Source organism: Gemmatimonadaceae bacterium (genome assembly GCA_036273715.1).
GTDB lineage: Bacteria > Gemmatimonadota > Gemmatimonadetes > Gemmatimonadales > Gemmatimonadaceae > JADGGM01.
This window is the reverse complement of record DASUHB010000066.1, coordinates 57672-115342: the sequence shown is the minus strand read 5'-3', so window position 1 is coordinate 115342 and position 57671 is coordinate 57672. Positions and strand designations below refer to the sequence as shown.

Sequence of the window (57671 nt, the reverse complement as noted above, 5' to 3'; positions counted from 1 at the left end):
GGTGGGCAAGGAGATCATGCGCGCTGCGGCCGGCACGGTGAAGAAGATGTCGATGGAGTTGGGCGGGAAGTCGCCGAACATCGTGTACGCCGATGCCGATCTGGATGCGGCGGCGCGCGGCGCGCTCACCGGTATTTTCTACGGCAAGGGAGAGGTCTGCGCCGCGGGCTCGCGCCTGCTCGTGGAAGCCGAGATCGAGGACGCGCTGCGCGGCAAGATGCTCGAGCGCGCCAGGAAAATGGTGGCCGGCGATCCGCTCAACCCCAAGACCCGGTTAGGCGCAATCGTCTCCAGGGCCCAGATGGAGCGCGTCCTCGGCTACATCGAGAGCGGCCGCAAGGAAGGCGCGACGCTGCTCACGGGCGGCGAGCGGGTGCCGGTGAACGGGAAAGGCTATTTCGTTGCGCCGACGATCTTCGGCGACGTGGATCCCGGCATGACCATCGCGCGGGAAGAGATCTTCGGCCCGGTGCTGGCGATGATGACGTTCCGGGGCGGAATGGATGGCGCGATTCCGTTAGCCAACGACACGATCTACGGCCTCGCCGCCGGCATCTGGACGCGCGACATCAAGAAGGCGCTGCGCACGGCGCGGGCGGTGCGCGCGGGCACGGTGTGGGTGAACACGTACAACATGTACGACGCCGGCTCGCCGTTCGGCGGCTACAAGCAGTCGGGATTCGGACGGGAGCTGGGATCGTACGCGCTCGACGGATACACGCAGGTGAAGTCGGTGTGGGTGGATCTCTCGTGAGTGCTCCGGTGATCGTCGCCGCGCTCCGGACGCCGATCGGCCGTCATGGCGGCGCGCTCGCACGCGTCAGGCCGGACGATCTGGCGGCGGGCGTGATTCGCGCGCTCGTCGAACGCACCGGCATCGCGCCGTCGAGCATCGACGACGTCATTCTGGGCTGCGCGAACCAGGCCGGCGAGGACAACCGGAATGTGGCGCGCATGGCATCGCTACTGGCGGGGTTGCCGGTGGAGATTCCGGGGCAGACGGTCAACCGCTTGTGCGGTTCCGGCCTGCAGGCGGTGGCGAGCGCGGCGCAGGCGATTCGCGCCGGTGAAGGCGACGTGTTCGTCGCGGGCGGGGTCGAGAGCATGTCGCGCTCGCCCTGGGTCATGCTCAAGCCGGAGGAAGGATTTCCCCGCTCCGCTCCGGTCGCGGCGGACACGACGGTCGGCTGGCGGTTCACGAATCCGAAGATGCCGCGCGAGTGGACGATTTCGTTAGGCGAGACGGCAGAGGAAGTGGCGAAGCGCTGCGGCGTGTCGCGCGAGGAACAGGATGCGTTCGCGGTCGAGAGCCAGCGGCGAGCGGCGTGCGCGATGGCCGATGGGCGCTTCGATGAGGAGATCGTGCCGGTGACGGCGCCGGGACGCCGCGGTGACGCGACCGTCGTGTCCCGCGACGAACATCCGCGTCCCGACGTGACGATGCAGAGTCTCGCGGCCATGAAGCCGGCGTTCGTGAAACAGAACGGCACCGTCACCGCGGGGTCGTCGAGCGGGATCAACGATGGCGCGAGCGCGCTCGTCGTCATGTCGGAGCCGGCGGCGCAGCGCGCCGGGCTTCAGCCGATGGCGCGGATCGTCGCGTCGGCGGTGGCCGGGGTATCGCCCGAGGTGATGGGGTTAGGTCCGGTGCCGGCGACGCGCAAGGCGCTGGCGCGAGCGGGCCTGCGGATGTCGGACATCGATCTGGTCGAGCTCAACGAAGCGTTCGCGTCGCAGTCGGTGGCGTGCATGCGTGAGCTTGGATGCGACCCCGCGCGCACGAACGTGAACGGCGGCGCGATTGCGTTGGGTCATCCGTTAGGCGCGTCGGGCGCCCGGGTGCTGACGACGCTGGTGCACGAGATGCGGCGGCGGGAGGCGGCGCGCGGGCTGGCGACGATGTGCATCGGCGTCGGCCAGGGGATCGCGATGGTCGTGGAGCGCGTGCGATGAGCTACGAGCACATTCGCGTCGAGCGCGAGGATGGCATCGGGACGCTGATCCTCAACCGCCCCGACAAACTGAATGCGTTTGCCGGGACGATGCGCCGGGAAGTGGCTGATGCGTTGGACGAGCTGGAGGACGACGACGCCGTGCGCGTGATCGTGCTCACCGGCGCGGGGCGTGCGTTCTGCGCCGGCGCCGACATCGGCTACATGTCCGAGCTCATCGCCGCACGCGACGAAGCGGCGATGGCGGCACTGGTCGAAGCCGGCCGGCGCGTGGTCCTGACGATGCGGGCGTCGGCCAAACCGGTGATCGGCAGCATCAACGGTCCGGCGGCGGGCGGCGGCGCCAACCTCGCCCTGGCCTGCGACCTCCGCATCGCCAGCGACCGCGCTTCGTTAGGCCAAACGTTCAACCGCATCGGCCTGCATCCCGATTGGGGCGGCACGTACTTCCTGCCGCGACTGGTCGGTCCCGCGAAAGCGCTCGAGTTGTTCTGGCTGGCCGAGATGGTCGACGCGGCCGAAGGGCTGCGCCTCGGGCTGTTCAACCGCGTGGTGCCGCACGATGCGTTAGGCACCGAGACGCGTGCGCTGGCGGCGGCGCTCGCCGCCAAGCCGCCCCTGGCCATCGCGATGGCCAAGCGCGCGGTGTACGCGTCGCTCGAGCGGTCGCTGCCCGAGATGCTCGACTATGAGCTGGACGCGCAGCTCCGGTGCTTCCGGAGCGGCGATGCGGTGGAAGGCATCACGGCGTTCCTGGAGAAGCGGCGGCCGGCGTTCGGTCAGTCGGCGGCCCGTTGACACGCCGGCCCCGGTAGGCGTAGGGGCCGGAGGCAGTTCACCAGAGGAGCACCACATCATGGCGTTGACGAAAATCACGAACTTCGACGACTGGGTGGACCTGTTCAAGGTCTGGCAGGACGACATCGGTCTCGAGGCCAGGGAGCTCAAGGATTACAAGTTCGACGTGAAGCTCGGCGATCTGGACGTGCCGGAGATCGAGTTCGGCCACTACCGCGGCAATCACAAGTGGCCCACCGTGATGCACATCCCGGATCAGCGCATCCGCGACGCGCTGCAGACGCTCATCATCTTTCAGGGCGACACCGAGTTCGCGTCGGTGGAGCAGCAGCGCGCGCTGCTCGAGCACGCGCCGAGCGACTACGATTTGCTCGCGATCTATCGGGTGATGGCGGAGGAGATGCGGCACGGATGGCAGATGTCGTATCTGCTCGTGTCGCACTTCGGGGATGAGGGCAAGCGCGAAGCCGAAAAGCTGCTCCAGCGCCGCGCCGACGAGCACGAGCGCCTGTTAGGCTCGTTCAACGAGAGCGTCGAGAACTGGCTCGACTTCTTCGCCTACACCGAGTTCATCGATCGCGACGGCAAGTACCAGCTCCAGATGATGTCGACGTCGGCGTTCGCGCCGCTGTCGCGATCGATGAAGCCGATGTTGCGCGAGGAGTCGTTCCATTTAGGCACGGGCAACAACGGCCTCCTGCGCATCATCAAGGCGGGGCGCATTCCGACCGACGTCATGCAGCGCTACTTCAACAAGTGGGTATCGACGGCGTTCGACCTGTTCGGCACCGATGGATCGTCGTCGGCGCAGTGGGCGTACACGTGGGGGCTCAAGGGGCGGTTCGACGAGCGGACGAACCCGCAGTCGCCGGACCCGGCGCGTCTCAACGAGTACGCACGCGAGTTGTACCGGCAGGAGGTCCAGGGGTTGATCGACCGGCTGAACCTGCACGTGCCGGAACATCAGCCCAAGCTCAAGGTGCCGAGCATCAAGTTCAACCGGCGCATCGGCCAGTACAAAGGGCAGACGTTCAACCTGGACGGGGAGCCGATTCCGCGCGAGGGTTACAAGGCGTATGTGGAATCGGTGATGCCGACGGCGGCGGACCGCGAGCTGTTGCGCTCGATCTTCAAGGAGAACGACTGGATCCAGCCCAAGAAGAGTGACGACTAACGCAAGTGAACTGGGGCCGGGCGCGGGGCCGGCGCGCCGGCCGGGTCCCCTGCTCATCGGGCACCGCGGCGCGCCGCGGGAGCGGCCGGAGAACACGCTGCCGTCGTTCATGCGCGCGCTCGAGCTGGGCGCGGACGGCATCGAGCTCGATGTGCACGCCACGAAAGACGGCGTGGTGGTGGTCCACCACGACGAGGTGCCCCGCGCGGCGGCGCCGAGCGGCCGCCTAACGGGAAAGCGCATCGATGCGCTGACGTTCGATGAGCTGCAGGGCTTTTCGGTGCGCGGCATGGCGCTCATCCCGACGCTTGCCGAAGTGTTGGCGGCGGTGCGCGGGCGCGCCGACGTGTTCATCGAGCTCAAAGGCGCGGGCGTGGAAGCGGCCGCGGTCGACGCGATACGGAAATCGCCTTCCCCGGGCCGATGCGCGGTGCACAGCTTCGACCACGAGGCGGTGCGGCGGGCCCATGCGATCGCGCCGGAGATTCGCGGGGGGATCCTGTTCGACCGTGCGCTGGGCGACGTACCGGCGGCGATGCGTGCCGCCGACGCGCTCGACGCGTGGCCGCGGTGGGATCTCATCGATGCCGGGCTGGTGGCGGCGGTGCACGGCGCCGGCGGGCGCGTGATCGCCTGGACGGTGAACCGGACCGAGCCGGCGGCCGCGCTGGCTGCGTTAGGCGTGGACGGCCTGTGTACGGATCATCTTCCCCTCCTGCAGCAGGTCCTGCGGCCGGCGGCGCTGTCGTCGTGACGCGCACCATGCCGGTCGTTGCCGTCATCGGCGCGGGCACGATGGGCCACGGCATTGCCTACGTGGCCGCGCTCGCCGGCTGCCGCGTATGCCTAACAGACGTCAGCGCCGAAGAGCTGGCGCGCGCCGTCCAGGCGATCGGCCGGGCCTTCGACAAGGCGATCGACAAGGGCAAGTGCACGGCCGCCGAGCGGGACGCGGCCCTGGTGCGGCTCGCGACCGCGCCGACGCCCGAGGAATGCGCCGCCGACGCAACCATCGTCATCGAGGCCATCCCCGAACGCATCGTGCTCAAGCAGGAGCTGTTCGCGCGGCTGGAGCGCGTCGTCGCGGACGACACGCTGCTGGCCAGCAATACATCGTCGCTGTCGATCTCGGCGATCGCCGGCCCGCTCCGCCATCCGGAGCGCGCGTTGGGCATGCACTTCTTCAATCCGGTGCCGGTGATGAAGCTGCTCGAGATCGTCAGCGGCCACGCGACGAGCGCGGACGCGGTGGCGCGGGCGCGCGCGTTCGCATCGCTCCTCGGCAAGGAGGCGATCGTCGTTCGCGACACACCGGGGTTCGCGACCAGCCGGTTGGGCGTCGTCCTGGGGCTCGAAGCGATCCGCATGCTCGAGCAGGGCGTCGCCTCGGCCGCCGACATCGACCGGGCCATGGAGCTGGGCTACAATCATCCCATGGGTCCGCTCCGCCTGACGGACATCGTGGGACTCGACGTGCGGCTGGCGATCGCCGAGCACCTGTACGAGACGCTGCGCGATGACACGTATCGGCCGCCGGCGCTCTTGCGCGACAAGGTGGCGCGCGGCGAGTTAGGCAAAAAGACGGGCCAGGGGTTCTACACGTGGGAGACGACGGGATGAGCGACGGCGGCGTGGTGATACACGAAGTGCGCGGGCGGGCAATGCTGATCACGATCAACCGCCCGGAAAAGCGCAACGCGCTCGACCGCCAGGTGCGGTCCGAGTTTCTCGACGCGATCGCGGCGGCGCGGGCGAACGACGCGGTGCGCGCGATCGTCGTGACGGGCGCGGGCGACAAGGCTTTCGTGGCCGGCGCCGACATCAGCGAATTCGAAGAGCGCACGACGGTCGAGCAATGGCGTGTCATGAAGGGCCCGACGATCTTCGACGCGATCGAGCGCTGCCCCACGCCGGTGATCGCCGCCGTCAACGGCTACTGCCTGGGCGGCGGCATGGAGCTCGCGCTCTCCTGCGACATTCGCATCGCGAGTGCGTCGGCGCGGTTCGGGCAGCCCGAGGTGAATCTGGGCATCATTCCCGGCGGCGGCGGCACCCAACGCCTGCCGCGCATCGTCGGGTTAGGCGCGGCGCTCAAGATGATTCTGACCGGCGAGATGATCGGCGCCGACGAGGCGCTCCGGTTAGGCTTGGTGAACGAAGTGCTCGACCCCAGTGCCCTGCTCGACCGCGCGCTGGCGCTCGCCGAGACCATCGCGGCCAAAAGTCCCGTGGCCGTGGCGGCGGCAAAGGAAGCCACACGTGCCGCGCTCAATCTTCCGTTGGACGATGGGCTCAAGCTCGAGACCGCGCTGTTCCAGCTGTGCTTCGCGAGCGACGACCGCGCCGAAGGTGTGCGCGCGTTTCTGGAGAAGCGCGCCGCGCAGTTCACCGGGAAATGAGCGGCGCCGCCGCGACCGACCAGCGGTACGTCGTCACCGATTTCCACATCCACATCCAGCCGTGGCGGCAGCTCAAGCCGGCGGTAATGGAGACGATGCGGCGCGGGAAGGAGCAGCACTTCGAGTTTCTGCTCGCCTTGATGGATGATCCGCGGTTGCTGCTCTCGATCATGGACGAGCAGGGCATCCAGCGGGTGGGCATGGTGAATTATCCGAGTCCCAACATCATGGGATTCGGCGACGACACGAATGACTTCGCCGCACGCTACGCGCAGGCCGATCCGTCGCGGCTGCTGCCGTACGGCGGCGTGGATCCCGTCACCACCCGCGACGCCGCCGGCGGCGTGGCCCGGCTGCTCGAGTTAGGCACGCGCGTGCTCAAGCTGCACCCGCCGCACCAGGCGTTCGCGGCCAACGATTACACGCGCGGGCTCGATGCGCTCGCGACCATTTACAAGACGTGTGAAGATCGCGGGCTGCCGGTGCTGGTGCACACGGGCACGAGCATCTTCCCGGGCGCGCGCAGCAAGTACGGGAACCCGATGGAGCTCGACGATGTGGCGATCGATTTTCCGGATCTGCGATTGATCATGGCGCACGGCGGCCGGCCGCTGTACATGAAGGAGGCGTTCTTCATTCTGCGCCGGCACAAGCACGTGTGGCTCGACCTGTCGGGCATTCCGCCGCGTTCGTTGCTCGAGTATTTCCCGCGGATCGAGGAGCTCGGGTCCCAGCTGCTCTGGGGGACGGATTGGCCGAGTCCCGGCGTGGAGAGCATGAAGAAGAACGTCGACCAGTTTCTGGCGTTGCCGTTGGCAGAGCGGGTCAAGCGCGCGGCGCTGGAAACGAACGCGCAGCGGTTGTTGCCCGCGCGGTGACCCTGGCGACCTTGTGCGTCGCCCCATAGCTTCCGCCCCCGACAACGCACCACCCCTCACAGGATGGAGGTCACGCGAAGCAATGCGCATGCTCGCTCTCGCGCTTGCGATCACCGTGGCTGGATGCGCGAAGCAAGCGCCCGCCACGCAAGCGCCCACCCCGGCCCGCGCCGCTCCGACGACTGCCGGTTCGAGTGACTCGACGCCGGCAGCGACCTACGGGCCCGGCGCCCTCTCGGTGCCTAACGCAGATCCGTATCCGAGCACGTACAAACCGTTCCCGTCCAAGCCGACGCTCATCGAGAACGTCACCATTTTCACCGCCGTCGGGCCGCGCATCGTGAACGGCGCGCTGCTCATGAAGGACAACAAGATCGCCGCCGTGGGCAAGGGCGCCGACGATCCCGCGATCAAGCAGGCCGAAGGCGGCGAAGCGCCCGTAGTGATCGACGGCGCGGGCAAGTTCGTCACGCCCGGCATCATCGACGTGCACTCGCACCTGGGTGTCTATCCTGCGCCGGCGGTCGAGTCCAACAGCGATGGCAACGAGCTCGTGAACCCGGTCACCCCGTACGTGTGGGCGGAGCATTCGATCTGGCCCCAGGATCCACAGTTTCCGCGCAACCTCGCCGGCGGTGTGACGACGCTCCAGGTGCTGCCCGGATCGGGCAACCTCTTTGGCGGACGCAGCGCGATCCTCAAAGTCGTGCCGGCGCGCACGGTTCAGGGCATGAAGTTCCCCGGCGCCAAGTACGGCCTAAAAATGGCGTGCGGCGAAAACCCCAAGCGCGTGTACGGCAATCGCGGCGGGCCGCAAACGCGCATGGGCAACATGGCCGGCTATCGCGCCGAGTGGATCAAGGCGGAAGCGTATCGCCGCAAGTGGGACGCGTGGCTCAAGACCCGCAAGGGCGAGCCGCCGACGCGCGACCTGGGACTCGAGACGCTCGCCGAAGTCCTGCGCGGCAACATTCTTCCGCAAATGCACTGCTACCGTGCGGACGAGATGGCGCAAGTCATCGACATGTCGCACGAGTTCGGCTACAAAGTTCGCGCGTTCCATCACGGGGTCGAAGCGTACAAGATCGCCGACCTCCTGGCGAAGGAAGGCATCGGCGCCGCGGTGTGGGCTGACTGGGGCGACTTCAAGATGGAAGCGCTGGATGCGGTGCGCGCCAACATGGCGCTACTGTGGAAGGCGGGCGTCAAGGTGATGATCCACTCCGATGATCCGTCGGGCTCGCAGCGGTTGAACCAGGAAGTGGCGAAGGCGATGGCGGCGGGGCGCGCGATCGGTCTCAACATCACGGAAGAAGACGCAGTGAAATGGATGACCATCAATCCCGCGTGGGCGCTCGATCTCGACAGCAAGATCGGGTCGATCGAGACGGGCAAGGACGCCGACGTCGTGCTGTGGTCGGGCGATCCATTCAGCGTGTACACGCACACGGAAAAAGTGTGGATCGATGGCGCGCTGCTCTACGACCGGAGCGATCCAAAGGCGCAGTGGCGCAGCGACTTCGAGTTAGGCTTCGTGCCGGATGAGACGACGGGAGGGACCCAGCGATGACATCGCGCACGCTGTACGTCATGGCCGCCGCATGCGCGGCCGCGTTCATCGCTCCCGTTAGCACGCTGGCGGCGCAGACGGTCGCGATCACCGGGGGCAAGGTGTATCCGGTGAGCGGTCCGCCGATCGAAAACGGGACGGTGCTGATCAAGGACGGCAAGATCGTCGCCGTCGGCGCCAACATCACCGTTCCGGCAGACGCCGAGAAAGTGGATGCATCGGGCAAATGGGTGACACCCGGGTTGGTCGACGCGGAGACGCAGTTAGGACTGGTCGAGGTCGGGTTCGGGGCCGGGGCGAACGAGTCGCGCGCGCGCAGCGAGCAAGGCATCACGCCGGATTTCACGTCGTGGGATGGACTCAATCCGCGCTCGGTGTTGATTCCGCCGGCGCGCGAGGAGGGCGTCACGAGCGTGATGTCGACGCCGGGCGGCGGCCTCATTGCCGGACAGGCGGCGATGATCGATCTGTTCGGCGACACGCGCGCCGAGATGATTCTGCGCGCGCCGGCCGCGATGATCGCGAGCATCGGCGATGAAGGCGGCGATGGCGCGCCGGCCAAGGGCCAGCAGATCGCCAAACTGCGCGAGATCCTGCAGGACACGCGGTACTACCAGAAGCACGTCGCCGAATTCGATCGCGGCCAATCTCGCCAGATGCCCTTGAATCCGGGGTCGCTGGCCGCGCTGGTGCCGGTGTTGGAGGGCAAAGTGCCGTTGCTCATCAACGCGGACCAGGCGAGCGACATTCAGTCGGCGATCGATCTCGCAAAGGAATTCGGGATCAAGGTCATCATCGGCGGCGGCGAGGAGGCCTGGGAAGTGGCCGACCGGTTGGCGGCCGCGAAGATCCCGGTGCTGGCCGGCGCGGAGTCGAACATTCCGAGCTCGTTCAGCACGTTAGGCGCCCGCCAGGACAACGTGGCGCTGTTGCGGAAGGCGGGGGTCGAGGTGGCGCTCATCGGCAACGGCGCCGGCGACGAATCGCTGTTCAACGTGCGCAACATCCGGTACGAAGCCGGGAACGCGGTGGGCTACGGCCTGTCGTGGAATGACGCGCTCAAGGCGATCACGCAGGCGCCGGCCGAGATCTTCGGCGTGGCCGACAAGATCGGCACGCTGCAGGCGGGCCACGAAGCAAACGTCGTGGTGTGGGATGGCGATCCGTTCGAGTTTGCGACGCGAGCGGTTGCGGTCTACGTGCACGGAAAGAAGCAGAACGACGTGTCGCGGCAGGATCTGTTGACGAAGCGGTACGAGCAGCTGCCGCCGAGCTACGGGAAGCCCTGATCGCGGCGAGCGGTTGCGGAGGCAGGCCGGCGGACTGTTCGCCTAACACGGACGTGTAGTGGAAACGACAAGAACCTCAATGGCCCGTTGCCATTGAGGTTCTTTTTCCCTTGCGGGTTGTCCGAACGCCGTTAGGCGCGGTGCTGTTCAGGCGGCGCCGGCTGCTGCTTCCCGGTTATCGGGATACACGGACACCTTGAACCGCAGCTTGTTCTTGTGCTCGAACTTCACGACGCCGTCGATGAGCGAATAGATCGTGAAGTCGGTGCCGAGGCCGACGTTGCGGCCGGGATGGATCTTGGTGCCGCACTGGCGGACGATGATGTTGCCGGCGCGCACGCGTTCGCCGCCGAACTTTTTCACGCCGCGATACTTTGGGCCGCTGTCGCGACCGTTGCGGCTCGAGCCTACGCCTTTCTTGTGAGCCATGGCGAACCGTCAGCCGAGTGAAATGTCGTTGATTTTGACGTCGGTGAACTTCTGGCGGTGTCCCTGCTTCCGCGCGTAGTTCTTCCGGCGCTTGAACTTGAAGACGACGATCTTGTCGCCCTTGCCGTGCTTCACGATTTCGCCGGTCACGGAGGCGCCGCTCACGAGGGGGGCACCGGCGTGCACGGTGGTGCCGTCGGAGCCCAGCAGCACCTCGTCGAACGTGACGGCGGCGCCGACCTCGGCTTCGAGGGACGGAATGCGAATCGTCTTTCCCGGCTCGGCTCGGAACTGCATGCCGCCGGTGCGAATAATGGCGTAAGTCATTTGAAGGCTGGTTAATACAGTCCAGTAAGCTACTCGCTCGAGTCAGCCGCGTCAACAGACGGACGTCCGGGCGGAAGAGGTACAGTTTGGTCCGTACCCCGATGAGACTCGTTGCAGGCCGGAGGGGTAGAGTGCTACGCTCATGACGACGCGGACAAAGCAGGACAGAACGGACACGACACGAGCAACACCAAGCGTTGGTTTGTTGTCAGTGCTTTGTCCGTTGTGTCCTGCGTGTCCGCGTCTTCGTGAACGTAGATGCAAGCCATGATGGAACGGCGCCCCAAACTGAACCGGTACCACGTCCGCGGTAGTGGATCGGACCCATTACCACGTCCGCGTCTTCATGAGCGTAGCACTCTGCCCTCCAGCCCCAGGATCCATCTTCCTTCCCTCATTCGTTCGATTTTTTCTGGCCACGTTTCCCGGAAATTCCCGACGAGCCGATGGCTTAACGGGACCCTGACGGACAGAACCATTGACGGGCCGCGAGGGTGTAGGCACCTTACACCCTGGCCGTAGGCTGTCTACACCCTGGCCCGCCCGTCGTGTCCAAACGGAAAGCACCCCTCACCCGCATCGAGCTGCTCCAGGGCACGCTCGATCTCATCATCCTCCAGAGCCTGCGCTGGGGACCGCGCCACGGCTATGGACTGCTTCAGGTGATCCGCAGCATGTCGCATGGCGTGCTGCAGGTGGACACCGGGTCGCTCTATCCTGCCCTGCACCGCCTCGAGCGCCAGGCCTGGATCCAGGCGGAGTGGGAGGTGTCCGAGAACAACCAGCGCGTGCGTGTCTATCGGCTCACCGTGGCGGGGCGGAAGCAACTGGCCATCGAACGCTCGAAGTGGGAACAATTCTCCCTGGCGGTCGCCGAGCTGTTCGCGGCGCCGCCTCCCGAGGAGGCGCGATGAGCTCCGAAGATCGCGATGCCCGCAACGATGATCTCGACGTCGAGATTCAGTCGCATCTCGACATGGCGACGCGCGAACGGGTCGCGCGCGGCGAATCGCCCGAAGCGGCGGCCGCCGCCGCACGCAAGGAATTCGGCAACGTCGGCATCGTGAAGGAAGTAACGCGCGACATGTGGGGCGGCGGATTCGAGCAGCTACGGCGCGAGCTCCGATACGCCGCGCGCTCGCTGCTCCGGTCCCCTGGGTTCGCCGCGGTCGCCATCATCACTCTTGCGTTAGGCATCGGTGCCAACACGGCGATCTTCAGCGTTGTCAATGGCGTCATCCTGCGGCCCCTGCCCTATCCGCATCCCGAGCAGCTCGTCCTCGTCACCAGCCAGTTCCCGCGGCTGGGCTTCGATCAATTCCCGGTGGACGCGGCCGAATTCATTGAATTCCGCGAGCGGAACCGGTCGTTCTCCGACGTCGGGGCCTATTACGCCACCTCGGTCAACGTGGGCAGCGAGACCGGTCCGGCGCGCGTGCCCTCGGCGATCATCTCGGCGAGCCTGCTATCGACGCTCGGCGTGACGCCCGAAGCAGGACGCTGGTTCTCGGCCGACGAGACGTTGCCTAACGCAGCGCCGGTGGCGCTGCTGTCCGACGAGCTGTGGCGGTCGAGCTTCGGCGGCGACCGCGCGATCATCGGCCGGAAGATCCAGGTCGACGGCGTCGAGACGCAGGTGGTGGGCGTCATGCCGCCGCACTTCGACATCCACGATCAAGGCGTGCGCCTCTGGCTCCCGCTGACGCTCGACCCGGCCAAGCTCGCCGACTATCGCGGCAGCCACTACCTGAATCTCGTCGGTCGCCTCAAGCCCGGCATCTCGCTCGCCACCGCGCGCGTCCAACTCGAGCCGCTGCTCCAGCAATGGCGACAGACCGACGGCGGTTCGGCGGATCCGACGCAGAACAGGGTCCACACACCCGACGCCGAGAACCACCGGCTGCGCTACGATGATCTCCTGACCGACATCGTGGGCAGTGCGGGACGCGCGCTGTGGGTGCTGCAGGCGGCCGTGTTCCTGGTGCTGCTCATCGCGTGCGCCAATCTCGCGAACCTGCTCCTCATGCGCGCCGAGACGCGCCACAAGGAGCTGGTGCTGCGGGCGGCGTTAGGCGCGGGCCGCGGCCGGCTGGTGCGCCAGTTCCTGGCCGAGAGCCTCGTGCTGTCGCTGGCCGGAGCGGCGGTGGGACTGCTCGTGGCGCGGTGGGGGCTGCACGCGCTCGTGCTGTCGAACGACGCCGGCATTCCGCGCGCCACCACGGTGGGCCTCGATGGGCGGGTGCTGCTCTACACGCTCGTTCTTGCGTTAGGCACCGGCATCGTGTTCGGCCTGACGCCGCTGCTCCGCCTGAGCACCGCCAACATGAGCCTCTCGCTGCGCGAAGCGGGAAGCCGGACCACCGCGCACGCCGGCGCGTCTCGCGTGAGGCGCGCCCTGGTCGTGGCCGAGATGGCGCTCGCGGTCACGCTGCTCGTCGGCGCCGGCCTCCTGCTGCGCAGCTTCGAGAACCTGACGCAAGTCGATTCCGGCTTCGATCGGTCGCGATTGTCGACGTTCGGCCTCGTCCTGCCGGGCGCGACGTACGCCGACAGCATGCGCCGCGTCGCCTTCTTCCATCAGGTCACCGATCAGTTGCAGCAGGTGTCTGGCGTCCAGAGTGCGGCCGCGATGTCCGGCCTGCCGCCCCTGCGCCAAGTGAACGCGAACGACACGCGGTTCGAGGGCTACGTCGCCAAGCCCGGCATCCCGCCGCAGAATGTCGACTACTACAACTGGGTCACGGCCAACTACATCGCGACCATGCGCATCCCGATGATCGAGGGTCGTGCGTTCGGTCCCATGGACGGCGCGACGTCGCCGCCGGTGGCCGTGGTGAATCAGACCCTCGCGCGACTCTTTTTCCCCGGACAGAGCGCCGTTGGGCACCGCATCCAACCGAGCGGCATGGTGGACACGACGCAATGGTATACGATCGTCGGCGTCGCCAAGGACGTGAAACAGGGCGGCATGGACGCAAAGACGGGAACGGAGCTCTACCTGCTATACGACCAGGCGCCGAAGTACCTGGGCTACGCACCGCGGTACATGAACGTGGTGGTGCGTTCGACGCTCACGCCCAAAGCGCTCGCGCCGGCGATTCGGCGCATCGTGGGTGCGATCGATCCATCGCTTCCGATTGTCGGTCTCCGCACCATGGATGAGGTGTTTGCGAAAGCGCTCGCGCGGCCGCGGTTCATTGCCCTGCTGCTGGTGATCTTCGCCGTCGTGGCGCTCGCGCTGGCAGCGGTGGGAACGTACGGCGTGCTGGCGTACGCGGTCACGGAGCGCCGCCGCGAAATCGGCATTCGTATGGCGCTCGGCGCGACCGAGGGCGGCGTTCTAACGCTGGTGCTGCGCCAGGGAATGCTGCTCGCCGGCATCGGCCTCGTGGTCGGGCTGGCTGGTGCGCTCGCGGTCACGCGCGTGGTGCGCTCGCTGCTGTTCGGCGTGCGGCCCACCGACCCGCTCACGTTCACGGCGGTTGGGGTGTTCATGCTGGGGGTGGCGCTCGTGGCGTGCGTCGTGCCGGCGCGGCGCGCCACGCGCGTCGACCCGTTGGTGGCGTTGCGGCTGGACTGACCGCGGCCAAGCGGCGTTTGCGTGCCGCGCCCGGACCGCATATCGTCAAGCAGTCGATTTTCACTACCACTACGACGGAGCTCGCCACATGCATCGCATCAGCCTTGCCGCCGCGTTGGTTGCCGTCGCGTCACTGCCCTTCACGTCCCGGCCGCGGGTTGCCAGCGGTTCGGTGACCGATGCGCGTGCGATCTGGTCCGACGTGTCGGCGTACGTCACGCAGTCGGCGGAAGACATGTCGGACTCCGACTATGCGTTCCGCCCGACGCCCGAGGTGCGCACGTTCGGTCAGATCATCGCGCACATCGCCGGCTCGCAGCACCTCATGTGCGCCGCTGCGTTAGGCGAGCCGGGCGGCAGCGAGGACGACGTGGAGAAGAGCAAGACCACCAAGGCGGACATTCTGGCGGCGCTCAAGGCGTCCAACGAATACTGCGCGCGGGCCTATGCGCAGTCGGACGATCAGGTGGCGGGCTCGACGAAGTTGTTCGGCGAAGCGCATTCGCGCTTCTATGCCTTGATGCTCAACGCGACGCACGACAACGAGCATTACGGCAACCTCGTGACGTACATGCGCATGCGCGGGATGGTCCCGCCGTCGAGCCGGCCGAGCCCGAAAAGCTGAGCATCTGCGGCCCGCGCCGCCTAACGGCGAGCGCGGGTCACGCCACGGCATATTGCTGCGTGACATCCCGCTCGGCGCCCTTCACGACGAGCTTGAACTCATCGGGCTTGAGCAGCGGATCGTCGCGCAGCTCGAGTTGGAAGCCCGCGCCCTTCTCGAGCTTCTTCGCCAGGTCGTGCTCGTGCTCCAGCACGTACAGCGCCACGTCCGGATGCACCTTGACCAACAGGTGGTCCTTCTTCCCGTCGACCGCGATGCGCTTGATCGAGCGCTCCATGCGCCGCACCGTGCTCTCGGGCGTGAACACGCGCCCCGTGCCGCCGCACGTCGGACACGCCTCGGTCATGTTCTGATAATGGCTCGCCCGCACGCGCTGCCGCGTCATCTCGATCAAGCCTAACTCCGACACCGCGAACGCCTTCGTCCGCGCGCGGTCGCGCGCAAGGTGGTTGCGCAGCTCCTGCAGCACCTTGTCGCGATTGGCCTTGGTCTCCATGTCGATGAAGTCGCACACGATGATGCCGCCGATGTCGCGCAGGCGGAGCTGCCGCGCCAGTTCGCGTGCAGCCTCGGTGTTGGTCTTGAGAATGGTCTTCTCGGGATCGCGCTTGCCGGTGTAGCGGCCGGAGTTCACGTCCACCGACACCAGCGCTTCCGTCTGCTCGATGATCAGATAGCCGCCCGACGGCAAATCACATCGCCGCTTGAACAGGTCCCGGATCTCCGGCTCGAGCTCGGCCTTGTCGAAGATCGGCACGGGGTCATCGTACAGCTTCACACGGTCGATCAGCTCGGGCGCGATGCCCTTCAGATATTCGACGATCTCGTTGTACACCTGCTTGCTGTCCACGACCAGCGAGTCGACCTTGGTGCTGAACAGATCGCGCGTTAGGCCGCGGGTGAGGCTCGTCTCGCGATGTACCGGCGCCGGCGCGCGCAGAAACCGCGTCTTGCGCTGGATCTTCTTCCACTGCGCCGAGAGCGTGTTGTACTCGCGGCGGAACGTCTCCTGAGTGACGTCCTCGCCTACCGTGCGCACGATCACGCCGCCGGAATCCTTGGGCAGCACCGCCTGCATCTGTTCGCGCAGACGCTGGCGCTCGGCACGGTCGCCGATTTTCCGGCTCACGCCGACGCGTGAGGCGAACGGCATGTAGACCAGGAAGCGCCCGGCTAACGAAACCTGCGCCGTGACGCGCGGTCCCTTGGTGGAGATGGGTTCCTTGGACACCTGGACGATGACATCCTGCCCGCGCTTGAGCAGGTCCTGGATCGGCGGCGCTTTGACGCGCTTGCGGCGGCCGTTGCTCTGGCCGTCCTCGTCGTCCTCGGATGACTCGTCCTCCGCGTCGTCCTCCCCGTCCGCCTCAGATTCGGGGAAGACCAGGTCGCTCGCGTGCAAGAACGCCTGCTTCTCCGTTCCGATGTCGACGAACGCCGCCTGAATGCCGGGCAGCACAGCTTCCACTTTGCCCAGATAGATGTCCCCGACCATGCGGCGGTTGTCGGGGCGGTCGATCATCAATTCGACGAACTGCTCATCCTCCAGGATGGCCACGCGAGTCTCTCGCGGACTCGCATTGATGAGAATCTCTCGCTTCATGCATGGGCGCGGCCCCTCCGCCGGATGGCGACCCGGCATGCGGTGGGAGGCTGCGTCTCTGGGTGGAGTGATCGCGCACCGGCCCCGTGGGCGTTGCGATTGGGCCAAAGGCCCGGGCCGCGCTCTGACGTCTCGTTCGGCGGCCGACCGTCCACACCGAGCCAGCCTCGTCGCCGCATCGTTTCATCGCAATCGCCAGAACGGCGAGTGCGAAGACGAGTAGCGCGAGGATCTGTCCGGCCGGTGTGCGGTCAATCGTGGGCATGGGCTGCGGTTCGCGCGGAGCGGCGGCGACAACGCTTGGCGTTGCCCTCCGCGCTCCCTGATACCTCACGCGCACCGTCGGTCTTGGGTCGCTTCGACCGGGTACGCGCATGGAAAAACTCGTTGTTGGCTGCTGAGTGTGCGCGCCTGAGCGCGTGACTGCCATTCGCGCCGGCGGCGCGCCGCATCGCACTTGACGATGCAAACTCGACCGGCGTTGCTGGTGTGAGAAGTATAGGCGTCGACGGCCTGTGTTAGCAATGAGCCGTCCCCAAGCGTCGTGGACTGGGCGATGGTCCGGCAGTGTCCGGCTAGGTCCCGTCTTGTCCGCCTTTAATCCTCGAGCGTCTTGAGCAGATGCCGTGCGATCACGATGCGCTGGATCTCGGACGTCCCCTCCCCGATCTCGCAGATTTTCGCGTCGCGCATCATGCGCTCCACCGGATAATCCTTGGTGTAGCCGTATCCGCCGTGGATCTGGACGGCCTTGATCGTGGCGCGCATGGCCAGCTCGGAGCAGAACAGTTTGGCCATCGCGGCTTCCTTGCCGTAGGGCTGTCCGTGCATCGCGAGCCATGCGGCGTGATAGACGAGGTGGCGGCCCGCCTCGATTTCGGTAGCCATGTCGGACAACTGGAACTGCACGCCCTGGAAGGACGAGATCGTCTGGCCGAACTGCTTGCGCACCGATGCGTACTGCAGCGCCTGTTCGAAGGCGCCCTCGGCGATGCCTAACGAAAGCGCGCCGATGCCGATGCGCCCGGAGTCGAGCGTCCGCATGAAATTGACGAACCCCTTTCCTTCGTCGCCGAGGCGGTTCTCGACCGGCACTTCGACATCCTCGAACAGCAGCTCGCGCGTGTCGGAGGCGCGCCAGCCGAGCTTGTCTTCTTTCTTGCCGGCGGTGAAGCCGCGCATGTTGGGCAGCGAGGGCTCGTGGCCAAATCCGGCCGCGCGCGCGTCCTCGAGGTCGCACGTCTCTTTGGTGAGGATGAACGACGAGATGCCGTGACGGCCGGCGGACGGATCGGTGACGGCGGTGGCGACGAAGATTTCGCCCACGCCGCCGTGGGTGATGAATCGCTTGGACCCGTTGAGGACGTAGTGGCTGCCGCGGCGCTCGGCGCGCGTGCGCGTGCCGCCGGCGTCGCTGCCCGCGGCTTCTTCCGTGAGGCCGAAGCCGCCGAGCACCTGTCCGCGGGCGAGGAACGGCACGAAGCGTTCGCGTTGGGCGGGCGTGCCGAAATTGACGATCGGCGACGTGCCTAACGTGGTGTGCGCGGAAATCGTGATGGCGTGCGAGGCATCGACCTTGGCCATCTCGTGGATGGCGATGATGTAGCTGATGTAGTCCATGCCGGCACCGCCCAACGATTCCGGCCACGGCACGCCCAACAAGCCGAGCTCGCCCATCTTCTTGACGGTGTGCCAGGGGAACTTGGCGTCGGCGTCGACTTTGGCCGCGATCGGCGCGACTTCGGTGGTGGCGAATTCGCGCACCATGTCGCGGACGGCCGTGTGCTGTTCGGTGAAGTACGGAAGATCGCTCATGAACGAGATGTGGATGCAGGTGCAGGTTCGGCGGACAGCCGGATGACGGCGAGGAATCGCTCGCCGTAGCGATCGAGCTTGGCCGGCCCGACGCCATGAACATTAGCGAGGGCATCGAAGGAATCGGGACGCCGGATGGCCATCTCGACCAGCGTGCGGTCGGGGAAAACACAATACGACGGGATGCGCTCCTGGCGGGCGAGCTCGGTGCGCAGATGTCGGAGCGCGCCAATGAGTGCGATCTCGACCGGCCCGAGGTCGGGCAGGTCGGCGGCGTCCGAGCCGGTGGACGCGCGGTCGGCGTGGCGCGCGGTGGGGCGCGGCGCCGGCGCCGGTTTCTGCGGGGCAGTCGCGTTCGGTCGAGTCGCCGCCTTGGTCGCCGGCTTCGTTGCGTCGGACCGGCGCGACCGTCGGACGGCCGGCGCATCGGCCACTGCGCGGTCCGCCGTATGCGTGCCGAGGCAGATGTCGCATCCATCGCAGGACGAGCGCGCCGCCGGATCGCCGAAGTAGCGGAGCACGAATGCGCGCCGGCACCTCTTCGTGTAGGCGTACATCTGCATCGCGTCGAGCTTGGACAGCTCGGCGCGGCGCCGGCGGTCGAGGATTTCCCAGTCGATGCGAAAGCGCGTGAGCGCGGCGGCGGGCTCCGTTAGGCGAATGCCGCCGCCGGTGCCGTGCCACACGACGAACTGGCGGTCCTGGAGGTCATCGAGCAGCATGCGCACGCCGCCGGCGCCGCCGAAGCCGGGCGGCAGCATGTCGGGCGACACGGGAATGCCATCGTAGAAGCGCTTCCCCGCGCCGCGCCAGAGTTCGCGCAAGAGGCCGCGCGCCGCGGCGTCGCTCTCGCCTAACTCCGCGCGGATCCGCGCCGGCGTCGCCAGCAGCCGCACCCAGAGGCTCGAGGTGGACGCCTGCTCCGATGCGATCGCCTTGGCTTGTGTGAGCAGGCGGAGGGCCGACTCGGCTTCGCGCTCTTTGACGCCGCCGTCGGAGCGCACGGCGATCGCAGCCGGCGTGAGCGGAGCGAGTCCGTGCCGATCGGCGGCGCGCTGCAGGACGGCGTACACGCGCTCCACCAGTGCTCGCTCGGGATACGCGCTCTTGATGAAGTACTCGTGGGTGAAACGGTCCTGGAATGCATGCAGGAGCACGCAGTCGGACGTGAGCCCATCGCGGCCGGCGCGGCCTGCCTCCTGGTAGTACGCCTCGAGCGTCCCGGGCATCGCATAGTGCACCACCAGCCTGACGTTCGGCTTATCGATTCCCATCCCGAACGCGTTGGTGGCGACGATCGCGCGCGCATCCTCGCGCATGAACGCTTCCTGCACATCGTGGCGGTGATCGTCGTCGAGACCGGCGTGGTAGGCGATCGCGCTGATGCGCGCACGGCGGAGCATCAACGTGACTCGCTCGACCGCGCGGCGTGTGGACGCATACACGACCGCTTGTCCCTCGTGCTCGCGCAGCCCGCGGATGAGCGACTCATCCTTGTCGCGATCGGTGCGCGTGCGGATGACGTGATACCGTAGATTACGCCGGTCGAAACCGGTGATGACGACTTCGGGTTTCTCGAGGCCCAACTGCCGAACGATGTCGCGCCGCACTTCCGGGGTGGCGGTTGCCGTCAGCGCGATGGTGGGCGGATTGCCTAACCGTTCGCGCACCTGGCCCACCCGCAGGTAGCTGGGCCGGAAGTCGTGCCCCCATTCGCTGATGCAGTGGGCTTCATCCACGGCGAGCAGCGAGACGCCGATGGACTTGAGCCGCTCGGCGGCGCTGCCGAAATCGAACCGCTCCGGCGCCACGTAGAGCATCTTGAGCTTGCCGCGCTCGGCGCGCGCGAGGCGGTCGGACACCTCGCTCGAGGTGAGCGTCGAGTTGATGAACGCCGCCGGCAGCCCCCGCGCTTCGAGCGCGTCCACCTGGTCCTTCATGAGCGAGATGAGCGGCGAGACGACGAGGGTGACGCCCGGGAGGAGCAGCGCGGGCACCTGATAGCAGAGCGACTTGCCGCCGCCGGTGGGCAGGACGACGAGTGTGTCGCGCTTGGCGGCGACGGCGGCGACGGCGCGCTCCTGCCCCGGTCGGAAGTCGGGGAAGCCGAAGTGTTGGCGAAGCGCGGCGCGGGCCTGGTCGGGCGAAAAGGAGTCGCTCACGCCGGGAGCATCGCGCCGCGCGCGGGGAGCGGCGTCATCGAAGGAATGCGGGGCGCATCGATTACACGGCGCGCACGAAATGGCCGCGCGTGAACCGTGTGCCGACCAGCGCGCGGATATCGCCTAACGCAGCCGGCTCGTGGCCGTGCAGCGCATCGAGCGCGGCGCGGGTGCGCGCCACGAGCTCCGCCACCGGATCGCCAGGCATGTTGAACACCATGCGGTACCCGCGGAGTCCCAGGCTCCAGAGCTGGGGCAGAAACTCGGAGGCTTCGATGGGACGCGAGTGCAACAAGCGGTTGCGGCAGGCGGAGTCGGTGGCCACGGGGAATGTGTAGCCGGCCGGGTCGGTGAGCTCGACGCGTGGATGCTTCTGCACGCACAGGTCGCGGCACGTCGTCGGTTCCCGGTTGAACGCGGCCGAGAGCACACAGTGCTCGATGGTCATGCCCTCCGGCCGGCCGTACACGACGGCGTCGAATCCGCGGCCGGACCACGGCGCCACCAGCTCGGCGATCTCGCCCACGGTGAGCTCGACGGAGAGCGTGATGCGGCGCGCGCCGTGATCGAACAGCACCGCTGCACTGTGCTGGTTGAAGCAGTTGACGGCGTAATCGGCGACGACGTCCCGTCCACGGGCGCCGAGCGATGCGACGAGTCCGGCGTGTCCGGACAGGAGGGGGAGGCCGAGGTCGAGCCATCGGTCGACGTCGCGGCGTTCCTCGGGCCGCACGATGGTCGGCGTGCGCAGGCGGAAGGCGATGCCGCGCGCGGCGAGCTCTTCGCCTAACGCGACGATGCGCGCCCGCGGCGGCACCGGGTGGCGGAGGAACGGGTCGAAGGTAATTTCGGTGGCGCCGGCGTCGGCGGCGGCGCGCGCATCGTCCGGCGTGTGGACGTCGGCAGCCAGCACATATATGGCGACGCCGCGCGCTGGGCCGGCATCGTACACGGGTACGTGCGCGACCGCGGCTTGAATGGCGGCGCGCCGCGCGATCACGCGGTGCTCGTGCGCCGCGGCGCGCATGCGGGCGAGCTCGGCCACGGCGCGCTGGCGCATCGTGTTGAGCTCCCGCACGGGGAGGAACAATCCCGGCTCGAGCGCGGTGGTGTCGACGGCGCCGAGGGCGAACGGCGTCTCGCCTAACCGGCCCAGCTGCTGGCGGAGCTGCGCCTCATCGAGGGCGTGCGCCCGCGCCGGGGCGAGCGGCGCCTCGCCGCGCACCGCGATGTGGTCCGAGCCCGCGCCGAACGTCAGCTCGAGCGGCGCGCCTGCGCTGCCGGCGGCGCGGACGTCGAGGCGGACGCGCCCGCCGCCTGTGCCGGACGCCACGCCGGCGAAGCTCTCGCGTGCGCGCGCCAGCAGCGCGTTGTGCGACGTCCGGAAGACGCGCCACCCAACGGGCGCCCGGCCGCGCAGCGGCGCGGTGACCGCCTGTCTGACGATGCCGTCGCGTTGGGCGAGCGTTCGCACATCGGTGGCGGCGGCACCGTTCGGCGCTCCGATGCTTCCGTTAGGCGGAAGGAGCACGATGCCGTCGCCCGCGGCCAGCGGCGCCGTCACCTCCACGAGGTGCGCCGCGCGGTCGTGACCCACCACGACGCCGAGCTCCACCCCTCGGTTGTCCGGCTGATCGCGCGTCACGTACTCGCGGCCCGCGCGGCCGCCGTACATGCCGCCGGTGAAGCCGCGGCTGAAGATCTGCACCAGGTCGCGACGCTCGTCGCCGTCGGGCAGAAACGGCTCGCCGCGGGACAGCCGGTCGAGCGACGTGCGATAGCTCTGCGTGACCGTCGCCACGTACTCGGGCCGCTTCTTCCGACCCTCGATCTTGAGTGTGTGGATGCCGGCGCGCGCAATCGCGTCCAGGTGTTCGTGCGCCGCCAGGTCCTTGGCCGAGATGAGAAAACCGCTGTCGAGCGTCTCGCCGCTCGCCGCGTCGGTGAGCACATAGTCCTTCCGGCACGACTGGGCGCACGACCCGCGGTTCGCGCTCCGCTCGGAGATCATGCCCGACATGAGACATTGGCCCGAGTACGAGATGCAGAGCGCGCCATGGACGAACGACTCGAGCAGCAGGCCGGGGACCGCCCTGTGGATGACGTCGATATCGTCGAGGGTGTTCTCGCGGGCGAGCACCACGCGCTCGATGCCTAACGCAGACAGAAAGGCGGCGCCGTCCGGATCGTGCACCGTGAGTTGCGTCGAGCCGTGGAGCTCGACGCCCGGATAGACCTGCTGCGCCAGGCGGACGAGCCCCAGGTCCTGGACGATCGCGGCGTGGATGCCGCGGTCGAGGCACTCGCCTAACAATGTCAGCGCGTCCGCCAGCTCCGACGGTTTGACCAGCGTGTTGAGCGTGAGATAGATGCGTCGTCCGCGCGAGCGCGCGAGCCGGCACGCCTCGGCGAGATCGTCCGGCGTGAGCTGCGCTCCCTCGTCGCGCGCGTTGAACCGCTCGGCGCCCAGATAGACCGCGTCGGCTCCGTTGGCCAACGCCGCGCGCACGGCGTCGAGCGAGCCGGCCGGCGAGAGCAGCTCGGGAACGCGCTGTGGAGGCATGCGAAGGAAACTAACCGATTGAGCAGCGGCCGTCGCACCCCGCCGCTGCCCACGAGCGCCGGACTACGCCGCGGAAAGATCCCGCAATGCGGCGCCGACGGATCCGTGCCGCAGACGGCGCAACGCTCGGTCGCGCAGCTGTCGCACGCGCTCGCGGGTCACACCCAGCATCTTGCCGATTTCGTCGAGCGTGTGCTCGCGATCGCCCTGCAGACCGAAATACAACTCGAGGATCTTGGCGTCGCGGGCGGGCAGCGTGGACAGCGCTCGCGCGAGCTCGGCGCGGCGGAACCGGTCGAGCACTTCCTGCTCGAGGTCGGGCATCTCGTCGGCGGCAAAGCGCTCGATGAGCGCGCGGTCGCTGTCCTTGCCTACCGCAGCGTCGAGCCGCACATCGGCTGCGTTGAGCGCGGTGAGCGCGCTGACGATCTCTGTCGGGATATCCGTGATCTGCGCGATCTCGTCAGGCGTCGGCTCGCGACGCAAGCGATCGCGCAGCACGCCAGCCGCCTTGATTACGCGCGACAGGTCGGCCGTGCGGTTGAGCGGCACGCGCACAGTGCGTCCCTGGCGCGCGAGCGACGCAAGGATGGCTTGGCGGATCCACCACACCGCATAGGAGATGAACTTCACGCCCTGGTCTGGATCGAACTTCCGGGCCGCCGTCATGAGGCCGACGTTACCCTCGCCGATCAGGTCGATGAGGGGCAGCCCGCGGTTCTGATACTTCTTGGCCACCGAGACGACGAAACGGAGATTCCGACGTACCAGCTCGTCGAGCGCCATTTCATCGCCGCGGCGTATCCGACGGGCGAGCGCCTGCTCCTCGTCGACGTGGAGCAGAGAGTACCGGCTCACTTCGGCGAAGTACTGATCGAGGATGTCGCGATCGGCTTCCGCCGGCGTGATGTCGGCGGGAGTCGCACGCGTGCGGCGGCGCTTCTCCTGGGCCATGTCTACTCCTCCCTGTGAGGCCTTCGTTCAGCAACAACCGAACCGGACAACATGCCCGACCGCGGTCTGCTTCAGGTCGTTGGTATGAATCCGCGAACGGGCTGGCCAGTGCCAGTACCCGCCTAATTCGAGATCGTTTCCCGGATTTTTCGTTGCCTGGACGGCCGGCGGTTTCCGGCGACGACGTCAGTCGTGGGAGAGTCCATCGAGGAGCTCCGCCGCACGGGCCAGGGTGGCGAGGTCGCGTTTCGAGAGCGTGCGCAGCTGGCGCGACAGGACTCTCACCCGGCGTGCTCGTCCGGCGGCGAGGAGCCTCGTGCCTCTGCGGGTAGCGGCAATGCGGACGATGCGGCCGTCTTCGGGATCAGCGACGCGCGTGACGAGGCCCAGGGCTTCGAGCGCGCGGACGAGGTGTGTCATGGTCGGCGGCCGCACCTGCTCGGTGGCGGCAAGGGCGCCGAGGGTGATGGGTCCGCCGAAGACGACGACGGAGAGTGCCGATGCGCGCGGCGCGCTCAGGCCCATGCCGGTGTCCTCGCGGCGGACGCGGCGCAGGATGTGAATGGCGGCGGAGTGGAGCCGGTCGGCGACGACGTCGGGATCGGGGCTCTTGCGCGAACGGGGCGGAGGGGCCATAGTGTTTAGCAATACTAACTAACTGACGCGCCAGACGCCACCCGGGCGCCTGCGCGCGGGTGCGCACCGTCCCACGTGCCGCGGAGGCCCCATGCCGGCGACGACCCCCATGCTTTCGCTCTCCCAGATCGGCCAGGTGCTCATTCCGGTCACCGATCTCCCGCGTGCGACGGCCTTCTACCGTGACACGCTCGGCATGCGCTTCCTGTTCGAGGTGCCGCAGCGCATGGCGTTCTTCGACTGCGGCGGCGTGCGCCTCATGTTGGGCGTGGCCGAGCCGAACGCGGAGCCGGTGGGCGCCGGGCTGTTGTACTATCGGGTTGCGGACATCCAGGCGGCCGCTCGGGCGCTGGCCGAGCGCGGCGTCGAGACGATCACTCCGCCGGCGATGATCGCACGGATGAGCGATCACGACCTCTGGTTAGGCGAGTACCGCGACTCGGAGGGCCATCCCTTCGCCCTCATGAGCGAAGTGCGCCTCGCCCCGGCCTCGCGTCCCGAAGAACCGCCAACATCGCCTGTGAGATGACTGCTAGGAGCGTCCTCCGATCTTCGGCACGAAGCGCAGCAGCAGCGCGACGACCAGGAAGGCGATGCCGACGATCATCAGGCTCCGCCGGCCCGAGTGTGCGCCGTACGCCCAGATCGCGAGCGCGACGAACAGCATCACGAGTTTGAGCAGGTCGATGCGCTTCATGGGGTGCGTCCCTCCCTGCCCTTCGCTCTGGCGTCGAGAAAGCGGCGGACGCCGTCGCGGAACTCGGCCGTCGCGCGGGCGTCCACGTTGACGCGCGCGCCTAACGCAATGCCGGAGCGGAAGCCGACGCCGTCCAGGTCGTAGAACAGCCGCTTGGTGAACGCGACCGCGCCAGGCGGCGACGCCGCGAGCCCGCGGACCACATCGTTGGCGGCGGCATCGAGCGTGCCCGCCGCGACCACCCGCGAGACGAGGCCCGCATCGAGCGCCTCGCGGGCCGAGAGCACGCGCCCGGTCGCGACGAGGTCGAACGCCTGCTTCTCGCCCACCGTCCGGCGCAGCATCGTCATCACCATCGCCGGCACGAAGCCGACCCGGACTTCGGGATAGCCGAACCGCGCGTCCTCGTCGGCGAGCACGATGTCGCAGGCGCTTGCCAGGCCCGCGCCGCCGGCCAGCGCCCGCCCGCGGACCGCGGCGACGACGGGTTTGGGCATCTCGCGCATGGCGATGAACGCGTTGCCTAACGCCATCGCGTCCTCGTGCTGCGCGGCGGCGCCGGCGTCGACGAGCGCGGCCAGCGCGGCGAGGTCCGCGCCGGCGCAGAAGTCCGGTCCGTCGGCGGCGAGGAGCACGACGCGCACTGCCGGGTCGGCGCCGCAGCGTCTGAGCGCGTCCACCAGCTCGTCGGCCGCCGCGCGGTCGAGCGCGTTCTTCTTCTCGGGGCGCGCCAGCGTGATGCGTCCCACGCCGTCGGCCGCTGCGACGCGGATCCGGTTCACCCGCCGGCGCCCGGCAGGCCGAGCCGGCGCGCCTCGGCGTCGGGAACGTCGAGCTCGAGGCGGAGCAGCGCGGTCGAAAACACCTTGCCCTGCGCATCGGTCTTGAGCGACAACGTGCCGCCGCCGCCTAACGCACCGTGCAGCAGAAAGTTGAGCGCGCCCAGATTCGGCAGCGCGTACCGCTCGACGCCGCCCGTGATGGCGCCGGCGAAATGCCGCGCCACCCGGTCGCGCGTCAGCTCCCGCTCGAGCAGCGGGTACCACCGGGGCTCGAGCGCGATCACGCCGACGTTGGCGGTGTCGCCCTTGTCGCCCGAGCGCGCGTGCGCGATGTCCAACAGCCGAATCTTCATGGCTCATCCATGGTGACCGCCGGCGTCACGACGCGCTTGTCGACGAGGGCCGGCCAGTACGCCACCACCTCTTCGGTTTTCGGCCGGCCGCCGGCAAACCCGGTGACGCTGGGCGGTCCGTTCAGGACTAACGGAGCGATTTCGCGGGTGAACCGTTCGACCGCCTTCCGGTCGGGCCCGCGCACGCCGATGCGCAGCTGGACCTCGGGCACGTCGCCCGCGGGTCCGGCCAGCGCGCCGTGCGTCGCCGACGCGCCGAGGAATTCGGTGTGCACCGCGTCGAACGCCAGGCCGAGCCGGTCGAGACGCTCGCGCAGCACGCGGTCGGAAAGGCGCGCCTTCTCGAGCGCGTCGGGCCACGCGTACACGAGGGTGCCTAACGCCTTGAACCCGGCGCGATAGGCGATCGATACCTTGAGCTTGTCGGTGGGCGGCCGGCCGCGGATGCCGAACACGCGCACGCGATCCGCCCCCGCGCGCTCGAGATGGATCGTCGTGAAGTCGGCGATGACGTCGGGCGTGATGTACGAGTGCGGATCGCCCATCTCGTACACCAGCTGCTCGCTGACGCTGTGCACATCGATGCGGCCGCCGGTGTTCGGATGCTTGTAGATCACGAAGCTGCCGTCCTCGTGCCCCTCGACGATCGGGTAGCCGATGTTCGCGAGGTCGGGAATCGTGCGCCAGTCGTACAGGCAGTTGCCGCCCGAGCACTGCGCGCCGCACTCGACGATGTGTCCGGCGACGATGCCCGCAGCGAGCTTGTCCCAGTCATCGAGACGCCAGCCGAACTCGTAAAGGAGGGGCGCCATGGTGAGCGCCGTGTCGGTCGACCGCCCGGTGACGACGACGTTGGCGCCGCGCCCCAGCGCGTCGACGATCGGCGGTGCGCCAAGGTAGGCGTTCGCCGACAGCACGCGGTCGCGGATGGTCGAGAGCGGTTCGCCTGTCTCCATGTTGGCGAGCGCGTGGCCCTCGGCCAGCAGTGCGTCGATGCGAGGCAGCAAGTCGTCGCCGGTGACGATGCCGATGCGGATCTGCTCCGACACGCCGGCGCGTCGCGCCGCCTCGCGGACCGCGGCGGCGCAGGCCACCGGGTTCACGCCGCCGGCGTTCGCGACCACGCGCACGCCCCGTTGGGCGACGGCGGCGAATACGCTCTCCATGGCGCCGATGAAATCGCGCGCGTAGCCTAACGATGGATCCCGCTCCTTCTGCTTCTGCAGGATCGACATCGTCACCTCGGCCAGATAGTCGAGCATGAGGTAGTCGATCGGTCCGCCATCGGCCTGGCGGCGAGGCGCCTCCAACCAGTCGCCCCAGAATCCCTGGCCGCTCGCAACGCGCACGACGCGTGTCATGCGTGTTCTCCGAGATGCGGCGGCAGCACGAACGCGCCGAGGTGCGGCCCGGGATTGTTGAGGGAACTGCGCAGCGCCATTGCCAGAACGTCGCGCGTCTCTTCGGGATAGATCACTGCGTCCACGTATCCGCGAGCCGCGGCATAACGCGCATCCAGCTGGTGATCGTAGTCCGCCCGCATCGCATCGACCGCCGCGGCCAGGTCGGGATCGGGTTGTTTGTTTGCGCGGCGCGCCACGTCGAGCGCTGGCCCGTGCACGGCCTGCACTGCCGATTCGCCTTCCATCACACCCATCCGCCCAGTGGGCCACGTGAAGATGAAATCCGGGTCGAACCCCTGCCCTGCCATCGCGTAGTATCCCGCGCCGGATGCATGATTGATCGTGAGAACGAGCTTGGGCACCGTGGCCGTCGCCATCGCCTCGACGAATTGCGCGCCCGCGCGGATGATGCCGCCGTGCTCGGCCTCGGGACCGACCATGAAACCCGAGACGTCCTGCACGAACAGCAGCGGCATGCGCTCGCGGTCGCAGCGGTCGATGAAGTAGGCCACCTTCTCCGCACTTTCGGTGTAGATGATGCCGCCGAAGCGCGGGCGCTCGCCCTGGCGTCCTTTGATCAGCCCGCGATGGTTGGCGATGACGCCCACCGGCATGCCGTCGATGGCGGCGTCGCCGCAGATCATTTCCTTGGCGCGGCCGCTCTGGAATTCGTCCAGCTCGCCGCGGTCGACGATCGCGCGCAGCACCTCGTGCATCTCGTACGACATGCGGTGGTCCTGCGGCAGCAGGTCGTACAGCGCATCGGGGGCCGTCGCGGGCGGCGCCCCATCCTGCACCCCCCGCCTAACGGGCCGGGGAAGGCGCGACACGAGCGCGCGCAACTTCTCGACGCAGCGCTCGTCGTTCTTGACGACGTAGTGCGCCACGCCGGAAATCTCGGTGTGGGTGTGGGCGCCGCCTAACGACTCGCCGTCCACCACCTGTCCGGTGGCGCCCTTGACCAGATTCGGACCACCCAACCCCATGAACGACGTGCCTTCCACCATCAGGATCACGTCGGAGAGCGCCGGCAGGTAGGCGCCGCCCGCGATGCAGGGTCCCATTACTGCGGCGAGCTGCGGAATTCGCAGGTAGCGCCGCATGACCGAGTTGTAGTAGAAGATCCGGCTCGCGCCGTATTGCCCGGGGAACACGCCGCCCTGATACGGCAGATTCACGCCGGCGGAGTCGACCAGGTAGATGATCGGGATGCGGCAGCGCATCGCGATTTCCTGGGCGCGAAGCATCTTGCGGATCGTTTCGGGCCACCACGACCCGGCTTTCACCGTCGCGTCGTTGGCGACGACCACCACTTCGCGCCCCTCGACGATGCCGACGCCGGTCACGACGCCGGCGCCCGGCGCCTGGCCGTCGTATTGGTCGTAGGCGACGAGCAGTCCCACCTCGAGAAACCGCGCGCCGGGGTCGCACAGCAGCGCGATGCGCTCGCGGGCGGTGAGCTTGCCCTGCCGGTGCTGGCGCTCGATCTTGTCGGCGCCGCCGCCTAACCGAAGACGCTCTTCGAGCGCGCGCAAGTCGGTCGACAACTCGCGCAGTCGTGGCGTCGCGGTCACGCTTCCTGCTGCTCGCGCTCGGCGAACCACGCCTTGATGTAATCCACCAGCGCCGTCGTCGGCGTTCCCGGTCCGAAGAGCTGCCCGACGCCCTGCTCGCGCAGCGCGTCGATGTCTTCTTTCGGAATGATCCCGCCGCCGGTGATCAGAATGTCGTCGCGTCCTGCCTTACGGAGCAGCTCTCGCACGCGCGGAAAGAGCGTCATGTGCGCGCCGCTCAAGATCGACAATCCGACCACATCCACATCCTCCTGCACCGCCGCGTTGGCGATCATTTCCGGCGTCTGATGGAGACCAGTATAGATCACTTCCATGCCCGAATCGCGAAGCGCCGCCGCAACGACTTTGGCGCCGCGGTCGTGGCCATCGAGACCGGGCTTGGCTATGAGCACCCGAATGGGTCGCATGTGCGAAAAGTAGCGTCCGTTGGGACGGAAAAACGAGGAAAGCGCCGCGATACACGGCTGCGTAATTCTATCGACGTCCCATGAGAGCGCCAAGGCGTTCCGCAATCGCCTGATGCACACACGCCGCGGACTCTTGGCGAGCCCGCGGCGTTGCGCGTCATCGAAACGTCGAGTGCTACGGGTGCTTCGTCGTGTCCGGCGTGACCGTCTTCTTGGTGCCAGTCCTCGGCGTCGGCTTGACCGGCGTGGTCGTCGTTGCCGGCGTGGTCGTCGCCTTGGGCGGTGTAACGGTCGGCGTCGTGCCGGGACGAACGCCACCCGCCTTCATGGCCGCCGGACTGGCGGTCGTCGTCGCTTTGCTCGCGGACGGCGTCGCCGGCGTGGTTCCAGCCGCAGGCGCAACGCTTCCCGTCGACGCCTGCGTCACCGTGCCGCCCGCAGCACCGCACGGGTTTGCCTGCTTGGCCGGCTGATTCTTTTTCTTGCTGAAGATCGACGTCAGGTTCTGCACCGCAGTCGCTGCCTGTGAGACGGTCGCCGCACCCTGCGCCGCCGCTCCCTGGACTGCCTGCGACCCGGTCGCATTCGCCACCTGCGTGGCCGTTCCTGCCGCGCCGCCCGCGCAGGGCTGGCCGGCCGCGCCGCCCGCGCTGCCCGTGCCGCCCGCGGCAGCGCCGGCCGCACCGGCCACGGACGCAAGCTGTCCGCCGCTCGAGACGCCGTTGGCCAGGTTCTGGAAGTGGAGCGGAAACTCGCCGCCTAACGAGTGCTGGCCGCCCTGATAGGAGTTGATCTCGTCGATCGTGAGGTCGAACGAGAAGCTGAATCCGTAGATCTGCTGTCCCGGATACCACGCCAGCTCGAACTGCGCGTCGCCGCTCCCGCCTGCATTGAGCGTGAATTTCGGGTCGAAGCTGCCGCCGTAGACCTGCCCGATGCCGCGCACACCGTTCGGGCCGTACACCACGTAGCGGTTGCCCTTGTCATCGATGATGGTGCCGGAGTTGGTCAGGTAGGCGAGGACGAGAGAGTTCGCCGTCTTGTTCTGAAAATGCATCACGACATCGATCATCTTGTAGCCGCGCAGATCACTCGTCCGGAAGTTCGTGATCACGGCCGCAAAATCGTTCGTCTCGACGCAGTTGGGCGTGCTGCCGCAGACGTTAGGCGGTTGCGTTGCCTGCGCGGCTGCAGGCGCGGCTGCCGGAGCCGCAGCGGGTTGTGCTGGGGGTGCGCCTTGCGCGTGCAGCGCGGGCGCGGTGACAAAGGCGGCGACGGCCGCCCACCGTGAAATCCGGGTGGCTCGCATTGTCCATCCTCCTGTGGCGATCGGTTGACGGCCCTGCCCGCCGAACAATGCGCAGGGTCGGACCGAAAACCGTCAGGCGGACAAGACCGGACGTCGCCGGACAATGCGGGACTTGGGAGGGGAGATCGGATCCGGGCCGAGAACCGGAATGTGCAGGGTCGGACCCCCAAAAAAGCGACAGGCGGACAGAACCGGACTTCGCCGGACAAAGCCGGATAACGAAGGGCGGGACCCCACGCATGAGGCGAGATCGGATCCGGGGCGAGATCATGGAAGAAGGCTGACGACGGACACCGCCGGTTTCGTCCGACTTACCGCTGTCTCCGCTTTCTATCCGGCCTTGTCCGCCCTTTCCGCCTTACCGCTGTCTCCGCTTTTTGTCCGGCCCTGTCCGCCTCGTCCGCCTTAAAAGAACACCGGCTCCCGATACGCGCCGAACACCTCTTCCATGGCGGCGCGAATCTCGTACAGCGTGGCGTCCGCGCGGGCGGCGTCGAGGATGAGCGGGATCAGGTTGGCCGAAGTGCGCGCAGCATCGCGGAGCGCGGCGAGCGCGGCGGTGCACTTTGCGGCGTCGCGGTTCGCGCGCAGCGCTCTGAGTCGTGCCCGCTGATCTTCCTCGGCGTCGGCGCCGATGCGGAGCAAGGGAATCGTCAACTCGGGCTCGTCGGTCACGAATTCGTTGACGCCGACGACCAGCTTGCGGTGCTGCTCGAGCTCCCACTGCTGGCGCGCCGAGGACTGGGCGATCTTGCGCTGCAGCCACCCCGATTCGAGGGCGCGTACCACGCCGCCGGCGCGCGCGATGTCTTCGAACAGCGCCTCGGCGTCGCGCTCCATGCTTTCCGTTAGGCTTTCGATGTAGTACGAGCCGCCCAAGGGGTCGATCACGTTGGGCACGCCGGTTTCGTAGGCCAGGACCTGCTGCGTGCGCAGCGCCACCTGCACCGACTCCTCCGTGGGCAGCGCCAGTGTTTCATCCATCGAGTTGGTGTGCAACGACTGCGTACCGCCGAGCACGGCGGCCAACGCCTGATACGCGACGCGCACGATGTTGTTCATCGGCTGCTGCGCCGTGAGCGTGACGCCGGCGGTTTGCGAGTGGAAGCGCATCATCCACGAACGCGGGTTGCGCGCCCGGTAGCGGTCGCGCATGTGCCGCGCCCAGATGCGCCGCGCCGCCCGCAGTTTCGCAATCTCCTCGAAGAAATCGTTGTGGATGTCCCAGAAGAACGAGAGGCGGGGAGCAAAGTCATCGATGTCCAGGCCGCGCGCGAGGCCGCGCTCCACGTAGGTGAATCCGTCGGCGAGCGTGAAGGCCAGCTCCTGGACCGCCGTCGCCCCGGCCTCGCGAATGTGGTAGCCCGAGATCGAGATCGTGTTCCATTGCGGCGCGTGCTTGGCGGACCACTCGAATCCATCGACGATCAGACGCAGCGCGGGCTCGATCGGATAGATCCACGCGTGCTGGGCCATGTACTCTTTCAGGATGTCGTTCTGGATGGTCCCCCGCAGCTTTTCCGATGGAACCCCGTGCCGCTCGGCGGCGGCGATCAGGAAGCAATAGAGAATGATCGCCGGACCATTGATGGTCATGGAGACGGACACCTGGTCTAACGGAATGCCGTCGAACAACGTCTCCATGTCGGCGACGCTCGAGATGGCGACGCCGCACTTCCCCACCTCGCCCTCCGACCGTGGATGGTCGGAGTCGTAGCCCATGAGCGTCGGGAAATCGAACGCGACCGACAGGCCCGTCTGTCCGTGCGCGAGCAGATACTTGTAGCGTTCGTTGGTGTCGCGCGCGCTGCCGAACCCGGCAAACTGGCGCATGGTCCAGAGGCGGCCGCGGTATCCGGTCGGATGGATGCCGCGTGTGAACGGATACGTGCCCGGCGTGCCGAGCGCCGCGGGATCGAGGCTCGCGGTGTCGAGCGCGGTGTAGAGCGGATCGACGTCGCCGCCGGAATTGGTGAACGCCAGGTCGCGCTTGCGGTCGGCGTCGAACCGGGCGCGCCACGCAGCGACTTCCGCGCGCAGGCGTTCCAGCTCGGCGTGCTCGTCGCGACTCAGGTCGGCCGCATCTCGGATGGTGGTCATGCGTCGATTCCTCGTCTCCGGCGCCGTGCGCCGGTCATTGCGTTAGGCGCGCGGCGTTCCGCGCCAGAAGCGTATCCGCCACCGCGAACGGTGTCAGGGTTCCCGCCTCGAGTGCCGGCAGCTGCGCATCCACCCAGGCGGCGATGTCCGGATTTCCCCACAGGCGCTGCCGCAGACGGCGTTCCACCGCTTCCACCACCCGTTCGCGCAGCCGTTCCCGCCGCCGGACATCCAACGTGCCACTGCGTGAAAGATAGTCGAAGTGCCGGTCGAGGGCGTCCGCCACTGCGTCGATGCCTTCACCTTTGTCGGCGATCGTTGCTAACACGGGCGGCGTCCAGTCGTCGGATGCATCGTCCTGCGCGGCCTGACGCGCGGCGTGCGCCGGGTTACGCAGTTTTTTGAGATCGACGCCGTGGTGCGCCGGAACGGTTCGCATCGTGCCGCCCAACCGGAGACCCAGTGTCATCTGGATCTCGTGCCGCAAGCGCTCGGCGTCCGGCCGGTCGGCCTTGTTGACCACGAACACGTCGGCGATCTCCATGAGGCCCGCCTTCATCGCCTGGACGGAATCGCCGGACTCGGGCACGAGCACGACGACGGTAGTGTCCGCGGTGCGCGCGATGTCGAGCTCGCTCTGTCCGACGCCCACAGTCTCGATGAGGATGCGGTCGAACCCGTAGCCATCGAGCACGTCGGCCACCTCGCGCGTGCTGGCCGCGAGCCCGCCTAACGATCCGCGCGTCGCCATCGACCGGATGAAGATGCCCTCGTCAAGCGCCACCGCTTCCATGCGGATGCGGTCGCCCAGCAGCGCGCCGCCGGTGAACGGCGACGTCGGGTCCACCGCGATGATGCCGGCGGAGAGCCCGGACGCGAGATAGCGCGCGGCGAGCCGGGTGGTGATGGTGCTCTTGCCGGCGCCCGGCGGCCCGGTGATGCCGATCCGGCGCGCCCGCCCCAACCGCGGGTGCAGCGCGCCTAACAGATCCTCGAACCCGGCGCGATGATTTTCCACGATGCTCACCGCGCGCGCGAGCGCCGCCGGCCGGCGCGCGTCGAAGTCGGCGAGCAGGGTGCGGTGCGCTTCGCGCGGCGCCGAGGACGTGGTCATCGGCGCCGGCGCAAGCCTTGCAGCGGCCGCGACAACAGGTGCCACGGCACGAGGAGAAACAGCACGAACATGACGAGCGTCACGAACAACGTAGCCACGAGAACGTAGGTGTTGTGGTCCGCCACGTAGAGCAGCGCGCCGACGACGGCCAGCACGCCCGTTGCCATGCACAGCACGACCCGGCGCGTCTGTCCCGCGATGAAGAGCTGCATCTCCATCACGTCGCGCGGGTGCGCGCGCACGCGCAGCTCATCGCGGCCCGCGCGCCGCAGCACGTCCCGCAGCTCGCGCGCGATGCCGGTGATCTCGCCCAGCACATCCTGCATGCGGTCGCGCGCATCGCTGGCGCCGACCGATGCCAACAGCGTCGCGCCCATGCGGCGGATCACCGGCGATGCAAACTGCACCGCGTTGAACGCGGGATCGTAGCGCAGCGCGATGCCTTCCGCCAGCGCCGCGGCGCGGCCGAGGTACACGAATTCGCTGGGCAGCATGATCGGCCAGCGATAGAACGTGGCCATCACCTCGTTCACGATGCGCTGCACCTGTCGCGGCTGGGCGTCGGGCGTGAAGGCGACCGACATGAGCGCGCCGGCCGCATCGCGCACGGTGCCGCGATCGACTTCCGGATCGAGCACGCCGAGCTCGTAGAAGCCGGCGATGACGCCGTCGACATCTTTGCGCACCGCCGCGAGCACCGTTTCGATGAGGCGCACGCGCGTCTCCCGCTCGACGCGGACCACCATGCCGAAGTCGAGCAGCACGAGCGTGCCGTTAGGCGAGACCAGCAGGTTGCCCGGGTGCGGGTCGGCGTGAAAGAGCCCGTCGATCAGCATCATCTGGGTGTAGACCTCGACCACCGTCCGCAGGAGCGTCTCGAGCGAGATGTCGCCCGAGGCGATGCGGCCCTGGAGCTGGTCGATCTTCGTGCCCTCCATGTACTGGAGCACGAGCACGCGCCGGGACGTGAGCGCACCCATCACTTCCGGCACCGCCACCCGCGTGTCGCGCGCAAAATTGGCCCGGATGAGGTCGGCGTTCCGCCCTTCCTGGCGAAAATCCATTTCCTCTTCGATGCGCTTGGCGAATTCGCGCACGATCGTCGTGATCGCACGCGTGTGGTGGTTCGGGAAGAGAATGTTGAGGTAGTAGAGAATCCGAAACGCGGCGTCGAGGTCGACGGCCACCATTTCTTCGACGCCCGGCCTGAGCACCTTCACCGCTACTTCCCTGCCGCCTAACGACGCGCGGTGGACCTGCCCCAACGATGCGGCCGCGAGCGGCTCTTCGTCGAACCGGTCGAACAACTCGGACACCGGTTTGCCGAGCTCGCGGACGATGACGGCCTCGATGTCCTTCGAGGGCAGCGGCGGCACGCTGTCGGTGAGCGTCCCCACTTCGCTCAGATACGGCTCGGGCAAGATGTCGGCGCGCGAGGCGAACACCTGGGCCAGCTTGATGAACGCGGGCCCGAGGGCCGCGAGCGTGGCGGTGAGGCGTTGGGCGCGGCGGCGATGCGCGGCTTCGCTCGCCCGACGCGGCCCGCCGACGACGATCCATCGCCGCCGGTCTCGCAGGAACGCGATCACAAACGGAAACAGCCGGAAGAAGACGACGAACGGGCGCACGTCAGCGGGGCGCGGGCGGCTTGAGATCCACCGCCCGGGCGGACTCGGCGCGCTGCACCAGCACCCGGCGGATGCGCGACGGCTCGGCGTCGACCACCGTCAACTCGTGCTCGGCCAGGCGGAAGCGCTCGCCGGTGGACGGGATGCGGCCGAGCGCGCGCACGATGGCGCCGCCTAACGTTTGCGTCCGGTCGCCGTCGCCGCCTAACGACAAACCGATGCGCCGGTCCACTTCCTCCAGCGGCGTCGACGCATCGAGCACCACCGGCCGCCGCTCGGCGCCCGCCTGCTCGACGGCGGCCGGCTCGTCGTGCTCGTCCCGGATGTCGCCCACCAGCTCCTCGAGCAAGTCCTCGAGCGTCACGATCCCCGCCGTGCCGCCGAATTCATCCAGCACCACCGCCAGATGGCGTTGGGCCCGCAGCATCTCATAGAGCACCGTGCTGAGGCGCGTGCTGAGCGGTGCGTGCGCGACCTGCCGGATGGGCGCCGGCCGCTGGCCGCCCGTCTCGAGCACGTCGAACACGTGCACCATGCCGATGATGTGATCCATGGACCCGCGATAGACCGGGATCCGGCTGTAGCCGGACTGCGCGATCGCGCGCGCCATCGCTTCGGGCGGAATCGCTTCATCCACCGCGAAGACGGCAGTGCGCGGCGTCATCACGTCGCGCACGACCTTCTCGCCGAACTCGACCAGGCCCGCGATGATGTCGATCTCCGCATGCTCGCCGATGCCCTCGAGCTCGCCCTCCCGCAGCAGATCTTCGATCCCTTCGCGCGCCGGCGCGAGCGCCCGGCGCGATGCCGGCGTGAGCGAACGCCCAACGGCGCGAGCAGCGTCGAGCACGGGCGCGAGGAGAAACGCGGCGACATCGAGCGGCGGCACCAGCACCGGCAGCAGGCCGGGCGCCCAGCGACGCGCAACGGCCCGCGGCACCAGCTGTCCGGCGATGAGGAACGCGAGCGCGAGCAGCACCGTTTCGCCAACGAGCACCCAGGGGGAGCGCCCGTCGCCGCCGCCTAACAATGCGCCGGCCGCCGCGACCATCAACGCCGTGCCGGCCCCGGCGGCGAGCACCAGACGCTGCGGCCGCGCCAGAAGCGCGCTCTCGCCCAATCCGGCCGGCGTGGCCAGCCGCTGCTCGGCCCAACGCCTGAGCCAGACGCGGCTCACCGATCGCACGGCGGTCGCGGCGGCCGTGAGCCACGCCACGACGACCACGCCTAACGCGAGCAGCAGGCCCGAGATGCTCATGAGACGCGCTGCACCGGCGAGTCCGGCCGCTCGAAGTACACCCGGTCCACGCGCCGGCGGTTCACACGTTCGACGACGATGCGGTAGCCATCCAGCTCGAGCTCCTGCCCCGCCTTGGGCACGTGCCCGACGACCTCGAAGATGAGCCCGCCCACCGTCGAGACGTCGGGCCGGTCAAAGCGATGGCCTAACGCGTCGGACAGCTCATCGAGCGTCACGCGGCCCGAGACCCACCACCGCCGTCCGTCCTCGGCTTCGATGGGCGGCTCCTCCCGATCGTATTCGTCCCGGATGTCGCCGACGATTTCCTCGAGGATGTTCTCGATCGTGACCAGGCCCGCCGTGCCGCCGAACTCGTCGACCACGATCGCAATGTGCGAGCGCGTCGCCTTGAAATCGCGCAGCTGGGCTTCGATGGTCTTGCTCTCCGGAATGAACGACGCCGGCCGCGCGATCGATTCCCACCCCGCGGCAGGTTCCTCATCGGCGATCACCGCCGGCAGCAGATCCTTGGCGAACAGGATGCCCGTGATGTGGTCGATGGTCTCATCGTACACCGGCAGCCGCGCGTGCTGCGAGCTGCGCACCCGATCGAGCACCTCGGACCACGGCGTGCCGTGCTCGAGGCCGAGGATGTCGACGCGCGGCACCATCACCTCGTGCACCTCGGTGTCGCTGAACGAGAACACGCGGTGCAGGATGGCGCGATGCGGCGCGGGTTGCTGCGGCGTCACGATGCGCCGGAACTGCTCGGCCGTGATCTCGCGATCGCCCTGCGCCGGCGTGAACGGCGGGAGCACGCGGCGGAGGATGCGGTCGAGGATGGCGCCGCCGGCGACGAGCGGCCGCATGAGCACTTCGGTCGAGTGCACGACGGGCGTCAACGCCGCCAGCGCGCGCGCGCCGACCGCCTCACCCGCGGCGCGCGGCATCACCTCGCCCACCAACACCGCAAGGATCGCGATCACGATGCCTAACCCAATGGCGGCGCCCGGCACCAACGCGTCGAGCTCGAACGCGCGTGCCGCGGCCACCCCGGCGACGAGCAGCGCGATGATCCGGGCGATCGAGAGCGCGCGGTGGGTGAAATCGCGCGTGCCGCCCGTCGGCGCCTCGACCACGGCGCCGTTGGTCGTCATGTCGGATACCGACAGAAGCGCGCCGTCCGCGGCCGCGAGGAGCGCGGCCCACGCCAGCGCCAGAATCGAGATCACGAACGACACGAGGCTCATGTCCACGCCTCTCGGGCGCGCGCGAGCAAGTGCTCCTGGCGCCGCCACATCGCCGACCGCTCGCGCCCAACGGCGGGATGATCGTGGCCCAGCACGTGCAGCGTGCCGTGCACCACCAGCCGCGCGAGCTCCTGTCGCACCGGTACGCCGTTCCGTCGGGCATTCGACCGCGCTACGGCCGGCGCGATGTACACGTCGCCGACCAACGGCCCCCCGTCGATCCGCGCGAACGGAAACGCGATCACGTCCGTTGGGCCGCGGCGCCCCAGATGCCGGGCGTTGAGCCGCGCGATCGCCGGCTCGGTGACGAACGCGATCGACACCTCGGCGGAACGCACGCGCTCGGCCCGCAGCACGCGGTCGGCGAGCCCGGCAATACGCCGGCGCGACAGCGGCAGGCGACCCGCCGACGACGAGACGTGCACGACGCGCGTCATGCCGAGGCGAACTCCGACGAGATGCCGCCGCTCGACGCGGGATAATCGATGCGGCTGTGGTACATGCCGCTGAGCACGCGCGCAAACTGCTCCTTGATGATCTCGATGTGCCGCAGCGTCAGCGGCGCATCGCGGAGCTGCCCTTGATCCATCCGCTGCCGCACCATGTGTTCGATCACGTCGCGGATGCGCGGCGGCGTCGGCTCGGCGAGGACGCGCACCGCCGCCTCGATGCCGTCGGCCAGCATGCAGACCGCCGTTTCCGCGGACTGCGGGATCGGGCCCGGATACGTGAAGTCGGCTGCGTTAGGCAGGGACCCCGAATCGTGTTCGCGCGCCTTCTCGAGGAAGTAGGCGATCGGCGCCGTGCCGTGGTGCTCGGGGATGAATGCGGCGATCGCCATTGGCACGTGGTACTCCGCCGCGAGATCCATGCCTTCACGCACGTGATTGCGGATGATGGCGGCGCTCGTCCCCGGCTTGAGCTTGTCGTGCGGGTTGCGTCCGCCGGCCTGGTTCTCGACGAAGTACTGCGGCTTCGTCAGCTTGCCGATGTCGTGGTAGTAGGTGCCCACGCGCGCGAGCAGGCCGTTCGCGCCGATCGCCGTGGCAGCCGCCTCGACGAGGTTTGCCATGGCGATCGTGTGTGCATAGGTGCCCGGCGCCTCGAGGCTCAGCCGCCGCAGCAAGGGCCGATTCAGGTCCGAGTACTCGATGAGCGTGAGGTGCGTCGTGATGCCCGTGAATCGCTCGGCGAGCGGCACGAGGAACATCGCGAAGACCACGGACACGACCGCGTTGCCGACGCCTAACCCGGCGCTCGTGGCGATCTGGCCCGAGTTCCAGCCGAGGGTGAGTCCGATGGCGAGCGCGGCGAACAGATAGGCGACGCCGATCGTGATCACATATTGGTACGACTGCTCGCGCCTCAGGATCACGCGCACGCTGAGCGCCGCGGCCGCCCCGCCCACGAGATTGATGAACAGCGCGTTCGTCCCCCGGTACACACTCTGTCCGCCGACGAGCACCGCGAGGATCATCGCCGCGATCATGCTGATGCGCGAATCGAGCAAGACGCTCAGAATGATGGCCGCCAGCGCCACCGGCACCAGCTCGGGATGCACCGGCTGCCATTTCGCCGCGACCGCGGCCACGACCAGGACGAGCAGGAACACCGCCGCGAAGAGCGCCATCGAGCGGAAGGCGCTGTACAGCTGCGGCCGGAAGAGCACGATCGCAATGCCGAAGATGGCCAGGACGAGCGCGTTGTACGCAATGCTGCCGGCGATGCGGCCTAACGCACGCTGACCGCGCGTGCGCGCCTGCATCGCGTCGTGGAGCGCGCGCATCTTCGCGAACTCCGGTTCGCCGACCACCTCGTGCGCGCCGACGATTTTCTCGCCCGCCCGCACCATGTACTGATTCACGTTCACCGAGTTCCGCAGCTCCTGCCGCCGCTGCTCGGTCGCCACCTGGTCGAGGGCCACCGTTGGGCGGAAGAACGCGCTGAGCAGTTTCAGGTAGAGCGCGCTGGCGATGGACGAGTTCGGATCCGGCTCGAAGGCCCGCGATCGCGACAGCAGCGACGCGAACGACAGGAGACTGTCCACCATCACGCTGCGTTCCTGCCCGTCGCGCCGCACGATCACGTCGCCGCGCAGGTTGTCCACCGTCGAGCCGGCGGCGATGCCTTCCGACAGCCAGCGCGCATACGCGCGGCGCACGGCGTCCAGCATCGCGCGCCGCCGCGCGGCGGAGACGAGATAGTCGGCTTCCGCCGGCGTGAGCGTCACACCCTGGAGACCCGCCGCCGCGATGACCGCCGTCCGTTGGGCGCCGGCCGTGGCGTGCGCCGCGGCGCCGCGCTCGACGGTCACCGACATCGAGTCAATGAACGCACGCAACTGATTCTGCGACGAATCGAGCGCCGCCTGCCGATACTCGAGAATCGGTTTCACCGACTGCGCGAGCTCGTCGCGTTCCCGCGCCAACGCGGATGGGGACTTCGGAACGACGAACGCGAACGGCGCGATCACGTTCTCGGTGGCGACGGATCCCACTTCGAAGATCGGCGAATCGATGGCCGGCGCGTTCGGGAACAGCAGGTACGTCACCACGGCCAGCGACACCAGCAGCGCGATGCGCAGGCCGTGGTATCCGAGGCGCGCCCGCGTCGAGTACGGCGGGGCGCCCGCGCCGGCGGCGTTGCGCTCGATCGGCAAGCGAATCGCCATCCGTTAGTCAGTCCCCGCGTCCCGGGCGTACGCCCGGATGATGTCGCGCACCAGGCGGTGCCGGATCACATCGGCATCGGTCAGATAATGGAACCCGATGCCATCGATGCCCTTGAGGATGCGCTCGATCTCGATCAGGCCCGACTGCTCCCGCGCCGGCAGGTCGATCTGGGTCTTGTCGCCGGTGATCACCGCCTTCGAGTTCACGCCTAACCGGGTGAGGAACATCTTCATCTGGGCGTTGGTGGCGTTCTGCGACTCGTCGAGGATCACGAACGCATCCGCCAGCGTGCGCCCACGCATGTAGGCGAGCGGCGCGATCTCGATCACGCGGGTCTCGATCGCCTTCATGATGCGCTCGGGCGGCATCATGTCGTCGAGTGCGTCGTACAGCGGGCGCAGGTACGGATCCACCTTGGCCTGCAGGTCGCCGGGCAGGAAGCCCAGGCTTTCGCCCGCCTCGACCGCCGGACGCGCGAGCACGATGCGACGGACGCGCTTCCGCGCCAGCGCTTCCACCGCCATGGCCACCGCGAGATACGTCTTGCCCGTGCCCGCCGGACCGATCCCGACGACGATGTCGTTCTCGGCGATGAGGTTGAGATAGGCCGCCTGACCCGGCGTCTTCGGCTGGATGATGCGCCTGACGCCCGGCAGCACGATGCGGGTCTCGTCCGCAGGGCCCGCGCCGTTGCCGTTGCCGTCGGCCAGCGGCTCTTCGCCTAACCGGAGCACGTCGTCGGGGCCGAGCGGCAGTAGCTGGCGCGCGGCATCGAGCATCCGTTGGGCGATGGGCCTCGCGCGCTCGACGCTCGCCGGCGGACCGCTCAGCGTGAGCGCGTCGCCCCGCAGCGATACTTTCGCGCCCGTCATCCGCGACAGCTGGATGAGGTTGCCATCGTTCACGCCGGCGAGCGTCAGCAGGTCCGCGCCTTCCGTGCTCAGGCGATGGGTGATCGTCTCCTCGCTCACGCCCGTCACTCCTCGCCGGCGCCGTTCGCGATGCGCACGTGCAGCGTACGGAGGTCGGCCTCGGGCACCGGACTCGGCGCGCCCTCGAACAACGCGCTCGCCGTCGTCGTCTTCGGGAAAGCGATGACGTCGCGCAGCGAGCCCGCGCCCGCGAGCAGCATCGCGATGCGGTCGACGCCCATCGCGATGCCACCGTGCGGCGGCGCGCCCGAGCGAAGCCCCTCGAGCAGGAAGCCGAAGCGCCGCTGTGCCGTCTCCTCGTCGATGCCGATGAGCGAGAACACGCGCCGCTGCATCTCCGGATCGTGGATGCGAATGCTGCCGCCGCCCAACTCCATGCCGTTGAGCACGACGTCGTACGCCTGCGCCCGCGCGCGCAGCGGATCCGTCTCGAGCAAGCGCGCATCATCGGGCTGCGGCGCGGTGAACGGGTGATGCGTCGGGCCTAACGCGCCGGTCGCCGGGTCGCACTCGAACATCGGGAAGTCCGTCACCCAGAGAAAGCGCAGCATGCCGTCGGGGACGATGCCTAACAGGCGCGCGGTCTCCTGGCGCACGCGGTCGAGCGCCGCGTTCGTGACACGGTCCGCGCCCGCCGCGAACAGGGCGAGATCGCCATCGGCCAGCGCCAGCCGATCGCGCGCCCCGGCATCGAGGAACTTGGCCGGCGGCCCCGTGAGCTCGCTGCCTTCGCGCTTGAGTCGCAGCAGGCCGCCCGCGCCCGCCCCCTTGGCCAGCACCTCGAGCTCGTCCACCTGCTTGCGAGACAGGGACGCGCCCTTGGGCACCCGTATTCCCCGGACCCGGCCGCCGGCCGCGATCGCGGAGCGCGCAATGCCAAGCTCGGTCGCGCCGAAGATGGCGGTCGCATCGAACAGCTCGAGCCCGTAGCGCAGGTCCGGACGGTCGCTGCCGTAGCGCTCCATCGCGTCGGCGTACGTCAGGTGCTCGAACGGCGCCGCGATCGCGTGGCCGCCCTCTCGCCACAGCTCGACGAACAATCCTTCCGTTAGGCGGACGATGTCCGCTTGCTGGACGAACGACGCCTCGATGTCGATCTGCGTGAACTCGGGCTGCCGCTCGGCGCGCAGGTCTTCGTCCCGGAAGCACCGCGCGATCTGGAAATACCGGTCGAAGCCCGACACCATCAGCAGCTGCTTGTAGAGCTGCGGCGACTGCGGCAGCGCGTAGAACTCGCCCTTGTGCAGCCGGCTCGGCACGATGTAGTCGCGCGCGCCTTCCGGCGTCGGCTTGGTGAGAATCGGCGTCTCGATCTCGAGGTAGCCTTCGCCCGCGAGATAGCGGCGGGCCGTCTGCATCAACCGGTGCCGGAGGATGATGTTCCGCTGGAGCTCGGGCCGGCGCAGATCGAGATAGCGATGGCGCAGCCGCTGCTCCTCGGACGGCAGCGCTTCCCCCTTGGCGCGCCCAACGGGAATCGCGGGTGTGACCGCTGGGCCAACGACGCGCACGCTGCGCGCCTTGACCTCGATCTCTCCGGTCGCCATGTCGTGGTTCTCGCCGGCCGGCGGCCGGCGCGCGACTTCTCCCTCGACGAGCACGACGCTCTCCTTGCCCACCGCGGCTGCGGCGTCGCGGACCGCCTCCCCCACCAGCGCCGGATCGACGGACACCTGGACGATGCCGTCGCGGTCGCGCAGGTCGAGAAACACGAGTCCGCCCAGATTGCGTTTGCCGTGGACCCAGCCGCCTAACCGAACGTCGGAGCCGGCATCGGCGGCGCGAAGCGAGCCGCAGCGGCGGCTCCGGAGTGTCGTTGCCTCGGTGGAATTGGCTGTCATTCGGCTCGTACGGGTCGTCGGATGGTGGATGTGGCCGGGCGTCCCATGCCACGCCGCGCCGCCCGGGACGCGGGCGGCAGTCGACGCGGCGCGCTCACGCCACCTCCAAATCTCGAATCAGGCGGAGGAAGTCCGGGGCCGACTGCGCGGCCACGAGGCTCGCGCGCAGCGATTCGCGGCGCAGCAGTCGCGAGATGCGGCTCAGCGCTTTCACGTGCGCGCCAGCCGCGCTCTCCGGACCAACCAGCAGAAAGAACAGCTGCACCGGCTTGCCATCCAGCGCATCGAAGTCGACGGGTTCGTGCGCGACTCCCGCTGCAAGCACGAGCTGGTCGACGTGGGGCGTTTTTCCGTGAGGAATCGCAACGCCATCGCCGATGCCGGTGGACAGCACGGCTTCACGCTCGCGCACCGACTCCAGGATCCACTCCGGATCCACGCGCTCCCCGCCCCGACCCGCGGCCGGCACCACGAGCGCGACGAGCTCGCGCAGCACATCGCCTTTCGTGCGACTCGCCAGCGGCACTTTGACGCGGTCCGCCGACAGTAGCTCGGAAAGCAACACCTGTGCTCCGTCACTTGGGGGTGAATCTGAAAGACTAACCACGCCGGCTACCTCACGGAAGCGCCTGCCACATTTCAGGCATCTGTTTGGGCCTGTTGAATTTAACGCCCGTAGAGGGCTGCGGCTATGCATGCGGAGAGCTACGGTGTGACAGCGGCAGCCTCGCAGGGCGCACGGGCAGACTGCTACGCTCATGAAGACGCGGACAAGGCCCCGACAACAATCAACGCCTTGGAGTTGCTCGTGTCGTGTCCGCTGGGTTCGTGCTGTGTCCGCGTCTGCATAAACGTAGATGCAAGACAGGAGGGACCGGCATGCCGTTCAATCCGTGTCTTCAGAGCGAATAAGCTCAGACTACATTTCATCCGTGCCCGAATCGCTCAATCTGCTCGACCTCACGCCCGCCGACGCCCTCGGCGCCCTCACGCGGTTCTTCGCCGAGCGGGGTGAGCCGGCCTATCGCGCCCGGCAGGTGCTCCGTCGCCTGTGGCACACGCCTGCGGCGTCGTTCGCCGAGGCTACGGAGCTCCCGGCAGCGATGCGCACTACGTTAGGCGAACGCTTCGCGCTCCCCAGGCTCGAGCTCCTCGCGCGGCAGCGCTCGACCGATGGAACGCAGAAGTTTCTGTTCGGCTTGCCGGACGGACAGGCGATCGAGACCGTCGCCATTCCCGACGATGACCGCGTCACGCTCTGCATCTCGTCGCAGGCGGGCTGCGCGCTCCAGTGCGCGTTCTGCGCCACCGGCCGGATGGGATTCGTGCGCAATCTTGCGGCGTGGGAGATCGCGGCGCAGGTGCGCGAGATGCGGCTCATCGACGAGCCGGTCCGCGTGACGAACGTCGTGTTCATGGGCATGGGCGAGCCGCTCATGAACTGGAAGGCCGTCGACGCCGCCTTGACGATCCTCAACGCCCCCGAGGCGTTGGGCATCGGCGCCCGTCACATCACGGTGTCCACGGTCGGTGTCCTGCCCGGCATCCTCGCGCTCGCGAAACGGCCCGAGCAGTTCCGGCTCGCGCTCTCGATCCACGCGCCGTCGGATGCGCTCCGGCGCGAGCTCATGCCGATCAACACCAAGTATCCGCTCGCCGACGTCATCGCCGCGGCGCGGTCGTTCGACCGGCGCGTCACGTTCGAGTACGTGATGTTAGGCGGCGTCAACGACACCGGCGCCCACGCGCTCGAGCTGGCGCGGCTGGCCAAGAGCTGCCGCGCGTTCGTCAATCTCATCCCGTTGCACGAGGGCGGCGGCGCGGAGTTTCGTGCGACGTCGCCGCGCGACATCGCACGCTTCGCGCGCGTCATCCGGGGCGCGGGCGTCGAGGTGGCCATTCGCAAGAGTCGCGGCACGGACATCGCCGCGGCCTGCGGCCAACTACGGGTAGAACGGCTCGGCCGGCGGCCGCCACGCCGCGCCGACGAGCACGGTCACGTCCACGTCGTGTGAGCTGTCGGGGCGCGCGAGCGTTTGGGCCTCGCCCATCGCCCGCGCCACCGATGCAGCCCAGTCCGCATGCCCCGATCGGTCGAGCACCAGCGTGGTGTCGCGCCGCGCGCCGCCGGCGTTGCCGGACTCCACCACGTCGAATCCGCGATCGCGAAGGTACAGCGTCGCGCGGCGGGCCAGGCCGATGACGTGCGAGGCGTTGAGCACCTCGACGCGCACCCGCACGCCGGCGGGCGCCCGGCCGGTCTGACCGCCTAACGCAACCACGACGCCGCCGCGCGCCGGCGGCTTCCGCGTCGCCACCACGGCCCCGCCGATCAGTGCGCCCAGAAGCACGAGCGCGACCAGGATGCGAATCGCCCAGCGTTCGATCACCGGACCGAGTTCCATAACGCCACCGCCGTCGGGTACAGCTCGTGTCCTTCCCGCAATGACCAGTCGAGGCGATGCCGCACGACCTGCCGGAACGTGCCGTCGAAATCAACCGGCACCTGCGCCGCGAGATACGCCCGATCGGCGCGCGAGAACGCGCGGCCGGGCTCGAGATAGTCGGCCATGTACAGCGCGCGCCCCGTCTGCCCCCAGGCGTCGGATCCGATCGTGTGCCAGCGGATCGCTTCGATCACCTCACGCCGCGCCTCGCCGTCGTGCGCGAGCCGGTTGGCCGCCGCCGGCCCGTGCAGCAGCCCGACGGGCAGCGTGCCGTCCCGCGCCCACGCGCGGAGCTCGGCCTCGCCCGCGTCGCGCATCGCATCGTGCCACAAGCCGGCGTCGCGCCAGGCCCGGCACGCCTCTTCCGTTAGGCCAAGCGCGTGCGCCCACCCGACGAGCAGCGCCGTCACGCGGGCGATGTGCTCGCGCCGCGCCGCCGTCACCTGCGCCCACGCAGGCAGCTCAATCGAAGCCGCGTCGCACATACGGCTCGAGGACGGCGTGGTTCCGGATGCTGGTGCGCGCGACGTAGTTCCACCCCTTGAGCTCTGCCCCGCGTCCGATGGACGCATCGACGATGCGCGTGTACGGACCGATCACGCACTCGCTGCCGATCTCGGTCTGTCCCTCGAGCACGGCGCCCGGATAGATCACGCTGTCGGCGCCGATCCGGACGTCGGCGTCGACCCACGTGGTCTCGGGCAGCACGAAACTCACCCCCGCTGCTTCATGCTTGCGCACCAGCCGGTTCCGTAAGGCAACCGATGCGTCGGCGAGCGTGTGGCGGTCGAGCACGCGGATCAACTCATCAGGCGACGTCGCGGCGATGCGCACCGCGCCCGCGGGCTGCCGCGGGTCTTCCGCCGACGCCAGCGCCGGCCCCTCGCCGCCCACCGCGATGTACCGCCCGTCGGCCTGCGCATCGGGCAGCCCCGCGATCCCGCCCTCGCCGGCGCGCAGCAGCCGCGCAATCGTCGGCGGTGCGACTAACGGAGACGCGCCATCCATGAGCACGCAGACCCCGGGCGCCGTCACCGCCGCGCGCAGCGCGATCAGCTCCTGGCCATCGGGAATCGGGTCCATCATCAGCGGCACCGACATCTCCGGCATGGCGAACATCGTGTTGGCGCGATGCAGCACGCGCACCAGGCCCGGCGCCGGTGACACCGTCTCCAGCGCGCGCACCACGTGCCAGACGATCGGCCGGCCGGCTAACGGATGCAGGTAGACGCTGACGCGCGACCGGAACGTATCGCCGTCATCAAGCGCTGCAACGACGGCACTCCACGTCACGTGCCGCCGAGGATGACGTTGTCGATGAGGCGTGTCGTCCCCACACGCGCCGCAATCGCGACGATCGTGCCCTGCTCCGCGACCGCGACGGGTTCGAGCCGCGTCGGATCGACGATGGCCAGGTAGTCCACTTGCACCTCCGGCTCGGTCGCCAGAACCTCCCAGCCTAACTGCTCCAGCTCCACGGCGTCGTACTGCCCGCCGTCGAACGCGTCGGCGATGGCGCGCAGCGTCCGATACAACACCAGCGCCCGCTTCCGCTCCTCGTTCGACAGATACGCGTTCCGGCTCGACATCGCCAGCCCGTCCTGCTCCCGCACCGTCGGGGCGACGATGATGCGCACGCCGAAATCCAGCTCCCGCGTCAGCGATCGAATGAGCGTCGCCTGCTGAATGTCCTTCTGTCCAAACACGGCAACCGTTGGCTGCACGATGTTGAACAACTTGGTCACGATCGTGAGCACGCCGGTGAAATGCCCCGGCCGCGCCGCGCCTTCCCACCGATCGGCCAGACTGAGCGGCGTCACCACCACCGTGCGGTCGCCCGCATACATCTCCTCGACCGACGGCGCGAACAACACATCCACGCCGCGGCGTTCGGCCTTCATCGCGTCGCCCTCGAGGTCGCGCGGATAGCGGGTGTAGTCCTCGTGCGGCCCGAACTGCATGGGATTCACGAAGACGCTCACCACCACGACTGCCGCATGGCGCCGCGCTTCGTCGGCGAGTTGCAGATGTCCTTCGTGCAGGTAGCCCATCGTCGGGACGAGCGCCACGGCGTGCCCGCGCCGCCGCGGCTCCGCGAGCGCGCTGCGGAGCGCAGCAATCCGATCTATGATCCGCATGCTAGAAGCTATGGTCGTCATCGGGATAGCGGCCGGCGCGCACGTCGTCGCCGAATCGGCGCACGGCAGACCGCACGTCTTCGGCAAGCGTCGCGTAGCGCTTGAGGAATTTGGGAGTGAACCGATCGTTGAGGCCCAGCATGTCGTGCAGCACGAGCACCTGCCCGTCGCAGTCCGCGCCGGCGCCGATACCGATCGTCGGCACCGTCACGGCGCCGGTCACCGCGCGGGCCAGCGCAGCAGGAATGAGCTCGAGCACGATCGCGAAGGCGCCGGCATCCTCGACGCGCTTGGCCTGCTCGACCAACGCCGCCGCATCGCGCTCCTCGCGTCCCTGCACGCGGCTCCTGCCTAACGAATGCTCGGACTGCGGCGTGTAGCCCAGGTGGCCCATGACCGGGATGCCGACGTCGGTCACCGCCCGGATGGCGCGCAGCACATCGGCGCCGCCGCCTTCCATCTTCACGCTGTCGGCGCCCGACTCCTGCATCACGCGGCCGCAGTTGATCACCGCTTGCTCGGCGCTCACCTGATAGGTGAGAAACGGCATGTCCACGGTGAGCAGCGCTCGCTTGACGCCGCGGCGCGCGGCCGCCGCGTGGTCGATCATCTGGTCGAGCGTCACCGGAATCGTCGTCTCGTAACCCAACAACACGGTGCCGGCCGAATCGCCCACCAGCACGATGTCGACGCCGCTCTCATCGACGAGCCGCGCAAACAGCGCGTCGTACGCGGTCAGCACGACCAGTTTTTCGGCTCGACCCTTTCGCGCGCGCACGTCGCGAATGCCGACCCGCTTGGCGCTCGACTGCGGTGGTCCGACTTCGCTGCTCATCGATCGCCCGCCTTCGCTCTGAGCTCGGCGAGCTCGCGATCCCAGAAATCGCGGTGGCCCAGGCCCGGGTGCGGGACGGTGAGATCCGGATCCGAAACGGTCTGCGCGTCGAACATGACGATGTCCAAGTCCAGTGTCCGCGGTCCCCACCGGATCGTGCGTTCGCGCTTTGCCTCGTGCTCGATTTTGTGCAGGGCGTCGAGCAGCACATGGGGCGCGAGCGTCGTTTCGAGCGCGACCATCTGGTTGAGGTACGGTCCGCCGCCGTGCGGGATGTTTCCCAACGGAGCGGTTTCTTCCACGGAAGATGCGTCGAGGAGGCGGCTTCCCGGAAGCGCCGCAAGCCGCGCGCGGGCGAAGGCCAGATATCCGGCTCTGTCGCCCAGGTTGGATCCGAGCGCGATGTAGGCGATGTCACGCATCTGTTGACAGCGCCGGAACGTACGGGCATCGTCCGCGCGTGTCAAACCTCGCGTCGTGGACAGCCTGACCGCTCGGCATCTCGCGCGCGAGCTGGACGCGCGATGGCGCGGCCGCCGCATCGACGGCTGCCGCTTCGATCGCGACGCGCGTGCGGTATCCGTTGGCGTCGACGGCCGGACAGTGCGGTTCGAGCTCGACCACGATGACGTCCGGGCAGTGGATGCCGGACCGCTCGAGCGGGCAGGCGGCGTCATGCGCGGATGGACGGTACGTGCCGTGCGCGCACCGCTCGATGATCGCCGGATCGTCGTCGAGCTGGTTCGTCCGGGTCGGTTCAAGGGCTCGGAGGATCGACGCGCCGATCTCATCCTGAGCGCGGTGCCGCGCGCCCGCGGGGCCGTGCTGCGCGACGCCGGCGGCGCGAAACTGGAAGCGGTCGGGGCCGAGCTTCCGCCACGCGTCGAGCCGCGTCCCGAGCTCGTCGACGACGCCCTCTCCGCCGCCGCGCGCGCCGGCGACACTGCAACGCTCTTGGGCGGCCGGTGGATGAGCCCGATCATCGCATCGTGGATGATCGCGCATCCGGCTGACGCCGTGGAACGCTACCACCTGATGTGTTCGGATGCGCCCGCTCATCCGGCGCGGTGCGGCGAGCGGCTCGTGCCGTTTCCGTTCTGCGATGAGGCGGAGTTGGTCGGCTCTCTGCTCGACTCCGGCGAGATCCTCGCTCCGGAGTCGCCGGCGACGGCGCCGATCGATGCGCGACGGCGGCGCGCCATGGAACGGATGCGCGGGGAGCTCGACCGCGCGCGCGACGCGGCGCGGGTGCGCGCGGCGGCCGACGTGCTCCTTGCCATGGGCGACGTTCCCGCGCCGGCGGTGGTGTCGCTGCCCGGCGGCCTCGAGTGGCCGATTGCGCCGCGGGCGCGCGAGCGGGCGCCGGCGGCGGCGGCGCGTCTCTACGCCGATGCGCGGTCGAAGGAGCGGGCGCTGGCCCTGCTGCCGGCGCGCCTCGAGGCGGCCGCGGCCGGCCCGCCGTCCGGGCGCCCAACCGAGTTAGGCGCGCGCGGCCGTCCCGGGGGCCGGTCGCCGGGCGCCGCGCCGCGGCTGCCCTATCGGACGTACCGGTCGTCGGGCGGCCTGGCGATCTGGGTCGGTCGCGGCGCCGCGTCGAACGATGCGCTCACCTTCGGCGCCGCAGCGCCCAACGACGTGTGGCTGCACGCGCGCGACGCGGCCGGCGCCCACGTCGTGCTCCGCTGGAGCAACGCCGATGCCCCGCCCGCCCGCGATCTCCGCGAAGCCGCGGTGCTCGCCGCCTGGCACAGCAAGGCGCGCGGGTCCGCGGTGGTACCGGTCGACTGGACGCGGCGCAAGCACGTGCGCAAACCGCGCGGCGCGGCGCCCGGCACGGTGATCCTGCGCGAGGAGCGCACCCTGATGGTGCGTCCCGACGACGCGCTCGAGCGGGCGCTGCGCGACTCCCGTTAGGCGCGCGTCACTGCGCGCCGTTCCACGCCGTGAACGGCCGCGGTGTGACGAACGGCCGTCCGACCTCGATCACGATGTCGGTGTGGTTCCCGAGCGCGATGGCCCGCGGGTCCCCGGTGTACGGCGTCCCGTTTACCCACACCCGCATCTGCTCGCCCGCTGCGAGCTCGGCGCTCGCCGCCTCCGTCCGGCTCAGCGGCTGCACCCACACGTCGAAGAAGTTACCTAACGTGAACGATCGGTTCACCGGCGCTTCAATGTGGATGATGCCGTCCGGCGTGTGCGTGTGCAGCCAGTAGAGGCACGGGACGTCGTGCGGCCGGCCCACGTCGTACGGCACGTCCACCGGCGTCCCGTGATCATAGATCGCCAGATGCTGGTGAATGTGGATGCGCTGTCCCTCGAGCGCGTCGCAGGCGATGCCATCGATGGGTTGGCCGCGTGGGTGCGCGTACTGCGCCGATGCGGACACCGTGACCAGCGAGGCGAGCGCGAGCGCGCCCAGGAGCGAGAGGCGGACAATCATGGCATCGATGGGATTCGGGGGAGATGCGTTAGGCCGACCGGCAGGTCATCCACGGACGCCGGCGTCGAGCGCGGCGCGGAGCGATGCGACGAACGCCGCCGCCGCGTCCACGCTCTCGCCCGCGCGTCGAACCAGCGCGCTGCCCACCGCGACGCCATCGGCCAGGCGTCCGACGGCCACCGCCTGCTCCGGCCGGGCGATGCCGAAGCCGACACAGATCGGCAGCGACGTCGCGGAGCGGAGGCGAGCAACGGTGGCCGGCAGATCGGCCGGGATGTCGTCCCGCGCGCCGGTGACGCCTAACCGACTGATGAGATAGACGAACCCGCTGCCGTGTCGCGCGATGTCGGCCATGCGCGCTGCGGGCGTCGTCGGCGCCACGAGCCGGACGAACGCGAGCGGCCCGGCCGCAATCCGCGCCTCTCGCTCAGGATCGGCGCCCACCGGGAGATCGGTGAGCAGCAACCCGCTCGCTCCAGCCCGGGCCGCGCGAACGAGCGCGTCCCGGCCTGCCGCCAGCAGCGGATTGAGATACGTGAACACGACGGTCGGAACTTCGACAGCCGCTTCGCTGATGAGCTCGAGCGCTCCGTCGAACGTCATGCCATTGGCGAGCGCCGTTTGCGAGCTGGCCTGGATGGTGGGACCGTCGGCCAACGGATCCGAGAACGGCACACCGACTTCGATGATGTCGGCGCCGGCGCGCGCGATGGCGCGAATCAGCGCCAGCGATCGCGCGCGGTCCGGGTGTCCTGCGGTGATGTAGGCAACGAGTGCTTTGCGCCGCTGCTCGGCCAGCGCGGCGAAGGTATGAGCGATCGGGTCAGATGTAGTAGTCGCTGACGCGGATACCATAGCGGTCGGGATCTGCCACCTTGATGATCGTGCGCTTGAACACGCCGCCTGCATCCCGTTCCGTGAGATCCACGAGCGTGCCCGGGAAGAGCACGTTGCCGCGCTCGTCGCTGACGACCTTTACGATAGGGCGCGAGATCGAATCCGGGGAGGGGCTGGCCGCATGAACCAGCGCGAGCTCGAACGTATCGAGCACGACCAGCGTGCCCACCGGATAGTGGCCGACGAGACTCATGAACGCTTTCACCAGCACCTGGTCCATGCCGCGGCGCGGGTTGACGCGCATCTCCTGGAGCACGTCGGCGGGCGTGAGCGGCACGGTCTGGTAGACGCGCCGCGACGTGGCGGCGTCGAACGCATCGGACACGGCCACCACTTTGCTGTAGATGCTCAGCTCGCGAGGCCTAACGTGGCGCGGATAGCCGCTCAGGTCCGTCTTCTTGTGGTGCTCGAACGCGACGACCATGGCGCGGTAGGGGATGTCGTTCTGGCCGCGCATCTGGAAGAGCTGCAGCACGCCCATCCACGGGTGGTTGCACACCATCCGCCACTCGTCTTCGTCGAGCGAGCCGGGTTTGTTGAGAATCTCGAGCGGCACGCGCGCCTTGCCGACATCGTGCATCAACGCGCCCACGCCCAGATCGTACAGCTGGAGCCTGGTGAGACCGAGCTTGCGTCCTAACGCCACCGAGAAAATGCAGACGTTCACGCTGTGCGTGAACGTGTACTCGTCGTAGTCGCGCAGCGTCGTCAGCCCGATGAGCGACGTCTCTTCGTTCAGGATCTGGTCGACGATGCCCTGCACCACGCGCTTGATCTTCTTGATGTTCGGGCTCCGGCCCATGCGCACGGAGTTGATGACATCCTTCGTCACCGAGACCGACTGCGCGTAGGTGCGCTTCGCGGCTTCCTTGGCCTGCATCTGGCTGGCGGCGTCGGCCGCGTCGGCCGCCGAGAACGGTCCGAGCTCGAAGACGCCGACGTTGGCATCGGCGAGCTTCGTGCCTAACGCATGCAGGCGCTCGTCCGGATCGCCCTGCTCCGGCTGCTGCAGCACCGTCAGGAACACCACCCAGTCGCGCGTCGACGTGTCGCCCCGCACCCGGCATACGCCGGCGCCCGATTCCCGAAAGGCGGAGATGATGCGGCTGAACGTCGCGTAGTTGTCCAGGTCGAGCCGGAGGCGCGTGCCGTTGATGAAGATGAATTCGCCGGTCACGCGGATGTCCACGTCCCGCTCGCGTCGCCACACGTCGTTGGTGAGACGGACGAGATCCTCGAGCGCCTTCTGCACCACCGGGTTGTCGGGCGGATACATCTTGACCGTACGGAGCGCGCCGTACATCGCCATGAGCAGCTCGCGTCCCACCTTGCGGATGTAGCCGTCGCTGCCCCGCTCGCCGATTTCCGGCATCGGCGGCGCGAAGCCGGCGCGAGCGGCCGGCACCGGTTGCGCGCTCGTCACGCCGCGCCTCCGCGCAGCGCCTTGTTGATGGCGCTGCGGACGCGCACGTCCTTGTCGTCGGCGGCCTTGCGCAGCACTTCGAACGCCTGGTCGGATCCGATGCGGCCTAACGCCATCGCCGCGCACGCGCGCAGCTCCGGATCCACGCGCAGGCGCAGCAGCGCGCTGCGCCCGTTGAGCAGCGCATCCAGCTGCGGAATGCCCGCATCGCCGGCCAGCATGCCGTACGCCTCGAAGTACGTCATCTTCTCGGTGAGGTCGGCATCCTTGACGGCGTTTCCCTTCACCACCGCTTCCACCTTGGGCAGGGCCGCGCGGTGGCCGCGCGTGCTCAGCGTCCGTACGGCCGTGAGGCGGACCTCGCGGTCCGAGTCATCGAGCGCCGATTCGAGCGCGCGCAGCGCGCCGGGCGACCCGATCTCCGACAGCGCCTGCACTGCGCCTAACCGGCGGCCCACGCTCTGATGCGACAGGCATTTGAGCAGATGGCCGACGGCCGCCGGCGTCTTGAGGTCGGCCGCGCGCCGCATCGCTTCGACCGCCACCTGCTCATCGTCGGCCGCGATCAGCTTGAGCAGCTCGGCCGTGTTGGACGAGGCGAGCCGGGCCGCCGTGCGCTCGAGCATCGTGCGCAACTCGGGGCGCTGTGTCTGCTTGAGCCCCGAGAGGATGGTGCCTAACGTATCGCCCTGCAGCTGCTCGAACAGCGCGTCGAGGTCCTCTTGCGGAGGCACCACTGTCGCATCGTTGAGCGCCGCCAACAGTTGCGACAATACCGTCGGACTGCTGATGAGCCCCGGCAGGGCCTGGAGCCTCGCCCGGTGGGCCGGCAGGAGATCGCCGGCGCGCGACACCACGACCGATGCCTCGCGCAACAACGCCGCGACGGCGCCGTAGTCGCCGGCCGCGAGCAGGTGCGGCATGAGCTGCTCGAGAATCGTGCAGACTTCCTCGCGCACCTCGGGCGAGGGCTGCGTCTCCGCAATGTCGAACAGAATGCCGAGCACGTTGCGCCGAAGATTGAGCGTCTGCTCTTTCTGCACCGCCTCGCGCAGATAATCGATTTCCTGCTCGTCGAGGAAGTACAGCGACCCGTCGAGGTCCTCCATCTTGACGAAGCCGTTCTGGTCGGTCTGGCTCGCCACGTCGTTCTGAATGTCGGCCACCGGAATGACCGGCGGCGGATGCGACGGATCGCTCGCCGCGGCGGCCGCCGCTTCGGCCGCTTCGACCACATCGGCGCCCATGCCCTCGCTGATGTCGATGAAGCGGTAGCGCAGGTACGCGAACTCCTGCTCCCAGAGCAGCGTCAGCAGATCGTCTTCATCGGGCGATGCCTTACGCACCCGCTGCATGATGTCGAGCAGGGTGGCGACCTCGTCCTGCTCGAACCCCTGCATGATCGTCAGCTCGCGCAGACCGTCTTTGTAGAACACCCACGGCAGACTCTCCGACCGCGAGCTCTCGTGGTGGACGCTGCGGCCCATCCACCGGAACTCGGACTCGGAGATCTGCAGCACCAGCTCCGTCGTGACCTCCCACATGGGGACGAAGGACGCGCGCAAGCCGTCGATCGACCGCTGGTAGATCGGATTGTTGGGCAGGTAGAGCTGGTGCGTCTTCACGGCGCGCACGAAATGCCTAACGAACTCCTCGACCAGCTGCGGCGAGAACGGCGGCTCGGGGAGCGATGGGTCGGCGGTCAGCCCGGCGGCCCCGGCCGAGAGCGACGTGGCGGTCACGCGTCCACGGCCGCGAGGAGCTCGCTCACTTGCGTCGCGTCCTTGTCCCCGCGACCGCTCACGCAGATGAGCACCGGCGCGTCTTCCGCCCAACGGCCGCGCTGAGACGCGACCCACGCCACCGCATGCGCCGTCTCGAGCGCCGGAATGATCCCCTCGAGGCGGCTCAACGTCTGGAAACCGTCGAGCGCCTGGGCGTCCGTCACCGAGACGTACATCGCGCGGCCCGAATCCTTGAGGTGTGAGTGCTCGGGCCCAACACCCGGATAATCCAGGCCGGCCGATATCGAGTGGGCCGGATGCACCTGGCCGTGTTCGTCCTGCAGCAGATAACTGAGCGATCCGTGCAGCACGCCGGGCGTGCCGCGGGACAGGGATGCGGAGTGACGCTCGGTCTCGAGCCCCTCGCCCGCCGCCTCGACGCCAACCAGCTCCACCTCGCGATCAGGAACGAACGCGTGAAAGATGCCCATCGCGTTCGATCCGCCGCCGACACACGCCACGACGGTCGCCGGCAATCGGCCAGCCCGCTCGAGCATTTGCGCGCGCGCCTCTGTACCGATCACCGATTGCAGGTCGCGCACGATGCGCGGATAGGGAGCCGGCCCGACCACCGAGCCAATGATGTAATGGCTATCAGTCACGTTCGTTACCCAGTCGCGAATCGCTTCGCTCGTGGCATCCTTCAACGTCCTCGTCCCGGACGTCACCGGACGCACTTCCGCGCCCATCAGCTTCATCCGGAAGACATTCAGCGCCTGGCGCCGCATGTCCTCCTCGCCCATGTACACCACACACTCGAGACCGAACCGCGCGCACACCGTCGCCGTTGCCACGCCGTGCTGACCGGCGCCGGTCTCGGCGATGATCCGCCGCTTGCCCATCCGCCGGGCGAGCATCGCTTGGCCGACGGTGTTGTTGATCTTGTGGGCGCCCGTGTGGTTGAGGTCTTCCCGTTTGAGGTAGACGGGTGCTCCAACCAGCGCGGAGAAGCGCGGCGCATCGCTCAACGAGGATGGACGACCGACGTAGGTGCAGAGCAAACTGTTCAGCTCGGCCCGAAATCCTCTGTCGGCCATCGCGCGATCGTACTCTTCCTCGAGTTGGTCGAGGGCTGGGACGAGGGTCTCGGGCACATAGCGCCCGCCAAAGACTCCGAAGCGATCCTGTCGTTCCACGATGGTCATAGGCGTTGGCTCTCGAGTAGGACGGCGCGCGCGAAGGCGCTCATCAGTTCGCGGTCTTTCACCCCGCGCGTGCGCTCGATGCCGGACGACACGTCGACGACATCGGGATGGAAGGTGCGAACGGCCGCGGCCACGTTCGCCGGCGTGAGTCCCCCGGCGATGATGAACGTGCTGCGGCGTGGATGCGCATGAGCGGGAAACGCGCTCCAGTCGAAGGCGACGCCCGCTCCGCCCAGGCTTCCCGCCGCTGCGGCATCGAGCAGGATGCCATCGGCCACGCCATCGAGCTCGGCGATGCGGTGTGCGGCGGCGTCGGCGTCGGCCACGCGGACCACGGCCCAGACGGCTGTCGGCGACTCGAGAGCCTGACGCAGCGCGCGCACGGTGTCCGGCGCCGGCCCGTCGTGCAGCTGCGCTACGTCTAACCGGAGACGGCGCGACAGGTCGGCGATCTCGTCGACACGTTGCGGGCCGAACACCGCCGCGCGCTTGACGCCGGGCGTCAA

Annotated in this window: 53 protein-coding genes (2 of these 53 cut by a window edge); 16 read left to right on the top strand and 37 right to left on the bottom strand. The window is 68.5% G+C overall.

Annotation, left to right across the window (positions count from 1 at the left end):
• The 10 genes from VFW04_15155 to VFW04_15110 all read left to right on the top strand — a co-directional run.
• Positions 1-754: the 3' portion of an aldehyde dehydrogenase family protein gene (locus VFW04_15155; protein HEX5180673.1), read on the top strand. 710 nt of this gene lie to the left of the window's left edge; 754 of the gene's 1464 nt are visible here — the last part of the coding sequence; the start codon falls outside the window, past its left edge; its stop codon occupies positions 752-754.
• Positions 751-1953, top strand: a complete 1203-nt coding sequence (locus tag VFW04_15150; GenBank protein HEX5180672.1) for a thiolase family protein — start codon at positions 751-753, stop codon at positions 1951-1953. The genes VFW04_15155 and VFW04_15150 overlap by 4 nt, the downstream gene beginning before the upstream one ends.
• Complete coding sequence (locus tag VFW04_15145) at positions 1950-2750, top strand: enoyl-CoA hydratase/isomerase family protein (GenBank protein HEX5180671.1); 801 nt, start codon at positions 1950-1952, stop codon at positions 2748-2750. The genes VFW04_15150 and VFW04_15145 overlap by 4 nt, the downstream gene beginning before the upstream one ends.
• Positions 2751-2808: 58 nt before the next feature.
• Complete coding sequence (locus VFW04_15140) at positions 2809-3924, top strand: Phenylacetic acid catabolic protein (protein ID HEX5180670.1); 1116 nt, start codon at positions 2809-2811, stop codon at positions 3922-3924.
• The gene (locus VFW04_15135; protein ID HEX5180669.1) at positions 3914-4678 is read left to right on the top strand and encodes a glycerophosphodiester phosphodiesterase family protein; all 765 of its coding nucleotides are present in this window, start codon (positions 3914-3916) and stop codon (positions 4676-4678) included. Before VFW04_15140 ends, VFW04_15135 begins: the two co-directional genes overlap by 11 nt.
• Positions 4675-5544 (top strand): 3-hydroxyacyl-CoA dehydrogenase family protein, encoded by an 870-nt coding sequence (locus VFW04_15130; GenBank protein ID HEX5180668.1) that lies wholly within the window; start codon positions 4675-4677, stop codon positions 5542-5544. Before VFW04_15135 ends, VFW04_15130 begins: the two co-directional genes overlap by 4 nt.
• The gene (locus tag VFW04_15125; GenBank protein HEX5180667.1) at positions 5541-6323 is read left to right on the top strand and encodes an enoyl-CoA hydratase-related protein; all 783 of its coding nucleotides are present in this window, start codon (positions 5541-5543) and stop codon (positions 6321-6323) included. The genes VFW04_15130 and VFW04_15125 overlap by 4 nt, the downstream gene beginning before the upstream one ends.
• A complete protein-coding gene (locus VFW04_15120) occupies positions 6320-7201 on the top strand; it encodes an amidohydrolase family protein (GenBank protein ID HEX5180666.1) in 882 nt (293 codons plus the stop codon). Before VFW04_15125 ends, VFW04_15120 begins: the two co-directional genes overlap by 4 nt.
• Positions 7202-7289: 88 nt before the next feature.
• On the top strand, positions 7290-8771 hold the full coding sequence (locus VFW04_15115; protein ID HEX5180665.1) for an amidohydrolase: 1482 nt from the start codon (positions 7290-7292) through the stop codon (positions 8769-8771).
• A complete protein-coding gene (locus tag VFW04_15110; GenBank protein HEX5180664.1) occupies positions 8768-10060 on the top strand; it encodes an amidohydrolase family protein in 1293 nt (430 codons plus the stop codon). The genes VFW04_15115 and VFW04_15110 overlap by 4 nt, the downstream gene beginning before the upstream one ends.
• A 147-nt stretch (positions 10061-10207) precedes the next feature.
• Here the strand turns inward: VFW04_15110 and rpmA are convergent, their stop codons facing one another.
• Both rpmA and rplU read right to left on the bottom strand, forming a co-directional pair.
• The gene (rpmA, locus tag VFW04_15105) at positions 10208-10489 is read right to left on the bottom strand and encodes a 50S ribosomal protein L27 (GenBank protein HEX5180663.1); all 282 of its coding nucleotides are present in this window, start codon (positions 10487-10489) and stop codon (positions 10208-10210) included.
• A 9-nt stretch (positions 10490-10498) separates the two neighbouring features.
• Entirely contained in the window at positions 10499-10816 is a 318-nt protein-coding gene (rplU, locus tag VFW04_15100; protein ID HEX5180662.1) for a 50S ribosomal protein L21, read from the bottom strand.
• A gap of 548 nt (positions 10817-11364) precedes the next feature.
• Here rplU and VFW04_15095 point away from each other — a divergent pair.
• The 3 genes from VFW04_15095 (at position 11365) to VFW04_15085 (ending at position 15021) form a co-directional block, all read left to right on the top strand.
• Positions 11365-11730 (top strand): PadR family transcriptional regulator, encoded by a 366-nt coding sequence (locus tag VFW04_15095; protein ID HEX5180661.1) that lies wholly within the window; start codon positions 11365-11367, stop codon positions 11728-11730.
• Positions 11727-14396, top strand: coding sequence for an ABC transporter permease (locus VFW04_15090; GenBank protein HEX5180660.1), 2670 nt, complete (start codon positions 11727-11729; stop codon positions 14394-14396). The genes VFW04_15095 and VFW04_15090 overlap by 4 nt, the downstream gene beginning before the upstream one ends.
• 88 nt (positions 14397-14484) lie before the next feature.
• Complete coding sequence (locus VFW04_15085; GenBank protein HEX5180659.1) at positions 14485-15021, top strand: DinB family protein; 537 nt, start codon at positions 14485-14487, stop codon at positions 15019-15021.
• Positions 15022-15058: 37 nt separating this feature from the next.
• Here the strand turns inward: VFW04_15085 and VFW04_15080 are convergent, their stop codons facing one another.
• The 6 genes from VFW04_15080 to VFW04_15055 all read right to left on the bottom strand — a co-directional run bounded on the left by VFW04_15080 (position 15059) and on the right by VFW04_15055 (position 24754).
• Positions 15059-16624, bottom strand: a complete 1566-nt coding sequence (locus VFW04_15080) for an Rne/Rng family ribonuclease (GenBank protein HEX5180658.1) — start codon at positions 16622-16624, stop codon at positions 15059-15061.
• Positions 16625-17221: 597 nt separating this feature from the next.
• Positions 17222-18439: an acyl-CoA dehydrogenase gene (locus VFW04_15075; GenBank protein ID HEX5180657.1), complete on the bottom strand. Its 1218-nt coding sequence runs from the start codon at positions 18437-18439 to the stop codon at positions 17222-17224.
• Entirely contained in the window at positions 18436-20601 is a 2166-nt protein-coding gene (locus VFW04_15070; protein HEX5180656.1) for a RecQ family ATP-dependent DNA helicase, read from the bottom strand. The genes VFW04_15075 and VFW04_15070 overlap by 4 nt, the downstream gene beginning before the upstream one ends.
• 61 nt (positions 20602-20662) lie before the next feature.
• Entirely contained in the window at positions 20663-23164 is a 2502-nt protein-coding gene (locus VFW04_15065; protein HEX5180655.1) for a U32 family peptidase, read from the bottom strand.
• Between the two features lie 63 nt (positions 23165-23227).
• Entirely contained in the window at positions 23228-24118 is an 891-nt protein-coding gene (locus VFW04_15060; protein HEX5180654.1) for an RNA polymerase sigma factor RpoD/SigA, read from the bottom strand.
• A 186-nt stretch (positions 24119-24304) separates the two neighbouring features.
• The gene (locus VFW04_15055) at positions 24305-24754 is read right to left on the bottom strand and encodes a MarR family transcriptional regulator (protein ID HEX5180653.1); all 450 of its coding nucleotides are present in this window, start codon (positions 24752-24754) and stop codon (positions 24305-24307) included.
• 91 nt (positions 24755-24845) lie between these two features.
• Between VFW04_15055 and VFW04_15050 the strand changes: the two genes are divergently transcribed.
• Complete coding sequence (locus tag VFW04_15050) at positions 24846-25283, top strand: VOC family protein (protein HEX5180652.1); 438 nt, start codon at positions 24846-24848, stop codon at positions 25281-25283.
• Between the two features lie 3 nt (positions 25284-25286).
• Here the strand turns inward: VFW04_15050 and VFW04_15045 are convergent, their stop codons facing one another.
• The 17 genes from VFW04_15045 to VFW04_14965 all read right to left on the bottom strand — a co-directional run bounded on the left by VFW04_15045 (position 25287) and on the right by VFW04_14965 (position 44621).
• On the bottom strand, positions 25287-25451 hold the full coding sequence (locus tag VFW04_15045) for a hypothetical protein (GenBank protein ID HEX5180651.1): 165 nt from the start codon (positions 25449-25451) through the stop codon (positions 25287-25289).
• On the bottom strand, positions 25448-26233 hold the full coding sequence (locus VFW04_15040) for an enoyl-CoA hydratase/isomerase family protein (GenBank protein ID HEX5180650.1): 786 nt from the start codon (positions 26231-26233) through the stop codon (positions 25448-25450). The genes VFW04_15045 and VFW04_15040 overlap by 4 nt, the downstream gene beginning before the upstream one ends.
• Positions 26230-26586, bottom strand: a complete 357-nt coding sequence (locus VFW04_15035; GenBank protein HEX5180649.1) for a hypothetical protein — start codon at positions 26584-26586, stop codon at positions 26230-26232. The genes VFW04_15040 and VFW04_15035 overlap by 4 nt, the downstream gene beginning before the upstream one ends.
• Positions 26583-27947 (bottom strand): acyclic terpene utilization AtuA family protein, encoded by a 1365-nt coding sequence (locus tag VFW04_15030; protein ID HEX5180648.1) that lies wholly within the window; start codon positions 27945-27947, stop codon positions 26583-26585. Before VFW04_15030 ends, VFW04_15035 begins: the two co-directional genes overlap by 4 nt.
• Positions 27944-29563: an acyl-CoA carboxylase subunit beta gene (locus VFW04_15025; protein ID HEX5180647.1), complete on the bottom strand. Its 1620-nt coding sequence runs from the start codon at positions 29561-29563 to the stop codon at positions 27944-27946. Before VFW04_15025 ends, VFW04_15030 begins: the two co-directional genes overlap by 4 nt.
• Positions 29560-29970, bottom strand: coding sequence for a cobalamin B12-binding domain-containing protein (locus VFW04_15020; protein ID HEX5180646.1), 411 nt, complete (start codon positions 29968-29970; stop codon positions 29560-29562). The genes VFW04_15025 and VFW04_15020 overlap by 4 nt, the downstream gene beginning before the upstream one ends.
• A gap of 175 nt (positions 29971-30145) precedes the next feature.
• Entirely contained in the window at positions 30146-31279 is a 1134-nt protein-coding gene (locus tag VFW04_15015; GenBank protein ID HEX5180645.1) for a hypothetical protein, read from the bottom strand.
• Positions 31280-31684: 405 nt separating this feature from the next.
• A complete protein-coding gene (locus VFW04_15010; GenBank protein HEX5180644.1) occupies positions 31685-33379 on the bottom strand; it encodes a methylmalonyl-CoA mutase family protein in 1695 nt (564 codons plus the stop codon).
• 34 nt (positions 33380-33413) lie between these two features.
• Entirely contained in the window at positions 33414-34493 is a 1080-nt protein-coding gene (gene meaB, locus VFW04_15005; protein HEX5180643.1) for a methylmalonyl Co-A mutase-associated GTPase MeaB, read from the bottom strand.
• Positions 34490-36121: an AarF/UbiB family protein gene (locus tag VFW04_15000; protein ID HEX5180642.1), complete on the bottom strand. Its 1632-nt coding sequence runs from the start codon at positions 36119-36121 to the stop codon at positions 34490-34492. Before VFW04_15000 ends, meaB begins: the two co-directional genes overlap by 4 nt.
• A gap of 1 nt (position 36122) precedes the next feature.
• Positions 36123-37379 carry a hemolysin family protein gene (locus VFW04_14995; GenBank protein HEX5180641.1) on the bottom strand — a complete coding sequence of 419 codons (1257 nt, stop codon included), beginning with the start codon at positions 37377-37379 and terminating at the stop codon, positions 36123-36125.
• Positions 37376-38611, bottom strand: a complete 1236-nt coding sequence (locus VFW04_14990) for a hemolysin family protein (GenBank protein ID HEX5180640.1) — start codon at positions 38609-38611, stop codon at positions 37376-37378. The genes VFW04_14995 and VFW04_14990 overlap by 4 nt, the downstream gene beginning before the upstream one ends.
• Complete coding sequence (ybeY, locus tag VFW04_14985) at positions 38608-39048, bottom strand: rRNA maturation RNase YbeY (protein ID HEX5180639.1); 441 nt, start codon at positions 39046-39048, stop codon at positions 38608-38610. The genes VFW04_14990 and ybeY overlap by 4 nt, the downstream gene beginning before the upstream one ends.
• Positions 39045-41282, bottom strand: a complete 2238-nt coding sequence (locus tag VFW04_14980; protein ID HEX5180638.1) for an HDIG domain-containing protein — start codon at positions 41280-41282, stop codon at positions 39045-39047. Before VFW04_14980 ends, ybeY begins: the two co-directional genes overlap by 4 nt.
• A gap of 3 nt (positions 41283-41285) precedes the next feature.
• Positions 41286-42254, bottom strand: coding sequence for a PhoH family protein (locus tag VFW04_14975; protein ID HEX5180637.1), 969 nt, complete (start codon positions 42252-42254; stop codon positions 41286-41288).
• Between the two features lie 5 nt (positions 42255-42259).
• Positions 42260-44056, bottom strand: a complete 1797-nt coding sequence (gene aspS / locus VFW04_14970) for an aspartate--tRNA ligase (GenBank protein ID HEX5180636.1) — start codon at positions 44054-44056, stop codon at positions 42260-42262.
• Positions 44057-44150: 94 nt separating this feature from the next.
• Positions 44151-44621: a PTS sugar transporter subunit IIA gene (locus VFW04_14965; GenBank protein ID HEX5180635.1), complete on the bottom strand. Its 471-nt coding sequence runs from the start codon at positions 44619-44621 to the stop codon at positions 44151-44153.
• Between the two features lie 367 nt (positions 44622-44988).
• On the opposite strand from VFW04_14965, the gene rlmN reads away from it, so the two are divergent.
• Complete coding sequence (gene rlmN / locus VFW04_14960; GenBank protein HEX5180634.1) at positions 44989-46071, top strand: 23S rRNA (adenine(2503)-C(2))-methyltransferase RlmN; 1083 nt, start codon at positions 44989-44991, stop codon at positions 46069-46071.
• Here rlmN and VFW04_14955 read toward each other — a convergent pair.
• Genes VFW04_14955 through folK form a run of 6 tightly spaced genes read right to left on the bottom strand, consistent with a single transcriptional unit; the run spans position 46000 to position 49898 of the window.
• On the bottom strand, positions 46000-46461 hold the full coding sequence (locus tag VFW04_14955; protein ID HEX5180633.1) for a LytR C-terminal domain-containing protein: 462 nt from the start codon (positions 46459-46461) through the stop codon (positions 46000-46002). The two genes, rlmN and VFW04_14955, sit on opposite strands and share 72 nt — an antisense overlap.
• Entirely contained in the window at positions 46443-46988 is a 546-nt protein-coding gene (locus VFW04_14950) for an HD domain-containing protein (GenBank protein HEX5180632.1), read from the bottom strand. The genes VFW04_14955 and VFW04_14950 overlap by 19 nt, the downstream gene beginning before the upstream one ends.
• Entirely contained in the window at positions 46966-47796 is an 831-nt protein-coding gene (locus tag VFW04_14945) for a hypothetical protein (GenBank protein ID HEX5180631.1), read from the bottom strand. Before VFW04_14945 ends, VFW04_14950 begins: the two co-directional genes overlap by 23 nt.
• Positions 47793-48641: a pantoate--beta-alanine ligase gene (gene panC, locus VFW04_14940; GenBank protein ID HEX5180630.1), complete on the bottom strand. Its 849-nt coding sequence runs from the start codon at positions 48639-48641 to the stop codon at positions 47793-47795. Before panC ends, VFW04_14945 begins: the two co-directional genes overlap by 4 nt.
• A 1-nt stretch (position 48642) precedes the next feature.
• Positions 48643-49476, bottom strand: coding sequence for a 3-methyl-2-oxobutanoate hydroxymethyltransferase (gene panB / locus VFW04_14935; GenBank protein ID HEX5180629.1), 834 nt, complete (start codon positions 49474-49476; stop codon positions 48643-48645).
• A complete protein-coding gene (gene folK / locus VFW04_14930; protein ID HEX5180628.1) occupies positions 49473-49898 on the bottom strand; it encodes a 2-amino-4-hydroxy-6-hydroxymethyldihydropteridine diphosphokinase in 426 nt (141 codons plus the stop codon). Before folK ends, panB begins: the two co-directional genes overlap by 4 nt.
• Positions 49899-49953: 55 nt before the next feature.
• Between folK and VFW04_14925 the strand changes: the two genes are divergently transcribed.
• The gene (locus tag VFW04_14925) at positions 49954-51390 is read left to right on the top strand and encodes an NFACT RNA binding domain-containing protein (GenBank protein HEX5180627.1); all 1437 of its coding nucleotides are present in this window, start codon (positions 49954-49956) and stop codon (positions 51388-51390) included.
• A 7-nt stretch (positions 51391-51397) separates the two neighbouring features.
• Here VFW04_14925 and VFW04_14920 read toward each other — a convergent pair whose 3' ends face one another.
• The 6 genes in view from VFW04_14920 to VFW04_14895 are tightly spaced (at most 45 nt apart) and all read right to left on the bottom strand, a layout consistent with a single transcriptional unit that may run on beyond the window.
• Positions 51398-51916, bottom strand: a complete 519-nt coding sequence (locus VFW04_14920) for a hypothetical protein (GenBank protein ID HEX5180626.1) — start codon at positions 51914-51916, stop codon at positions 51398-51400.
• 45 nt (positions 51917-51961) lie between these two features.
• Positions 51962-52771 carry a tryptophan synthase subunit alpha gene (trpA, locus tag VFW04_14915; protein HEX5180625.1) on the bottom strand — a complete coding sequence of 270 codons (810 nt, stop codon included), beginning with the start codon at positions 52769-52771 and terminating at the stop codon, positions 51962-51964.
• Complete coding sequence (locus tag VFW04_14910) at positions 52740-54236, bottom strand: HD domain-containing phosphohydrolase (GenBank protein ID HEX5180624.1); 1497 nt, start codon at positions 54234-54236, stop codon at positions 52740-52742. Before VFW04_14910 ends, trpA begins: the two co-directional genes overlap by 32 nt.
• A complete protein-coding gene (locus tag VFW04_14905) occupies positions 54233-55978 on the bottom strand; it encodes a HEAT repeat domain-containing protein (protein HEX5180623.1) in 1746 nt (581 codons plus the stop codon). Before VFW04_14905 ends, VFW04_14910 begins: the two co-directional genes overlap by 4 nt.
• Positions 55975-57165 carry a tryptophan synthase subunit beta gene (gene trpB / locus VFW04_14900; GenBank protein HEX5180622.1) on the bottom strand — a complete coding sequence of 397 codons (1191 nt, stop codon included), beginning with the start codon at positions 57163-57165 and terminating at the stop codon, positions 55975-55977. Before trpB ends, VFW04_14905 begins: the two co-directional genes overlap by 4 nt.
• A protein-coding gene (locus VFW04_14895; protein HEX5180621.1) for a phosphoribosylanthranilate isomerase crosses the window boundary here: on the bottom strand, positions 57162-57671 show its 3' portion. The gene runs 147 nt beyond the window's last position; the window shows 510 of its 657 coding nt (coding positions 148-657); the start codon falls outside the window, past its right edge; the stop codon is at positions 57162-57164. The genes trpB and VFW04_14895 overlap by 4 nt, the downstream gene beginning before the upstream one ends.

What these genes read in the sequence shown, in the direction of transcription:
- VFW04_15145 (HEX5180671.1), top strand. Translation starts at nt 1,950, where the DNA reads ATGAGCTACGAGCACATTCGCGTCGAGCGCGAGGATGGCATCGGGACG.
- VFW04_15140 (HEX5180670.1), top strand. Translation starts at nt 2,809, where the DNA reads ATGGCGTTGACGAAAATCACGAACTTCGACGACTGGGTGGACCTGTTC.
- VFW04_15125 (HEX5180667.1), top strand. Translation starts at nt 5,541, where the DNA reads ATGAGCGACGGCGGCGTGGTGATACACGAAGTGCGCGGGCGGGCAATG.
- VFW04_15120 (HEX5180666.1), top strand. Translation starts at nt 6,320, where the DNA reads ATGAGCGGCGCCGCCGCGACCGACCAGCGGTACGTCGTCACCGATTTC.
- VFW04_15115 (HEX5180665.1), top strand. Translation starts at nt 7,290, where the DNA reads ATGCTCGCTCTCGCGCTTGCGATCACCGTGGCTGGATGCGCGAAGCAA.
- VFW04_15110 (HEX5180664.1), top strand. Translation starts at nt 8,768, where the DNA reads ATGACATCGCGCACGCTGTACGTCATGGCCGCCGCATGCGCGGCCGCG.
- rpmA (HEX5180663.1), bottom strand. Translation starts at nt 10,489, where the DNA reads ATGGCTCACAAGAAAGGCGTAGGCTCGAGCCGCAACGGTCGCGACAGC.
- rplU (HEX5180662.1), bottom strand. Translation starts at nt 10,816, where the DNA reads ATGACTTACGCCATTATTCGCACCGGCGGCATGCAGTTCCGAGCCGAG.
- VFW04_15090 (HEX5180660.1), top strand. Translation starts at nt 11,727, where the DNA reads ATGAGCTCCGAAGATCGCGATGCCCGCAACGATGATCTCGACGTCGAG.
- VFW04_15085 (HEX5180659.1), top strand. Translation starts at nt 14,485, where the DNA reads ATGCATCGCATCAGCCTTGCCGCCGCGTTGGTTGCCGTCGCGTCACTG.
- VFW04_15080 (HEX5180658.1), bottom strand. Translation starts at nt 16,624, where the DNA reads ATGAAGCGAGAGATTCTCATCAATGCGAGTCCGCGAGAGACTCGCGTG.
- VFW04_15075 (HEX5180657.1), bottom strand. Translation starts at nt 18,439, where the DNA reads ATGAGCGATCTTCCGTACTTCACCGAACAGCACACGGCCGTCCGCGAC.
- VFW04_15065 (HEX5180655.1), bottom strand. Translation starts at nt 23,164, where the DNA reads ATGCCTCCACAGCGCGTTCCCGAGCTGCTCTCGCCGGCCGGCTCGCTC.
- VFW04_15060 (HEX5180654.1), bottom strand. Translation starts at nt 24,118, where the DNA reads ATGGCCCAGGAGAAGCGCCGCCGCACGCGTGCGACTCCCGCCGACATC.
- VFW04_15055 (HEX5180653.1), bottom strand. Translation starts at nt 24,754, where the DNA reads ATGGCCCCTCCGCCCCGTTCGCGCAAGAGCCCCGATCCCGACGTCGTC.
- VFW04_15050 (HEX5180652.1), top strand. Translation starts at nt 24,846, where the DNA reads ATGCCGGCGACGACCCCCATGCTTTCGCTCTCCCAGATCGGCCAGGTG.
- VFW04_15045 (HEX5180651.1), bottom strand. Translation starts at nt 25,451, where the DNA reads ATGAAGCGCATCGACCTGCTCAAACTCGTGATGCTGTTCGTCGCGCTC.
- VFW04_15035 (HEX5180649.1), bottom strand. Translation starts at nt 26,586, where the DNA reads ATGAAGATTCGGCTGTTGGACATCGCGCACGCGCGCTCGGGCGACAAG.
- VFW04_15030 (HEX5180648.1), bottom strand. Translation starts at nt 27,947, where the DNA reads ATGACACGCGTCGTGCGCGTTGCGAGCGGCCAGGGATTCTGGGGCGAC.
- VFW04_15020 (HEX5180646.1), bottom strand. Translation starts at nt 29,970, where the DNA reads ATGCGACCCATTCGGGTGCTCATAGCCAAGCCCGGTCTCGATGGCCAC.
- VFW04_15015 (HEX5180645.1), bottom strand. Translation starts at nt 31,279, where the DNA reads ATGCGAGCCACCCGGATTTCACGGTGGGCGGCCGTCGCCGCCTTTGTC.
- VFW04_15010 (HEX5180644.1), bottom strand. Translation starts at nt 33,379, where the DNA reads ATGACCACCATCCGAGATGCGGCCGACCTGAGTCGCGACGAGCACGCC.
- meaB (HEX5180643.1), bottom strand. Translation starts at nt 34,493, where the DNA reads ATGACCACGTCCTCGGCGCCGCGCGAAGCGCACCGCACCCTGCTCGCC.
- VFW04_14995 (HEX5180641.1), bottom strand. Translation starts at nt 37,379, where the DNA reads ATGAGCATCTCGGGCCTGCTGCTCGCGTTAGGCGTGGTCGTCGTGGCG.
- VFW04_14990 (HEX5180640.1), bottom strand. Translation starts at nt 38,611, where the DNA reads ATGAGCCTCGTGTCGTTCGTGATCTCGATTCTGGCGCTGGCGTGGGCC.
- ybeY (HEX5180639.1), bottom strand. Translation starts at nt 39,048, where the DNA reads ATGACGCGCGTCGTGCACGTCTCGTCGTCGGCGGGTCGCCTGCCGCTG.
- VFW04_14980 (HEX5180638.1), bottom strand. Translation starts at nt 41,282, where the DNA reads ATGGCGATTCGCTTGCCGATCGAGCGCAACGCCGCCGGCGCGGGCGCC.
- aspS (HEX5180636.1), bottom strand. Translation starts at nt 44,056, where the DNA reads ATGACAGCCAATTCCACCGAGGCAACGACACTCCGGAGCCGCCGCTGC.
- VFW04_14955 (HEX5180633.1), bottom strand. Translation starts at nt 46,461, where the DNA reads ATGGAACTCGGTCCGGTGATCGAACGCTGGGCGATTCGCATCCTGGTC.
- VFW04_14950 (HEX5180632.1), bottom strand. Translation starts at nt 46,988, where the DNA reads ATGTGCGACGCGGCTTCGATTGAGCTGCCTGCGTGGGCGCAGGTGACG.
- panC (HEX5180630.1), bottom strand. Translation starts at nt 48,641, where the DNA reads ATGCGGATCATAGATCGGATTGCTGCGCTCCGCAGCGCGCTCGCGGAG.
- panB (HEX5180629.1), bottom strand. Translation starts at nt 49,476, where the DNA reads ATGAGCAGCGAAGTCGGACCACCGCAGTCGAGCGCCAAGCGGGTCGGC.
- folK (HEX5180628.1), bottom strand. Translation starts at nt 49,898, where the DNA reads ATGCGTGACATCGCCTACATCGCGCTCGGATCCAACCTGGGCGACAGA.
- VFW04_14920 (HEX5180626.1), bottom strand. Translation starts at nt 51,916, where the DNA reads ATGATTGTCCGCCTCTCGCTCCTGGGCGCGCTCGCGCTCGCCTCGCTG.
- trpA (HEX5180625.1), bottom strand. Translation starts at nt 52,771, where the DNA reads ATGGTATCCGCGTCAGCGACTACTACATCTGACCCGATCGCTCATACC.
- trpB (HEX5180622.1), bottom strand. Translation starts at nt 57,165, where the DNA reads ATGACCATCGTGGAACGACAGGATCGCTTCGGAGTCTTTGGCGGGCGC.